This window comes from Pantoea rodasii (assembly GCF_002095465.1).
GTDB classification, from domain to species: domain Bacteria; phylum Pseudomonadota; class Gammaproteobacteria; order Enterobacterales; family Enterobacteriaceae; genus Pantoea; species Pantoea rodasii.
In genome coordinates, this window is the sequence record NZ_MLFP01000021.1 from 1 (window position 1) to 57,671 (window position 57,671).

The window sequence follows — 57,671 nt, forward strand, 5'->3', positions numbered from 1 at the left end:
ATCGCCACAGTTTTCATGCCGGCAACCATGCCGACGTGCTCAAACATACCGTTGAAAGCCTGATCCTTACCTCAATGATGGAGAAGGAGAAGCCTTTCCTCTATCTGGACACCCATGCCGGTGCCGGACGTTACCTGCTGAGCGGTGAGCACGCCGAGCGTACCGGTGAATATCTGGAAGGCATTGGGCGTATTTGGCAGCAGCCGGATGCGCCAGAACTGCTGAAGCCGTATTTAACGGCGGTTCGCAATCTCAACCCGCATGGCACGCTGCGCTACTACCCTGGCTCGCCGCTGATCGCCCGTTATCTGCTGCGTGAAGAGGACAAACTCGATCTGACCGAACTGCACTCCAGCGATTACCCGCTGCTGCGCACCGAGTTCAGTAAAGATGCGCGCGCACGCGTCGCCCGTGGTGACGGTTATCAGCAGCTGAAAGCCAAGCTGCCACCGCTGAGCCGTCGTGGTGTGATTCTGATCGATCCGCCGTACGAAATGAAAAGCGATTATCAGGATGTGGTGAAAGGCATCCAGGAAGGCCACAAGCGCTTCGCCACTGGCGTATTCGCACTGTGGTATCCGGTGGTGATGCGCCAGCAGATCAAGCACATGGTGAAAGATTTGCTGGCCAGCAATATTCGCAACATCCTGCAGATCGAACTGGCGGTGCGTCCGGACAGCGATCAGCGCGGCATGACCGCGTCTGGCATGATCGTGATTAACCCGCCGTGGAAATTGAAAGCACAGATGGAAGAGCTGCTGCCGTGGCTGCATAAGAAGCTGGTACCGGCCGGTACGGGGCATTATAGCGTCACGCAGATCGTGCCAGAGTAACCAGGCACGCCAGCCTTAAGGACTATTGTTATGTGGATCATTCTGGCTGGCGCACTCACCGTGCTGTCGCCTGCCAAACGTCTCGCCGTGTTACTGCTGTTACTGACAACACTGCTGGGCTTATTTCAGGATGTATTGGACTGGCCTGCCCTCGCTATTTTGGGTGCTATCGCCCTGCTGGCGTGGGTGCGGGTGGAAAATCCCACCAACCGCGCCGTGCTGCTGATCAGTGAAGCCCTGTTGGTGCTGATCGCCGGTGGCCTGTTCCTGCATCTGTTGCCGGGCTTTAATAACCCGCGTCAGATTGATGAATTGCAGGTGGGCCCCAACAGCCAGCCGTTCAGCTTCTACTACAACTTCGATAAAGCGCTGATTCCCTTTGTGCTGCTGGCCGCGTTGCCGACGCTGTTCCGTGCGCAGAAGTTTCCCGCACCGCACAAGATTCTCTGGCTGCTGCTGTTAGCGGCGATCCCGCTGCTGCTGTACGTTGCCGTGCTGTTGGGTGGACTGGCGATTGAGCCTCACTGGCCGGACTGGCTCGGCAGCTTTATGCTGGCAAACCTGTTCTTTGTCTCGCTGGCCGAAGAAGCCTTCTTCCGTGGCTATGTGCAACAGCGCCTGCGCCAGAAAATCGGTGGTGTGGCAGCCCTGTTGATCACTTCACTGCTGTTTGGTCTGGCGCACTTCCCGGGCGGCATGATGCTGGTGGCCTTCGCCACGCTGGCGGGGCTGATTTACGGTCTGGCGTGGCACTGGAGTGGACGCGTGTGGGTCGCCACCGGCGTCCATTTCCTGTTCAACATGACGCACCTGCTGTTCTTCACCTATCCCGCGTTACAGCACTAAATCTCGAACACCGCGAAATCACGTGCCAGCTCGGTAGCCGCAAACACCGACTGGCACTCCGCCAGCAATCTCTCCCGATCGCTCGACAAATACCGCGAACTGAAGTGGGTGGCGATCATGCGTTTCGCGCCTGCCTGCTTCGCCACTTCGGCCGCCTGAATGGTGGTGGAGTGTCCGCGACCGTTGGCTTTCTCTGCCATCGACGCTTCCATCGTGGTTTCATGCACCATCACATCCGCGTTAGCCGCCAGCAGCAGTGCCACGTCGGTAGGACCGGTATCACCGAAAATCGCCACCACTTTGCCTTTGGTCACAGGACCGAGATACTCCGCGCCGTTGATCATGCGACCATCCTCTAACTGAATCTCTTTGCCGTCCTTCAAGTCTTGATACCAAGGCCCGCGTGGCACCCCTTCCGCTTTCAGGCGCGGCGCGTCGAGGAAGCCTGGTTTGTCATGCTCTTCAATACGATAGCCAAAGCACTCCACCACGTGATTCATCGGATAGGCCGTGACGCGATACTCACCATCATCCAGCACTTCGCCCGCTTCAATTTCGACGATCTCCAGCGGGAAGCCAGTATAAGAGCCACTAAGACTGAGCGCCGTCTCGACAAACTGTTTGATGCCTTTTGGGCCGTAAATTGTCATCGGCTCCAGCAGCCCGGCCATGGAACGGCTGGTAAGCAAACCTGGCAGGCCGAAGATGTGATCGCCGTGCAGATGGGTAATGAAGATTTTTTCCAGCTTGCTGGGCTTGAGCGCGGAGCGCATAAACTGGTGCTGCGTCGCTTCACCGCAGTCGAACAGCCAGGTGTCGCCACGTTTCGACAGCGTCAGCGCAATCGCCGTAACGTTGCGTTGCAGGCTCGGCGCACCTGCGCCGGTGCCGAGAAAAGTCAGGTGCATAATGTCTTCCATGTTAGCGGGACGTAGATTTAACCCTATCATAATCATAGGCTGAACCTTTGCGCCGCTTGCGCAAGCAGCGTTACACTCTATGCCAATTTTCTTCCAACAGATGGACACAACGGATGACCAGACATTTTGACTACCTCGCCATCGGCGGCGGCAGCGGCGGTATCGCCTCGATTAACCGTGCGGCGATGCATGGCCAGAAGTGCGCGCTGATTGAAGCCAAAGAGTTGGGCGGCACCTGTGTCAACGTCGGCTGCGTACCGAAAAAAGTGATGTGGCACGCGGCGCAGATTGCCGAAGCCATCCACCTGTATGGCCCGGATTACGGTTTCGATACCACCGTGAACAATTTTGACTGGTCGGTGCTGGTGAAGAACCGCAGCGCCTATATCGATCGCATCCACACCTCGTACGACAACGTGCTGGGTAAAAACAACGTTGAAGTGATCAAAGGCTTCGCGCGCTTTATTGATGCCAACACCGTGGAAGTTAACGGCGAGACCATCACGGCCGATCACATCCTGATCGCCACCGGTGGCCGTCCAAGCCATCCGAAAGTGCCAGGCGCGGAATACGGTATCGACTCTGACGGTTTCTTTGAGCTGGATGCGCTGCCGAAGCGTGTTGCGGTGGTCGGAGCAGGGTATATCGCGGTGGAGCTGGCCGGCGTGGTTAACGCGCTGGGTGCCGAAACCCATCTGTTTGTGCGTAAGCATGCGCCGCTGCGCAGCTTCGATCCGTTGATTGTCGATACGCTGGTAGAAGTGATGCAGGCCGAAGGCCCAACGTTGCACACCGAATCGATCCCGAAAGCGGTGATCAAGAACGCCGACGGTAGCCTGACGCTGCAGCTGGAAAGCGGCCATGAACAAACCGTTGATTGCCTGGTGTGGGCGATCGGCCGCGAGCCGGCCACCGACAATCTCAACCTGTCCGTGACCGGCGTGGCGCTGAACGAGAAAGGCTATATCAACGTTGATAAGTTCCAGAACACCAACGTGAAAGGCATCTATGCGGTGGGCGATAACACCGGCGCGGTGGAACTAACGCCCGTGGCCGTGGCCGCCGGTCGTCGCCTCTCTGAGCGTCTGTTTAACAATAAACCGGACGAGCACCTGGATTACAGCAACGTGCCAACCGTGGTGTTTACCCATCCGCCAATCGGCACGGTGGGTTTGACTGAACCGCAGGCGCGCGAGCAGTACGGCGACGATCAGGTGAAAGTGTACAAATCCTCCTTCACAGCGATGTACACCGCCGTCACTCAGCACCGCCAGCCGTGCCGCATGAAGCTGGTGTGCGTCGGCGCGGAAGAGAAGATTGTCGGCATCCACGGTATCGGTAACGGTATGGATGAGATGCTGCAAGGCTTCGCGGTGGCACTGAAGATGGGTGCCACTAAGAAAGACTTCGACAACACCGTGGCGATTCACCCGACTGCGGCTGAAGAGTTTGTAACCATGCGATAAAAGATTTGCTTGAGTGCGCCCCATTCAATGGCATCTGTCTTTTGAAGGGGCGCCATTTATAGCGACCAGTGATGAGGCGGCGTAAAGTCTGCCTTTTTCACCTCTGCAACACCGGCAATTCCACCACTGCCACGCCCTGCTCACCGCTCTCCATCAGGCGGAACACCGTTTCCATCATGCCTGCCACATCCTGTTTCACCATAGTGATGTCTTTGCACAACAGCGCGACAAACGGGTCCCAGTCGAAGCAACCAATCGCCGGATGTTTATCATCGGACAATAAATCCTCGTTCCGCAGAAACTGCACCACCCCTTCCAGCGAAATGGTCGAGTTCACAAACAGGCCAAATTGCCCCACCGCATGCTGCTGAAAGTAACTTTTCAGCGCCGTTTGCGCTTTTTCCGGTTCATAGCCACACAGCAGCAGGTTCTCCTCCGGCACGGAAATACCTCGCTCCTGATGCGCCGCCAAAAAGCCGCGCAGGCGCTCTTTACCGTTGTGATCGCTGGCACGTCCGCCGACAAAAATCAGCGGCTGCGGGCACTTCTCCAGCAGGCTGCGCGTCAGGCTCAATGCGCCATGAAAGTTATCCGAAATCACTGAAGGTGCCAGCGAACCGGGCAGATCCAGATTCAGCGACGGCACGCCTGCGGCCTGGCAGAGTGCAGTGATGCGATCGGGATCGGTCGCTCCCGTCACCACCATGTAATCCACCTGCCAGGAGAGCATGGTGCGTGCCGCTTCCAGTTCCAAACCCGGATCGCGCTGCGTGCAGGTAATGACGGGGAACAGGCCGCGATCGCGCGCCATCTGCTCAAACTTCTCAACGATTGAGCCAAAATAACGGTTGTCATATTTGGGCACGATCATGCCGATGGTTTTCGAGCGCGTTGTGCGCAGCATGCTGGCCTGTCGATTCAGCGCATAGCCCTGCTCTTGCGCAATCCGGCTCACTTTCTCAGCAGTGCTGGCGCTGATGCGCCGCTTCTTCCAGTTGCCACTCAAAATCGCGCTCACCGCACTCGCCGAAACCCCGGTGAGTTCCGCCAGGTCATAAATGGTGGTTTTCTTGTTTTTGCCGATCCCCGTCACAGAACCCATCCCTTTATTGCGCTTTTTGTTGCTGGTTAAAAGTCGGGGTGATAGTTGTGCTTCATCGATTGAGCTACACCTAAAACGCCATTGATAAAGGATTATAAGATGAACTCGAACCTCTTCTCCATGCATAACCCTCTCAACGGAAAAGTCGCCGCCATTACCGGCGCGGCTTCCGGCATCGGCCTTGAATGCAGCAAAGTGCTGCTGCAAGCCGGGGCTAAAGTCGTTCTGATCGATCGCGACGGCGACAAGTTGCAACAACTGGTGGCGGAACTGGGCCCTCAGGCATTGCCGCTGCAGATTGACCTGATGGACGGCAAACAGGTTGATGGGATTCTCGACGACATTCTCAAGCTGACGGGCCGTCTGGATATTTTCCACGCCAACGCCGGTGCCTACATTGGCGGGCCCGTGGCAGAAGGCGATCCGGATATCTGGGATCGCGTACTGAAACTCAACACCAGCGCGGCCTTCCGCTGCGTGCGTTCGGTGCTGCCACATCTGATCGCGCAGAAGTCGGGTGACATCATTTTCACCAGTTCAATTGCTGGCGTGGTGCCGGTGATCTGGGAACCCATCTACACCGCATCGAAATTTGCGGTGCAGGCATTTGTGCATTCAACCCGTCGCCAGGTGGCGCAGTATGGCGTGCGCGTCGGAGCGGTGCTGCCAGGTCCGGTGGTGACAGCCCTGCTCGATGACTGGCCGCAGGAGAAACTGGATGATGCGCTGGCTAATGGCAGCCTGATGCAGCCGATCGAAGTGGCGGAATCGGTGCTGTTTATGGTGACGCGCTCACCGGGTGTCACGGTGCGCGATATTGTAATCCTGCCTAACAGCGTTGACCTGTAACCAACCGAGGTGCCGCAATGAGCAATGAAAAATATCTGATTGGTGTCGATGTCGGTTCAGCCAGCGCCCGTGCGGGTGTTTTTGATCGCGCAGGCAATTTGCTCGGCCATGCAAAGCAGCCCATCACCACTTTTCGTGCCCACGGTCATGTGGTGGAGCAATCCGCCAATGAGATTTGGCAGGCGGTCAGCCACTGTGTGCGCACAGCGGTGACTAATGCCGCCATCGATCCGGCGGCGGTGGCCGGTATTGGCTTCGACGCAACCTGTTCGCTGGTAGTGATCGATGAACAGGGCCAACCGTTGCCCGTCAGCCCGGATGGCGAGGCGGAACGCAATATCATTGTGTGGATGGATCACCGCGCCACGCCGCAGGCCGATGCGATTAACGCGACGAAACATCCGGTGCTCGACTACGTAGGAGGACGCATCTCACCCGAGATGGAGATGCCGAAACTGTTGTGGCTAAAACCCACAACCCGCAGACGTTCCAGACCGCCGCACACTTCTTCGATCTCACTGATTATCTCAGCTGGCGCGCGTCAGGTGATACGGCGCGATCATCCTGCACCGTCACCTGTAAATGGAACTACCTGGCGCATGAACAGCGCTGGGATGCCGAATACTTCAGCGCCATCGGTTTACCGGAGTTCGCTCAGGAGATGTTTGCGCGTATCGGACAGCAGATCGTTGAGCCAGGCACAGCCTGCGGCACAGGTTTAACCGCGCAGGCCGCCGCCGACTTTGGCTTACCTGCCGGCACACCGGTGGCCGCAGGATTGATTGATGCGCACGCGGGCGGCGTCGGTACGCTGGGCGCGGACGGCAGCCCGGAAGACAAACTGGCCTACGTGTTTGGCACCTCTTCCTGCACCATGACGCCGACGCGTGAAGCCGCGTTTGTGCCCGGCGTGTGGGGCCCGTATTACTCGGCGATGGTGCCAGGTCTATGGTTGAGTGAAGGCGGACAAAGTGCGGCGGGCGCGGCCATCGATCGCCTGCTGGAGATGCATCCAGCCGCTGCGAGTGCACAGCAGGCCGCCGATGCCGCTGGCCTCTCATTGCCGGTGTACCTCGCCGAACAGGCTTTGCAACATGCTCGCCGCGAGTCGGCAACGGTAGATTTAGTGGAAGGTCTGCATATCGTGCCGGAGTTTGCCGGTAATCGCGCACCGTTTGGCGACCCCTATGCGCGGGCGGTGATTTGCGGTTTGGGCATGGACAATGATGAAGCCAGCCTGATTTCGCTGTATATCGCCGGACTGTGCAGCCTCGGCTACGGCCTGCGCCAAATCATTGAGGCGCAGACCAGCAAAGGCATAAGCACGCGCTCGATTGTCATCAGCGGCGGTGCCGGGCAGCACTCGCTGGTACGCCAACTGCTGGCGGACAGTTGCCAACTCCCGGTGCAATCCACCCACTGCCCGGAACCGGTGTTATTGGGCTCGGCGATTCTTGCCGCCGCCGCCAGTGACATTTATCCCAACGTGACTTCAGCGATGGAAAATATGACCACCGATGAAAATATCTGGCATCCGGAGCCCTCGGTTTCCCAGCTGCATCAGCACCGTTATGATGCATTTAAATTATTGCAGAGCACCGCGCGCAATATTCGCCAGATAAACGAATAAACTTCGCATAATATTCCAGTGCGCCGCATAAACGTCGGCGCGCTGTTATTTCTCTTTGCCATTTCCTGCAAGATAAAATTTAATTTCTCCACTACTCAAGTCTTCGCCGCCGGGATACTATTTATCTCTTTGCTGGCGCCCTTCGCGCTGGCATTTTTATGCGTTTTTTAAGGCAAGGGGAGCACCATGTTTGTCGGTATTGCGCAGTGGGTCGAGGTTCAGGCAACCGCATGAATATCATCAGCATTATTATGTCTGCGGGCAAAGCCTCGGTAGATGTCGCGCTGTATACGCTTATTCCTATCATGGTGGTGATGTTATTCATCATGAAATATCTGGAAGTGAAAGGCGTGCTGGATTTTGTGGTACGTCATTCCACACCGTTATTAAAACCTTTGGGTATTACTGGGCTGGCGTTATTTGCGCTGATTCAGCTTAACTTCGTCAGTTTCGCTGCGCCGTTGGCGGCATTAGCGATTATGGAGAAGCGCGGCACCTCCGATCGCCATATGGCGGCGACGCTGGCGATGCTGTTTGCTATGGGCCAGGCCAACGCCTTTTATCCGCTGATCCCTGCCGGGCTCAACTGGAGCGCCGCAATACTGATCTCGATATGCGGCGGCGTGCTGGCAGCAGCGACCACCTATCATTTCTTTGCCCGCAAACTTTCCGACGCGTCACTGCTGAATGAAGATGAAACGGTGGCTAACAACGAAAGCAAAATGGGGCTGATTGCCATCATCAACAGCGCGGGCGCGGACGCGATTCGTCTGGCGCTGGGATCGCTGCCAATGCTGATTCTCTCGCTGTCAGTGGTGGGTATTTTGAAAGAGTCCGGCGGGATTGAGATGCTCACCCGACTGGTTTCCCCGCTGCTGGATAGGTTCAACATCTCCGAGGTGTATATCCTGCCTGCGCTGACTAAATGCCTGGCGGGCGGCACCGCCTATTACGGCGTGGTGGCTGGGCTGGTCGAAAAAGGCGTGTACAGTGCACACAACATCAACGCCTCGGCGGGTTGGTTGATTCAGACCTTTGATTTGCCGGGCATTGGTATCTTCCTTGGCCTGTCGAGTCGTTTCCCGCGCCTGTTCCGTTTCGCCGTGCCGGGCATCATCCTCGGCATTGCACTGCGCGGTGTGGCACACGCCCTGATATTTTAATTAACGCTGGCGCTGAAACACTTATTCAGCGCCCGTTTAAATAACACTACAATTCCCGCGTGTTATTTTAAATCACCCCTATTCATTCCATCGTTATTTTCATCAGTTGCATAGCCTTTAATTATCGTACTATTATCACCAGCATGGTTTTACACCAGACAATTAATCCTGATGAATTATCCGGTTAATTAAATCCTTAATTATATTGCAGGTAATATTCCTGTACGTCATCTATTGATACGCAGATAGGGTAGATCCATGAGCGGTAAACAAATAACGTGGAATGGCGGGTTACAACCTGAAGCCATCGAGATTTTGTCACAAGACGGCGGCATGATTGTAAGCCCCACAAAAGTGGGTTACATCATCATGACCTCCGATAAAGCCGGGCTGGAGCGTAAGTTCGAAGCCAAGCAGCGCAAGCGCAACAAGCCAGGTGTGGTGCTGTGTGGCTCGCTGGAGCAGCTGCGTTCTTTGGCACAGCTGACACCGGAAATTGATCAGCTTTATCAGCAGCATTGGGATCAGGATATTTTGCTGGGCTGTATCTTACCGTGGCGCGACGATGCACTGGCGCGTATTCCGGCGGACGGTTCAAAAGAGCTGATGATGGATGGCCGCCAGACCAGCTGCTTCGTGATTAAATTTGGTCGCCCAGGCGAAAATATCGCGAAAGCCCTGTGGGAAGATCACGGGAAATTCTCTTTCGCCAGTTCTGCGAATCCATCAGGTCAGGGTAACCGTGGATTGGTTGAAGGAATTGGCGAACGTATTGAATCGCGTGCCGATTTAATTATTGAAGCCAATGATTACGTAAAATCGATTCAACCCAACGACGAAAATAAAGTGCGCTACGAACAGGGCGTGATGGTGTCGATGGTGGACAGCGAAGGTCATTTGATCCCGCAGCAAAACGGCGAGCGTAAAATCACGCCGTGCCCGGTATTGATCCGCAAAGGCCTTGATGTCGATAAAATCATGGCGCTGCTGTCGGACATCTTCCCATCCTGGGATTATCGTCACGGCGATTACTACTGATGCAGAAAGCCTGTTTACCGATATGGGAAACAGGCTGGTTCGCTACCACTCCACGGTGATTTTGCCGAAGTGTCCCGCCGACTGCTGATGCTGGAAGGCCGCAGGCAGATCGCTCAACGCCCCGTAACTGTCGCTGATCACCGGGCGAATACCGGTTTGCTCTAACGCGCGCACGAAGTCCTGCTGCTGACGACGATGGCCGACAATCAAGCCCTGAATGCGCGCCTGTTTCGCCATCAATAGCGCAGTAGGGATCACGCCTTCAAATCCGGTCAGCACACCAATCAAGGCAATATGGCCGCCGACGCGCACCGCTTCGATCGACTGCGCCATGGTGCCCGGCCCGCCGAGTTCCACCACCACATCCGCACCTTTGCCCTCCGTCAGTTGCTGAACCGCTTTGCCCCACTCCGGCGTGCTGCGATAGTTGATGCCCGCATCGGCACCCAACTCTTTGGCTCTGGCCAGCTTCTCATCAGAAGATGAAGTCACAATCACCCGCGCGCCCATCGCTTTGGCAATTTGTAACGCGGTAATCGACACGCCACCGGTGCCCAGCGTCACAATCGTATCGCCCGCTTTGATTTGCGCATCGCCCACCAGTGCGCGCCAAGCCGTCAGGCCAGATGTGGTAATGGTCGCCGCTTCCGCATGACGCCAGCCGCGCGGAGCCAGAGTGAAATGATGCGCCGGACGCACCACCACTTCAGCGGCAAAACCGTCTGCACCATCACCCGGCGTACGCGCAAAATTACCCACGCGCACAAACGGCAAGCCGTCCTGCCACTGAGGGAAGAAACAGGACACCACATGGTCGCCGGGCTTGAAGTCGGTGACGCCTGCACCGACCTCTTCAACCACACCTGCGCCGTCCGCCATCATAATGCGATTTTGCTCGGTGGGGATCGATCCGTTAGCCACCAGCAGATCGTGGAAGTTAAGTGAGGTGGCATGGATCGCCACGCGGATCTCTCCGGCACCCGGTTTTCCGGGATCGGGCAGATCGGCAAGCTGCAAATGTTCAATGCCGCCGGGTTGTTTCAGGATCATCGCTTTCATAACCACTTTCTCCTTAGCAAAACGCTCAATACACTGCATGCCGCTGTGAAACGTGCATGCCTTCTTTTGTGCGCTAAGTTTGGCAGCGATGCCGCTTCCCTGCCTGTTACTCCGTGCGGTTATGCGAACAGCTTTTACACATCCGCACGATAGGCGATCTCTTTTTGCGTGCGCAGTTCTGCCAGACGTCGTTCCAGCGCGGCTTCGATATTGTCATAGGCGGTGCTGCCCAGCGCCAGGCGCAGCGGCATGGCGGGTTGATCCAACGTGGCGATCATCGCCGTGACAGATTTCGCCGCATCACCTTTGATCGCGAACTCGCCAGATAAAATGGCGCGACGCACATCACCGGATGCGGTGTCATGATAAACCTCCAGCGCGTCGGCGATATCCAGCCCGGCACCAAAGTTAGTGGCCGTCGGGCCTGGCTCCACCAGCAGGAAATCGATACCAAAACTGGCGACTTCCTGGCGCACCGCTTCAACAAATCCTTCGATACCCCATTTGCTGGCGTGATACAGGCTGAAGTTGGGATAAGCCACCTGCCCGCCTTCCGATGACACCTGCGCAATGCGCCCGCCGCCCTGCTGGCGCAACAGTGGAATCACCGCGCGAATCAGCTGGATTGAGCCGGTAAGATTGGTAGCGATCTGGCGATCAATCTGCGCATCGCTCAACTCTTCCGCCGCGCCAAACAGACCGTAGGCGGCATTACTCACCACCACATCAACGCGTTCCACCTGTGCAAACGCTTTAGCGATGGCGGGCGCGATACTGGCGGTGTCCGCCAAATCCAGCGCCATCACCTGCAGCTGTTCGCCGTATTGCCCCTGCAAATCCGCCATCGCTGCGGTGCGACGTACGCAGGCCAGCACGCGATCGCCGCGCGCCAGTAAATCTTCACTCATCAAACGGCCCAGCCCGCTGCTGGCACCGGTAATTAACCAGGTTTTCATTTTTACGCCCTCCAGTTGAAAACCTGATGGTAGATCGCTTTACTGGTGGTTATCGTCCCCCTAATTGCGCATGACCCGGTGAGGAAATACCACCAATGAGAAGACCTTCGTGGCATGAACTGCAGGCCATCAAAACGCTGGGTGAACAGCGCAGCTTTCGGCGCGCCGCCGAGATGCTCGGCCTCAAGCGATCTTCACTCAGCCATCTGGTGAAAACGCTGGAGCATAATCTGGGCGTGCAGCTGTTTCAGCGCACCACTCGCAGCGTGTCACTCACCGAAGCCGGACAGCAGCTGCTAGATCGTCTGGCTCCGCTGCTGAATCAGATGGACGAAGTGCTGCACGATGTCAGCGCCCGCCGCCAGCAGCATGCGGGCACCTTGCGCATCAGTGCCAGCGACGCGGCGATTGGGATCCTGCTGGAAAAAGTGGTGCCGGGTTTTGCGCCGAGTATCCCAACATCCAGCTCGATTTTGCGGCTCAGGGTGAACTGGTGGATATCACTGCCGCCGGGTTCGATGCCGGTATCCGGTTAATGGAAGATGTGCCGCAGGATATGGTGGCGATTGCGCTGGGTGGTCCGCTGAATTTCATCACCGTGGCTTCACCAGCCTATCTCGCCGCGCACGCACCGATTAAGCAGCCGCAGGATTTATTGCAGCAGCAGTGCATTCGTCATCGTCTGCCGAGCGGCAAACGCTATCGCTGGGAGTTTGAAAAAGCGGGAGAACGCTGTGAACTGGACGTGCCGGGCGCGATGACGTTAGATAACAACGCGCTGATGACCCGCGCGGCCATCAGCGGATTGGGCGTTGCCTATGTGCCGTCGCTCTACGCCGAAGCCGCGCTGCAGTCCGGTCAGTTAGTGGAGCTGCTCGCTGAGTGGCGGGTGCAGTCGGCGGGAATGGCCCTTTGGTTCCCACCGAACCAACATCAGTCAATGGCGCTGCGGCTGTTTATCGATGCGCTGAAAAACAGCCTGCCGCGCCAATCGTGACTTAAGCCTGACGCTGTGGCGCTTTGTGTACCATGGTGTAAGCGTAATCCACGCCCATACCGTATGCGCCGCTGTGTTCGCGCACCAGATCCATCACCGCGTCGTAAGTCTCTTTACGTGACCAGTCGCGCTGGTACTCCAGCAGCACCTGCTGCCAGGTCACCGGCACTGCACCGGCTTGCACCATGCGCTGAATGGAGCGCTCGTGGGCATCAACGCTGGTGCCGCCTGAGGTATCCGTCACCACGTAGACTTCAAAGCCCTCTTTCAGCGCCATCAGTGCCGGGAAGGTCAGACAGACTTCCGTCCACAGTGCAGAGATAATCAGCTTCTTACGACCGGTTTTCTTCACCGCTTCAACGAATTTGGCATCTTCCCATGAGTTCATTGAGGTGCGTTCAATCGGCTTCGATTCCGGGTGCACCGCCAGCAGTTCTGGCCAGATGTAGCCGCTAAAGCTCTCGGTTTCTACAGAGGTATAAATCACCGGCACGTCGAAAACTTTGCCCGCTTTTGCCAGAGCGACGGTATTATTTTTGAGCTGCTGGCGATCGATGTTCGCGACGCCGAAAGCCATCTGCGGCTGGTGGTCGATGAAGATCAGGGCTGAGTTCTGTGGGTCAAGCAGGTCGAGTTTAGACATGATGTATTCCTCTAAAGTGTTTTTAAATTTGTATGTTGTGCTGCTGGAATGAACTTTAGAGAAAGGGGCGATGAAGAGATAACGCAAAGAATTTTACAACTTGTTCAAAGTGTTTTTAGAAGGCTGATTTACAAAGAAAAACCCACCTTATATATGCTGTTTTCAGCCTAAAATCAGTTGAATTTCACATTGCTTCCGCTGCAACAGCGGGCGTAACCTGTGCCAACAAAATCATAAAAAACACCATCGCAAAATGATCGTACGTCCTCATCAACACTGGTTCCTCCGGCTGTTTGACTGGCACGGCTCGGTGCTGGTCAGCATTGTGTTTCGTCTGTCACTCAACCTGCTGATGTCAGTGATCGCCGTTATCGGCTATCCGTGGTACTCCACCTTTGGCATTCACCTCACCACCGCGCCGTTCAGCCTGATAGGCGTGTCGATTGCCATCTTCCTCGGCTTCCGCAATAACGCCAGCTATGCGCGTTTTATTGAGGCACGCACGCTGTGGGGCAACATGCACATTACCCAGCGCTCGCTGTTACGGCAGATCAAAGGCATTCGTGGTATCCGTGCCGAACAGGTGCAGGAATTTATCGGGCTTCAGCTGGCATTTAGCTGGGCGCTAAAACACCGTTTACGCCAAACCGATGCGCAGGCCGATTTGAGACGATTGCTGCCCGAAAAATGGCAGCGTGCGGTCGTGGATAATCCGATGCCGACGTCGCAGACACTGCTGTGCATGGGCGAATGGCTGGCACAGAGGCGTGATGAAGGTGTGGTGTCGGATATTGTCTGGCAGAGCATTGATGAAAATCTTAATCATCTGTCGGCATATTTGGGAGGCTGCGATCGCCTGGCGGGTACGCCGATTCCGTTCGCTTACAGCCTGATTTTGCATCGCACGGTGTATCTGTTCTGCACGCTGTTGCCGTTTGCGCTGGTAGCGGATTTGCATCTGATGACGCCGCTGGTGTCGGTGTTTATTTCCTACACTTTCCTGTCGCTGGAATCACTGGCGGAAGAGCTGGAAGATCCGTTCGGCACCGCGCCCAATCATCTGCCGCTGGATGCGCTGTGCGTGAATATCGAACGTAATTTGAAGGCGATGAACGATGAGTTCCCGCTGCCGGAACCGCGCCAGCCGGATAAGTATTTTAATTTGACGTAGCGCTGGCTAAGCCACATCGCACAAGCGATTGCAGGGCAAATCAATGCGCATTCCTGAAAGCGCGGAATGCGCAATTTCCTGAATGGCGCATTTTGCGTACTCTCGCGCTTAGCTGTGCAGATCCAGCCAGCGCACATACGCCTGATCCCAGAGCGCGGCAGGCGTACCCGCTTTACCCAGACCAAAACCGTGTCCACCGCTGCTCAGCTCAATCAATTCCACCGGCACCTGCATACGACGGCAGGCATCGCGCATCATTTCGGTGTTATGCGGATTGGAGGTGTGATCGTCTTCCGCCTGCGCAAGGAACGTCGGCGGATACTGGCGTGTGACGTAGTTTTGCACCGACCAGTTGGCTTCCTGGGTTGGCGTCGCGTGTTCGCCCACCATCATCAGGTGTGTTTTGGTGTTCTGATACGGCGCTTCAAGGGTGATCACCGGATAGATCAGCCCGACGCTATCACCCGTGGGACGGATTTGGTCGAGCGGGTCCTGCGCGGGATAGGTGATGAAATCAGGGCGTGCGGCGGCCATGCCGAGCAGATGCCCACCAGCAGAGAAGCCAAGCAGATGCACTTTACTCTCCATGGAACGCACCAGACGAATGGCGCGCTGCGCATCCTGCAGCGGCGCAAGATTACCTGCCTGCCACTTCTCACCCGGCAAGCGATAACTCAGCACATACACGGTGTAGCCATTGGCATTTAACCAGCGCGCTACGGGCCAGGCTTCTCGACCCATGCCGACAAATCGATAGCCACCGCCTGCCGCCACAATCACCGCTTCGCCGTTGGGATTCTCCGGGCGAAAACGCTGAATCGCCGGGGAAACGATGTTGGTCCAGGAGCCGTTCATACTGACTTTCAATAGTCCAGACGCCCGCCGCCACCCGGCGGTTCGTCGGGCCACAATGGGATGATGTCATCGCGGGCAAACAGTTTGCCCGTGGTCATCGAAAGGACGGTTGCCCCGGTTGCTTGAAGAAAACCACGCCGTGTAAGTTTCATGCCCAGTAGCCAGTATTGAAAAATATGTCAGCCTTGTGGGCTGCGTCTCGTTATGTGATACGTGTCAACTTTCAACGCTGGCGATTATGTACGCATTTTGTACAAAAGATCCATAGAAAAAGCGCCTATAAAGGCGCTTATTTTATAGTGAATCCGCAAAACTTTTGCCGCTACATGAAAAGTGAACACACGAGATCACGTAATTGGCTAGACGCTGAAATCCCCTAAATAATTCGAGCTGTGATGCGAGTCCCCGGTCACTTACTGCAGTAAGTGACCGGGGCGAACAAACGCAGTCAACGCCGCTACAGCTTGAAGTATGACGGGGATTTAATCTTGCTGCTGGAATTGGGTCATGACTGTTTGCTCGCACTGCTGCTGATTATGGCGCAGCTGCGTGCGTTCATCCTCGCCCAGTTCCAGCCAGGCGCTAATCACTTCCTGCGCGATTTCTTCATTAAATTCAGGCTTATCCATCGCCGAGGAAGACTGGCTGCCAGCCAGCTGAGACTTCATCTTCTCGGTGTAAGTATCCAGATCGCTGGTCTTTTTTTCCGTGCTAACCAGATGACACAGCTGGCTGGCATAAACATTCTCTTCACTGCTGTTATCGCCTTCGGCGGCGAATACGCTGGCGGAGAGTGAGAGCCCCACAAGGGCAATGAACAAGGCTTTCATAACAGGCTCCAGTAATTTCCAGAAAATCACTTTTGATGATGTTGCGCACGTGCCGCCTGACGGGCTGCACGCCAGTTTAACAACGGCGTCACCGTAATGCCGTGCAGCACGATGCTGCACACCACCAACGTCAACGCCATATCCACCATTTGCTCTGCCTGCGGGCCGCGCATACCGTGCACCCAGGCGTAAGCAATATAATTGATACTGCCGATGCCGCGAATCCCCAGCCAACCAATTAACAGTCGGCGCATCAACGGCATTTCGCAGCGCCAGGTGGTAATCCAAACGGCGAGCGGTCGCACCACCACAAACAGCAACAGCGCGAGGCCAATTCCGGTGAGATTCCAGTGCTGTGCCAGCGTAATCCCCAGCACCACCATCATGCCGGCGGCCAGCAGGCGTTCGATGGTATCGCCAAACGACAACGCATCACCGACCACCAACCCCATTGATTTGACCATACCGCTGCCACCGTGCGCCAGTCGTTGATTGGGATTGACGCGCGCTTCTGCCGGCAGGTATTGCTCCTCTTCTGACAACTCGTCTTGCGGATAGTGCTTCACCACGCGCAGCTCAGCGCGACGTAACCCGACGCCAGCCGCAAAGGTGGCGAGGAAGCCTGAAGCGTCCAGCGACTGCGCCGCCGCGTAACTCAACGCAATGAGTGCCAGCGCGAGAAAATCATTCGGTGCAATATCCTGGTGCGCGCTGCGCAACTGGGTAGCGAGCTGACCAATCAAGCGGCCGAGCAGATAGCCAATGGCTAACCCGCCGCCTATCGCCCACAGTCCATCTTTTAGCGCCCATTCGCCCAGGTGGCTGATGTTCAGCGTGTCGGACTGCATCAACAGCAACGCCAGCATCAACAGCGGCAGGGCCGATCCATCGTTCATCCCGGCTTCGCTGGAAAGCGCCACGCGCAGCGAGTCATCATCGCGCGCATCGTTGACGGAAATCAAACTCGCCAATACCGGATCGGTCGGTGCCACGATAGCGCCAAACGCCAGCGACAGCGCCCAGTCAAACCCGGTGATCCAGTGGATAATCAGGGTCATGGCGCCCACGGTCAGCAACATGGCGGGGAACGCCAGCCGCACGCCAATTCGCCAGGCATGGGCAGTGAGCGGCAAGCGCAACTTAAGGCCGGTAATAAACAGCGAGGCTGCCATGGCGATTTCGGTGAGATGCGCAGCGAGATTGGCGTGTCCGAGGATGTCGAGTTGCAGCAGATTCAGCAGCCACGGGCCGCAGAGAATACCCGCGAACAGGTAAAGTCCAAATGCGGTCACTGGCCCGCGGTGAATCCAACCGGAAGCCAGTGACATGAGAAGTAACAGACCACCGGTAGCGGCGGTCCAGGCCAGGAAGTTCATAACGCTCCGTTTTTAAATAACATTCTCCCTTAAGCCTGGCACAAGATACTCGATCAGTTTTTCAGATGGCGGCTCGCCAGACGGATCATCAAAGCAAGCGCAGCGGCGAGTGTGGAGAGTGCCACCACACCTGTCCAGCCAAAGTGCGCCAACGCCAGGCTACCCAACGCGGCGCCGGTTGCCATGCCGATAAACACCACGGTGAACATCAGCGCATTGAGGCGGCTACGCGCTTCCGGCGCCAGGCTGTACACCAGGGTCTGATGTGCCACCAGTGTGGCCTGCACGCCCAAATCGAAACCGATGGTGCTGATGATAATCAGACCAATCTGTGCCGGAACGGGCAATAGCGGCAGCAGGAACATCAGGGCAAACGACACCATCACCAGCGAAGCGCCATACTGAGTGACACGCGCTGGACCGATGCGGTCAGCAATACTGCCGGCCAGCGGGGCAGCCAGCGCACCCGCCGCACCGGCAAGACCAAATGCTCCGGCGACCGCACTGTCAAAGTGGAAGCGTTCACTCAGCATCAGCGCCAGCGTTGACCAGAAGGCGCTAAAGCCCACCGACAGCAAACCCTGCGCCAATGCGGCACGGCGTAGCGTCTGGTGATGCTGCCACAGATGCGCCAGCGACAGCAGCAGACGCGGATAGCTCACCGAGGTGCCCGGTTTAAAGCGCGGTAACACGCGCCACAGCGCGAGGCTAATCAGCAGCACGGCCACCGCGGCCACCATATACATGGTGCGCCAGCCCAAATACTCCGCCACCACACCGCTCACCACGCGTGACAGCAAAATACCGACCAGCAAACCGGTCATCACCGTACCCACGGTTTTGCCGCGACTGCGCTCCGGAGCTAACGCCGCCGAAGCGGGGACGATATCCTGCGCCACGGTGGCGGTTAAACCGGTGACAAAGCTGGCGATCAGTAACGCATTGATGCCGCCCGAGAAGCCACACAGCAGCAGCGCGGCGACCAGCATCAGGCCTTTAATCAGAATAATGGTGCGGCGATCGTGGCGGTCACCGAGCGGTGCCAGCAGCAGAATGCCCAGTGCGTATCCCGCTTGCGTCAGCATCGGCACCATCCCAACGCTGCCGATCCCGACGTTAAATTGTTTACTGATGATATCCAGCATCGGCTGGCTGTAGTAAATCGATGCCACGCTAAGCCCGGCACCTGCGGCTAGCGTAAAGACCAGCGGCGCTGGCAGTTTTTCAGCTGGCAATGCATTCGATTGCGAAATGGCTGACATAGTGGATTCCCCCGTGAAAGTGCGCTTATTAAAGCGCGTTGCAGCCATACGCGGTAGACTGCTGAAACACAGAACTGTTATGCACGGTGCGTATGAGTAACTCCTCTAGCGTTGACCGCATCGAATTGATGCAGACCTTTATTCGTATTGTCGAAAGTGGATCGCTATCAGCTGCTGCCGCGCAGTTGGGCACAACGCAACCCACCATCAGCCGACGATTACAGGCGCTGGAACAACGCCTGGGGCTGAAACTGATTTTGCGCACCACCCACGCGTTGAAACTCACCGATGATGGCGAACGTTGTTATGCGCAGGCGCGGCAGTTACTGGCGACCTGGCACGCGCTGGAGGATGAGCTGACCGGCTCTAATGAGGATCCGATTGGCACACTGCGCGTACGCGCACCGCATGCGTTTGGTCAGGACCAGCTTATCGATCCACTGGTGGCGTATTTACAGCGCTACCCGCGTCTGACAGTGGAGTGGATGCTCAATGATCGCACGCCCGACTTTATCAGCGAAAACGTCGATTGCGCGATTCAGGTGGGTGCAGTGAACGATCCCTCGCTGGTAGCCATACTGCTGGCTGAAGTGCCGCGTTTTGTGGTTGCCGCTCCTTCACTGCTGGCGCAGCATGCGTCGATTGATGACGTCAGCCAACTCACCGAACTGCCGTGGCTGGCATTGACCAGCTTTTATCGCAATGAGCTTGCACTACAGCGTTTGAGTGATGGCCAGCCGGTGAATCTGCCGATTGCGCCACGCCTCGCCAGCGACAGTTTGTACGCTATCCGCAAAGCGGTATTGGCCGGCATGGGTGCGGCGATTGTGTCGTCATGGGTGGTGCAGGAGGATCTGGCGAAAGGGGATTTGATTCAGTTGGTGCCCGAGTGGCAAGCCCCGCCGCTGCCGGTGTGGCTGACCTATCCGTGGGCCAGTTATTACCCCGCCCGCATGCAGCAGTTTTTCGCGATGATCAGGGAAGTGATGCCGAAACTGGCGGGCACGCAGCCCGTACGGTGAGGGTCCAGGGCGCCATAATGGCGCACCTGGCACACGAATTTACTTCTTTTCCACCTTCGACATATTATCCAGCCAGCCCATGACAAAGGCCGACAGCACAAAGGTCAGGTGGATAATCACGTACCACATCAGCTTACTGTCATCGACATTGCGCGCGTCCATAAAGATGCGAAGCAGGTGGATCGATGAAATCGCTACAATCGAAGCCGCGACTTTGTTCTTCAGCGAGCCAGAATCCATCTTGCCCAGCCAGCTCAGCTTCTCTTTGTTCTCATCAATATCCAGCTTAGAAACAAAGTTCTCATAGCCAGAGAGCATCACCATCACCAGCAATCCGCCGACCAGCGTCATGTCCACCAGCGACAGCAGCAGCAGAATCAGATCGTTCTCAGCAATGCTGAGAATGTTGGGCAACAGGTGAAAAATTTCCTGGAAAAATTTAACGGTCAGCGCCAGCAGCCCCAGCGAAAGTCCAATGTAAACCGGTGCCAGCAACCAGCGCGATGAATACATCAGGTTCTCGATAAAACGTTCCATAATTTCCCATTAATCAACAGACAAGTGGCCGAGTATACCCGAACTTGTGTGAAGTTATTTCAGCGCTTCTTCAGAAATTTCAGGCGCTGCCGGTAGCGGCAGCGATAAGCGAAACGCCGCGCCGCCCTGTGGCCGATTTTCCGCCCAGATGCGTCCGCGATGGGATTCAATAATGGTTTTGCTGATTGCCAAACCGAGCCCACGCCCGGCACCGCCGATTCCTTATCGCCACGCGCAAACTTGTCGAAAATGCGCGTCATATTCTCTTCGGCGATTCCTGGACCGTTATCCCACACGGCAATTTCCAGCCGATCTTTGTCTCGCCAGGCGCGAATACCGTGCTGCGCGGCATTACCCGCATATTTGAGGCTGTTTTCTATCAGGTTGGTAAACACCCGCTCCAGCATCGCGCTGTCGCCTTTGATCAGCACCAATTCCGGCGGCAGATCGAGCGTAAAATCATGCCCTTTAAGCGACGGCCCCATGCTGCTCAGCGCCCCGCCAATCACTTCATCCAGCGCGACCCACTCTTCACGTAGATTAAGCCCGCCGGACTGAATGCGCGCCATATCCAGCATATTGCTCACCAGTCGAATGGTGCTTAACGTCTGTTCACGAATCTGGTTCGCCTGGCCGACATATTTTGAGTTGTCGCCGGCCAGATCCAGCATCAGCATTTCCGCCTGGCCAAACAGCACCGTCAGCGGCGTGCGCAGGTCATGCGACAGCGCGGATAACAGCGCGTTACGCAGCTGTTCACGTTCGGCCGCTAACCGTGAAGCGGCTTCACTTTGCGACAGCGCCATGCGTTCCAGCGCGTTGGCAATCAGCACCGTAAAGGTTTCGACCAGACGCTGCTGTTCGGGGATCATCAGCTGGCGCAGGTTTTCCGGCTCCACCACCAATAACCCACGGCAGTGATTACCGCTTTTCAGCGGCAGAATCTGGTACGGCACCGCAGGCAGCGTGTCGGTGCCCGCACCGGCCGGTTGTGCTTTGCTGTAGCTCCATTTGGCAATGCCGAGATCCGGCGGCGTACCGATGGTGCTGTCACCCACCGCCTGCAACTCGCCCTGCTCATCCGGCAGCAGCAGTTGGCTACGCGCCTGCAAGGTGACATCAATCACCCGCTGGCTGGTGGCGGCGATATCCTGCGGCGTGAGGGCACTGCCGAGGGATTTCGCCATCTCATAGAGATGCCGCGCGCGCTGCTCGCGATAGCGCGCCACGTTGGCCTGATAGCGCACCCCGGCAGTGAGATTCCCGACGATCACCCCCACCGCCAGCATCACCGCGAAGGTTACCAGATACTGCAAATCCGATACCGCCACCGTGCCGGTCGGCGCGACGAAAAACAGGTCAAAGGCGAGGATGTTGATCACCGTGGCGAACACCGACGGCCAGCGCCCGTAGCGCAACGCCACCAGCACCACCGCCAGCAAATAGATCATCACACCGTTGGCCGGGTCAAATTCCACCAGCAACCAGCGGCCGACAATGGTGACCAGCATGCACAGCGCAATGGCCATCAGGCAGCCGCGCAAGTGCAGCCGCCACTTTTCGCTGCTGACGCGCTGGCCGGTCAGCGGATGCGGCGCATCGCGTACCGGTTCATCCAGCGCCACCACCAGCAGATCGAGATCCGGGCCAAGCTGGCCCAAACGCTGGGCAAAACTGTCGCGCCGCCAGCGCCGTTGCGGCTGACGACCGGTGACGATTTTGCCGAGATTGTGCTCGCGCGCGTAACGCAGCACGGCGCGGGCTTCATCGGGATCGGACAGCGTGGCGGTTTCCGCGCCGAGTTCCTGCGCCAGCTGCAGCGTGCGCAAGATGGCGCGGCGGCGCGCTTCCGGCAGGCGATTCAGACGCGGCGTTTCTACGTACACCGCATGCCATTCGCTGCCGAGACGGGCGGCTAAACGCGCGGCGGTGCGCACCAGTTTTTCACTGCCGGTATCGTCGCCGATGCACAGTAAGATGGCGTCACGCGTATGCCAGACTTTGTCGCGGCCCTGCTGATCGCGCCAGGCACGCATCTGGTCATCCACGCGATCTGCGGTGCGGCGGAGGGCCAGTTCGCGCAGGGCGAATAAGTTGCCTTTGCGGAAGAAGTTTTCGATGGCGCGCTCAGCGCGATCGCCGACGTAGACTTTGCCCTCTTTCAGACGCTGACGCAGATCGTCCGGCGGCAGATCCACCAGTACGACTTCATCGGCGCTGTCGAAAAACGGATCGGGCACGGTCTCGCGTACCTGAATGCCGGTGATGCCGCCAACCACGTCGTTGAGGCTTTCCAGATGCTGCACGTTGACGGTGGTGATCACGTCGATGCCTGCTTCCAGCAGCTCTTCAATGTCCTGCCAGCGTTTGGGATGGCGCGAACCCTGCACGTTGGTGTGCGCCAGTTCGTCCATCAGGATCACCGCCGGATGGCGTGCCAGCGCTGCATCCAAATCAAACTCAGCGTGGCGTGAACGCCCGGTGGCACGACGCGGCAACACCGCCAGGCCGATAAGCAACGCAGCGGTTTCTTCCCGTTCATGGGTTTCGACCACGCCCGCCAGCACATCGAGACCCTGCGCGCGCAAGCGCTGTGCTTCCTGCAGCATGGCGAAGGTTTTCCCCACGCCCGCACAGGCACCGAAGTAGATTTTCAGCTTACCGCGATGGCTGTCGCTGTGGTTGAGCAGCAGCGCATCGGGATCGGGGCGGGTGATTTCGTCGTTCATCAGTTATCCGTCGTGAAAAGCGCGATAAATCGCGCTATCAATCAATTATCCCTGCAACGCATCCAGCGCCATATTCAGTTGCAGCACGTTCACCGTCTCTTCACCGATAAACGGCAGCAGCGGACGCTCGGTGTTGCGTGCAATCAGCGCTTCCACATCCTTCAGCGCCATATTGCGCGCTGCTGCGATACGTGGCGCCTGCCACAGTGCGGCTTCCGGTGAAATATCAGGATCGAGCCCACTTGCCGATGCGGTCACCAGTTCAACTGGCACCGCAGCCGGAGCCTGTGGATTGGCGGTGCGCAGGGCAGCCACGCGTTCGGCCACCGCTTTATCCAGTGCCGGATTGCTCGCCGCCAGATTGCTTCCGCTGGAGGCCAGGGCGTTGTAGGGTGCATCGCCGGTCGCCGATGGACGACCCCAAAAATGGCCGGGCTGGGTAAACACCTGGCCAATGCGATCGGAACCGCGTACCGCGCCATCCTGCTCAATCAGCGAACCGTTGGCCTGCGACGGAAACCACCACTGCGCTAAGCCGGTGGTCAGCAGCGGATACACCGCGCCGGTTAACAGCGTCAGCAGTATTAACAATACAATAGCCGGACGTAACTGACTCATTTCTCTTCTCCTTAAACCAGGCCAAACAGCGTTAGCAGCAGGTCGATGGCTTTAATACCGATAAACGGCACCACGAGTCCGCCGACACCGTAAATCCACAGGTTGCGACGCAGCAGCGCAGCGGCACTCATTGGACGGTAGCTCACACCTTTTAGCGCCAGCGGGATCAGGAACACAATCACCAGCGCGTTGAATATCACCGCCGACAAAATCGCTGAGTTCGGCGAATGCAGATGCATCACGTTGAGCATATTGAGCTGCGGATAGGTGGCCGCAAACGCCGCCGGGATGATGGCGAAATACTTCGCCACGTCGTTGGCAATACTGAAGGTGGTCAGCGAACCGCGCGTCATCAGCATCTGTTTACCGATGTGCACCACTTCCAGCAGTTTGGTCGGATTGGAGTCGAGATCGACCATGTTCCCGGCCTCTTTCGCCGCCTGCGTGCCCGAGTTCATCGCCACCGCCACGTCGGCCTGCGCCAGTGCAGGTGCGTCGTTGGTGCCGTCGCCGGTCATCGCTACTAAACGCCCTTCCGCCTGGTACTGACGAATTAGCGCCAGCTTGGCTTCCGGTGTCGCTTCTGAAAGAAAATCATCCACGCCCGCTTCAGCGGCAATTGCAGCTGCGGTTAACGGGTTATCGCCGGTGATCATCACCGTTTTAATACCCATTTTGCGCAGCTCGGCAAAACGCTCTTTGATGCCGCCTTTGACGATATCTTTCAGCGCCACCACGCCGAGCACCTGTGCGCCTTCGGCTACCACCAGCGGCGTGCCCCCGCCGCGCGCTACTTCTTCGACGCTGGCGTTGACTTCTGCCGGGAAACGGCCGTTATTGGCTTCGATATGGCGGCGAACGGCGTCAACTGCCCCTTTGCGAATCAAACGATCCTGCACGTTGACGCCACTCATACGCGTTTGCGCCGAGAACGGAATAAAGCTCGCGCCCATGCTGCTGAGATCGCGTTCGCGCAGGTTAAATTTCTGCTTCGCCAGCACCACGATGCTGCGCCCTTCTGGCGTTTCATCCGCCAGCGAGGCCAGCTGCGCCGCATCCGCTAACTGCTGCTCGGTAATGCCGGGCGCGGGCATAAACTGCGTTGCCTGACGGTTACCCAGCGTGATGGTGCCGGTTTTATCCAGCATCAGCACATCGACGTCGCCCGCCGCTTCCACCGCACGACCGCTGGTGGCGATGACGTTGGCACCGAGCATGCGGCTCATCCCCGCCACACCAATCGCCGACAGCAAACCGCCGATAGTGGTCGGGATCAAACACACCAGCAGCGCCACCAGCACCGTCACACTCACCGGCGTGCCGCCGTAGGCGGAGAACGGCCACAGGGTAGCGGTCGCCAGCAGGAACACGATAGTCAACGACACCAGCAGAATGGTCAGTGCGATTTCGTTCGGCGTTTTGCGGCGTTTGGCGCCCTCGACCATGGCAATCATGCGATCGAGGAAGGTTTCGCCCGGATTGACGCTGCACTGGATCACCAGCCAGTCAGAAAGAATGCGTGTCCCGCCGGTCACCGATGAAAAATCACCGCCGGATTCGCGGATCACCGGCGCTGATTCGCCGGTAATCGCACTCTCATCCACTGACGCGCCGCCTTCCAGCACTTCGCCGTCACAGGGGATGATGTCACCCGCTTCCACCAGCACCACATCACCTTTGCGCAGCGTGTCTGCCGCCACCGGCTGCCACTGCTCGCCGTGACGCGGTTCGGCGAGCTTTTTCGCATCGCTGGTTTTGCTGATGCCTTTCAGGCTGTTGGCCTGCGCCTTGCTGCGCCCTTCCGCCAGCGCTTCAGCGAAGTTGGCAAACAGCACCGTGAACCACAGCCAGATCGCGACACCAGCGGTAAACCCGGCGTTGCCGCTCAGGTGGCCGGTGAGCATGCCGATGGCCAGCAGCGAGGTCAGCACGCTGCCGAGCCACACCAGAAACATCACCGGGTTGCGAAACTGCACGCGCGGATCGAGTTTCTTCACCGCATCCAGCACGGCAGTTTTCGTCAGCGCTGCATCAAACAGCGCCAGTTGTTGACGACTCATGATTCCGTTATCCCTGAATGAGTTGCAGATGTTCCGCCACCGGGCCGAGTGCCAGCGCGGGGATAAAGGTCAGAGCCCCCACCAGCAGCACGGTGCCAATCAGCAGCGCGATAAACAGTGGACCGTGGGTCGGTAACGTACCGTTGCCCACCGGCTGGATTTTCTTCGCCGCCAGCGAGCCGGCAATCGCCATCACCGGAATGATGATGCCGAAGCGTCCCACCAACATGCAGAAGGCCAGCAACAGGTTCCAGAACGGGGTGTTGGCGCTCAATCCGGCAAAGGCACTGCCGTTGTTATTGGCCGCCGACGAGACGGCGTACAGCACTTCACTGAAGCCGTGGATGCCAGGATTCGCCATACCGGCGCGCCCTGCATCGGTCATCATCGCCAGCGCGGTGCCGAGCAGCACCAGGGTAGGCGTCACCAGAATCGCCAGTGCGGTCATTTTCATCTCCCACACGTCGATCTTTTTACCCATGTACTCGGGTGTGCGACCAATCATCAGACCGGCGATAAACACCCCGAGCAGCACGAACAGCAGCATGCCGTACAACCCGGCCCCAACGCCGCCGAACACCACTTCACCCAGCTGCATCAGCCACATCGGCACCATGCCGCCCAGTGCAGTGAAGGAGTCGTGCATGGCATTCACCGCACCGCACGAGGCCGCCGTAGTGATCACCGCAAACAGGCTGGAATTGAGAATGCCAAAGCGCGTCTCTTTGCCTTCCATATTGATGGCGCTGTCCGCACCGAGCGTCAGGAAGTGCGGATTGCCGCGCAGTTCTGCCCACATCACGGTGATCACCGCCAGCACGAACATGATGCTCATCGCCCACAGCAGCATGTGACCCTGACGACGATCGCCCAGATGCTGGCCAAAGGTGAAGCACAGCGCGGCCGGGATCAGGAAGATACTCAGCATCTGCACAAAGTTGGTCAGCGCGGTCGGGTTCTCAAACGGGTGAGCCGAGTTGACGTTGAAGAAGCCTCCGCCGTTGGTGCCGAGCATTTTTATCGCTTCCTGCGAAGCCACCGGACCGAGCGGCAACGTCTGTCGCGCGCCTTCCAGCGTGGTAAGCGCGTGATAAGGCTCAAAGGTTTGGATGCTGCCTTGATACACAAAGAACAGCGCCATCAGCAGGCTGATCGGCAACAGGACATACACCGTGATGCGCGTCAGGTCGCGCCAGGCGTTGCCGAGCGTCGCCAGTGAGCGATTAGCAAAACCGCGAATCAGCGCAAAAGCCACCGCAATACCGGTCGCCGCCGACAGGAAGTTTTGCACCGTGAGACCGGCCATCTGGCTGAAATAGCTCACGGTGCTTTCGCCCGCATACGCCTGCCAGTTGGTGTTGGTCACAAAGCTCACGGCGGTGTTGAGCGCCAGATCCCAGCTAAGACTCGGCAACTGTTGCGGGTTGAGCGGCAGCGAACCCTGCAACATCAGGATGGCCAGCAACAGGATAAAACCCAGCGCGTTGAACAACAGGATCGCCAGCAGATAGTGTGGCCAGCGCATCGCCTCGCCATCAGCACCGGCCAGCCGCCACAGCGCCCGCTCGGTTCGCGGCAGCAGCGGTTTGTCGGCCACCAGTACAGCGAGAAAACGCCCCAGCGGCTGTGCCAGCACCATCAGCACCAGCAGATAGACCGCAATCAGTAAAAACGCATTCGCCGCCATCAGAATGCCTCCGCATTAAGCAGGGCATAAATCAGGTAGCCCAACAAGATAAACACCAGCACGATGCCGGCAATCACGCCCACGCTCACAGCAACCTCCAGAGGATTTGGTAGTGCTGCAAGCATGCGCGGAGCGGTATAAAGAAGAGGTAAAAAGGCGGGAATCCGGCGTAAAGAAAGTATAAAAATGCTGTCGAATTAGGCGGTTTCTAGCGCCCAGATGCGATTAAGGTCGACGTTCTGCCACAGGCCGCTGTCTTCGGCACCGGTGATGCTGTCGGTGCAGAATGAGTCACCGAGATCCAGCTCTTCCGGCTTCACTTCACGCTGGGCATGCAGCGACCAAAACACATGCACTTTAGGTTTCAGCAGCGATTTTTCACCGGCCTGCACCACCAGCGCCACGCGCCCGGAAGCCAGTCGCACCAGCGATCCCACCGGATAAATGCCAATGGTGCGCACAAAGGCGTGCAGCAGCGTGTTATCGAAGTGGCCGCGCCAGCTCAGCATGTTGTGCATCGCTTCTGCGGGCGTCCAGCCCTTGCGATACGGACGATTGGAGGTCACCGCATCATAGACATCACACACCGCGGCCATGCGGGAAAACAGCGAGATCTCGTCCCCTTTCTGCCCATGCGGATAGCCGCTGCCGTCGACTTTCTCATGATGATGCAGCGCGATATCCAACAGGTCTTCACCGGCATCGGCTTCCATCAGCATCTGCGCACCGACAATCGGGTGCTGGCGCATCACAGTGAACTCTTCTTCTGTCAGCTTGCCCGGTTTATTGAGGATCTCCAGCGGCACTGCCGCTTTACCGACGTCATGCAGTAAGCCACCCATGCCAACGCGCCGCTGTTGATGCTCATCGAGACCCATTTTCTTGCCTAATGAGATCATCAATCCGCACACCGCCATCGAATGCAAATAGGTGTAATCGTCATGATTTTTCAGCCGCGCCACGCTGAGCAGCGCAGTCGGTTCGCGGGTAATCGACCCGGCAATGTCATCCACCAGACCCAGCATATAGTCGAGTTCCAGTCCCTGCCCCATACGCGCTTCGTTAAACATCGCCAGCACCTGTGGCTTGCCCTGATTGAAGATGGCTTGCGCCTGGTCCAGCTCTTTGAAAAACGACGTTTGCGGAATGGCCTTCTTCGGCGCAGGCTTCGCAGGTGCCTGCACCGACTTATCGATGTCGATCCAGATCTGCTGGATCCCTTCATTACGGATCATCGCGATCTGGCGTTTATCGGTGATCAGCATTTGGTTGCGAATGCGTTTGTCCTTGAGCCACCAAACCTCCAGTTTGTGGATGAACATTCCTTGCCGCAGTTCGTCAACGGTAATCAGCTTTATCACGATATCTCTCCTTAATATCAGTGGATGGTAAGGAGAGGTATCGGCAGCTGAGCAAATAATCTTCAGGAGTGATTTGTGCGATCTGTGAGGGGGAGGGATTTGGATTAGCGCAATAAATTCGTAGCGCTACGCCTATCTGTGCAGCGTTGTCGCGCAATGCTGCATCGCACTATTGCCGGAGTTCTTCAGGCAACCTGAATACCGCGCTGTGCCATAAAAGTGCTCAAAGGCGTGACACGACTTAATTCTTCTTGCATGCGGGCATCGTTTTCAACCTCCCATTGGTCCTGATAACGCTGCAGATTGAGCCAAAAATCGACGCTGGTTTCAAAAACGGCCGCTAAACGGTATGCCATTTCGGTCGTCAGTTTGCGATTGTTATTGACCATCGCGCTGGCGGTGTTTCTGTGCACATTCAGCATTTCTGCCAGGTCATTCACTTTGAGGTGAAGGGGTTCGAGGAACTCATACTGCAGCACATCACCAACACTGGTGGGTTTACGTTTTGCCTGATTCATAATATCCCTTTAATCCGATTTCATGCACTCACAAGGAGTGCATTTATTAACATTTTAAAGGAATTTTGATTTGAAGCTCAATCTGAAAATGAAATTAACTATAACGGCGTGATTTATCTTGCGACAGAAGCTATACCACCCGCGTTAACACCGCTTCACCTTGCGAAAACGCCAGCAGGTTTTCAAACACCAAATCTGCCATCGCCGCCATGGTTTCATGGGTGCTGCTGGCGAGATGTGGGGTGATCACGACATCATCACGCTGCAGCAGCGCGGCAGGCACCGCCGGTTCATGCTCGAACACATCCAAACCGGCACCCGCAATCTCGCCGGCTTCGAGCGCGGCAATCAACGCCTGCTCATCCACCACGCTGCCGCGCGCAATATTAATCAAAAAGCCCTTCGGCCCCAGCGCACGCAGCACGTCGGCATTCACCAGATGATGCGTAGACGCGCCACCCGGTAACGTCAGCACCAGAAAATCCGCCTGCTTTGCCAGTGACAACAGCGACTCATGGCGGGTGTAAGGCACATCCGGGCGCGAACGCGGGTTGTAAAAATGCACATCCATATCAAACGCCTGCGCGCGCTTCGCCAGATCTTTGCCAATCCCGCCCAGACCGACAATCCCGCATACTTTACCACCCACTTTGGTGGTCAGCGGATAGCGCCCTTTCGCTTGCCAGTCACCGGCGCGCACATAACGATCCGATGCGCTGATGCGCCGTGCCACGTCGAGCAGCAGCGCCATGCCGGTATCCGCCACGCAGCTGTTCAGCACGCCCGGCGTGTTAGTCACCACGATGCCCCGCGCTTCGGCGGTGGCAATATCTATCGCGTCATAGCCCACGCCGTTACTGCAAATCACCTTCAGATTAGGCAACTGCGCCAGCAATGCCGCATTCGCGCCCATCAACGCATTGCCGCTGGTCACCAGCGCATCAATGCTTGCGCCGTGTTGTACCAGCCACGCCGCCTGATCTTCCTGCTGCCACAAGCGCGAGGTGGTGAAGTGCGCGTCCAGATTATCCTGCAGCCGCTGCGGCAACAGCGGCCCTTTCAGCAATACGTTAAACGGCTTTGATCCCATCTTGTTTCCCCTGAGTTTCGTAAGATGTTGCAGACGAATCCTGCTCGTCACCGACACGTTCAATCGGGCCCATCACCAGCAGGAACAGCAGCGCCGCGACGATACAATGCGCGCCAACAAACACTAATCCAATACTGTAGCTGCCGGTCAAGCCGACGATAATGCCAAACAGCAGTGGCGTGATAAATCCGGCCATATTGCCGATACCATTGAAGATCGCGCCCGCCAGACCAACGGCTTCTTTCGGTGCGGTATCGCTGACAATGGTCCAGGTGCCCGCGCCCGCTGCCACGCCTTTGCCAAAGAAAGCAAACGACATAATAGCGATAATGCCCGCATTGGTCGGGATCACCGCCGCCAGAATCAGCGAGGCGGCCATCAGCATACCCACGATATACGGCGTTTTACGCGCCCAGGACAGGCTCCAGCCGCTGGCCAACAGCTTGTCCGAGATGTAACCGCCGCTGATGCCGCCGACAAAGCCAAACAGTGCCGGGGCTATGGTGGCAAAGCCCGCTTCCATGATGTTCATGCCGCGCGCCTGCACCAGATAGATTGGGAACCAGGTGATAAAGAAGTAGCTCAGCGCAATGATGCAATACTGCCCGATATAAGCGCACCACAGCATGCGATTGCTGAGCAATGTCTTGAACATCGCTTTACTCAGCGGCGCACGGGCTTTCAGGGTCTGCGCCGAGTCGATATCCACCAGCGCACCGCCCTCCTCAATGTATTTCAACTCTGCGGCTGACACCTGCGGGTGCTGCCTGGGACTGCGCATATACCAGCCCCAAACGAACACCGCCACCACGCCAATGCCGCCCAACACAAAGAACGGCCACTCCCAGCCGAAGCGTGACACCAGCCAGCCGGATAACGGAGAAAAAATGGCGACCGCGAAGTACTGCGCTGAAGCAAACAGTGACGATGCCCGGCCACGTTCAGCGCCCGGGAACCACATGATCACCGTACGGGCGTTGGCCGGAAAACTCGGTGCTTCAATCAGGCCAAGCGCAAAGCGCAGCACAAACATCAATGTCAGCGCCATGGTCATGCCGCTGGAAAACTCACCGATAAATCCCATCAAAATGGTGGAAACGGACCACAGCGCTAGTGTCACGCCGTAGACTTTTTGGTGCCGAAACGGTCGAGGAAAATACCGCCGGGGATCTGGCCGATCACATAGGCCCAGCTAAACGCCGAAAGGATCAACCCTAACTGGATCGCCGACAGTCCAAACTCATCTTTGATCGCCGATCCAGAGATCGACAGGATCGAACGGTCGGCATAGGCCACCACCGACAGGAACAGGATCAGACAGAGGATCCAGATACGCACATGACTGTTCTGATTGCGGTTTTTGCTTTGTAACATGGCTGAACCTCTTGATGGAGGAGCATCCTGCTCCGAAGCGATGATCTGCAGGAATACCGCTTTAATTTCACTGTTTAGCCACTATAGAGAGCCAGATACACGTTGGTCATTGTGCGAATGGAGGAATCCGCGCGGTTAATTTGCGCTGGTTTTGGCATCTGCCACAAAGCAGGGTGCGGCGCTGCACAGAAGCTTAAATAAGCGGAGGCTTTCGCACCGGAATGTGCGCCAGCTCTGAGAAAAAGCTTCGCAACATCACTATGAGGCTGCAAAGCATCCTCTGCCTGCGCGCCATTTGCTGTCGCAAAGTATCCTCTACCCACGCGCAAAGTGTGCGCTTCTCAGCAAATTCACATCATCACGATTGTCAGCGCCAAAGTCGCCTCGTAGTCTGAAAATGATTTCTTTGATCCGTTTTTACATCATTGAAACTTTCATTCTAATAACAATCTTACTCTGGAGTCCGCGATGAAAACCCTCAAGGCGATACTGTTGCTCGGCCTGCTGTCCAGTTCTGCTTCCGCGCTGGCCGAAAAAATCGGCGTATCGATGGCCTATTTCGACCAAAACTTTTTAACCCTGATTCGCCAGTCGATTGATAAAGAGGCCAAAGCACGCGGGCTCGATGTGCAATTTGAAGATGCGCGCGGTGATGTCGGCCGTCAGACCGATCAGGTGCAGAGCTTTATCGGTGCAGGCGTGGACGCCATCATCGTCGATCCGGTGGATTCCGCCAGTACGCCACAGCTGACCAAACTGGCACAGCAGGCGAAGATTCCGCTGGTGTACGTCAACCGCACGCCGGGCGATAAAACCCTGCCGGCGGGGTGGTGTTTGTCGGTTCTGATGAGCGTCAATCCGGCACCTTGCAGATGGAAGCGCTGGCGAAAATGGCCAACTACAAAGGCAACGTGGCGATCATGATCGGTAACCTGACCGATGCAGGTGCGCTGCAACGTACTAAAGATGTCGAGCAAGTGGTGGCGAAATATCCGGGCATGAAAGTGGTGCAGAAACAGCCCGCCAACTATGCGCGTAATGAAGGCATGGATTTGATGCTCAACTGGATCGGCAACGGCGAGGCCATTGATATTGTCGCGGCCAACAATGACGAAATGGCGATTGGTGCGGCGATGGCGCTAGCCAAAAGCAACCAGAAGATTTTGGTGGGTGGGATTGATGCCACGCCAGATGGCCTGAAAGCGCTGTCGCAGGACAAAATTCAGGTCACTGTGTTTCAGGATGCCGTGGGCCAGGGTAAATCCTCAGTGGATGTGGCACAAAAGCTGATCAAAGGCGAGAAAGTGGATTCACACGTATGGATCCCGTTTGAGCTGGTGACCAAAGAGAATATGCAGAAGTACGTGGAGAAGAGCCAGTAAGGTTTTCACGGTCGCCATAAATGGCGACCCTACACCGTAGGGTGCGCATTTATGCGCACCTGCCCATAAACGGCATAAAACTCACTCCCGCAGTTTCGCCATCACCACGATATCGTGATACTCGCCTTCACGCAGACAGGCTTTACGCTTCACGCCCTCTTGCTCAAAGCCGAGGCGCTGGTACAACCGTATCGCACGCGCATTGTCATGAAACGCCTCCAGCTCAATGCGCACCACGCCGAGCCAGTTAAACGCATAGTCGATGGCGTTGCGAATCAGTTTCTCACCGATACCACGACCGCCAAATGCCGGATCGACGCTAATACCAAAACTGATGCTATGGCGCGTTCGCGGGCGCTGTTCAACAAACAGCGTTAGCTCGCCAACCATTTGCCCATCAATCTCCGCCACGAAACCGATATAGCCCGCCGCATCCATGTTTTCGAACTTCTTCTGCCAGGTTTGCACGCTGGGAAACGGCAGCTGCGTGGTCCAGCGATACACCTCGGGGTGGCTGTAAAGACGTTGATAAGCGGCCGCATCGGCCGGTTCGCGACCGCGAATGATCAGATCCATGTCGGTAATCCCTATTCAATTGCACTAAGCTGTTAACTCTCACCAAACGGAAGAGTGACTTTATGTTGTATCGTCGTTTTGAACGTTTTATCAATATTTTCCAGGATGCACCAACCGATTCTCCACCTTCCAGCGTCTGGCCTTTCTACCTCTACTACCTGCGTCAGGTGTGGCCGAGCTTTGTCGCCCTGCTGGTTGTCGGGCTGGCACAGGCGCTGATTGAGGTGGCGCTGTTCAGCTATCTCAGTCGCATCATCGATCTGGTCAATCACTCGACTCCGGCCACGCTGTTTACCGACAACTGGCAGGTGCTGTTATGGATGGGATTTGTCGCGCTGATTCTGCGGCCCATCGTGATTGCTGCCCACGATATGCTGGTGCATCAGAGCATTAACCCGAGCATGACCAGCATGATCCGTTGGCAGCATCACAACTACGTGCTGCGTCAGAGCCTGAACTTCTTCCAGAACGATTTCGCTGGACGCATCGCTCAGCGCATCATGCAGACCGGTAACTCCCTGCGCGATTCATCGGTGCAACTGGTGGATGCCATCTGGCATGTGGTGATTTACGCGGTGACTTCGCTGGTGCTGTTTGCCGAGGCCGACTGGCGTTTGATGATTCCGCTGATCATCTGGATTGTCGCGTATAGCGTGTCGCTGAGCTTCTTTGTGCCGCGCGTGAAGCAGCGTTCTGTGGTCTCTTCCGAAGCGCGTTCTAAATTGATGGGCACCATCGTCGATGGCTACACCAATATCGCCACCATCAAACTGTTCGCGCACAACGATCTGGAAAAACGCTACGCGCGTGAAGCGATTCAGGAGCAGACCGACAAAACCCAGCACGCCAGCCGCATGGTCACCACCATGGATATCACGCTGTCGACGCTGAATGGCCTGCTGATTGTCAGCACCTCCGGACTGGCGCTGTGGCTGTGGAGCCAGTCGCTGATCAGCGTCGGTGCCATTGCATTAGCCACCGGCCTGGTGATCCGCTTAGTGAACATGTCCGGCTGGATCATGTGGGTGGTGAACGGCATCTTTGAAAATATCGGCATGGTGCAGGATGGCCTGAACACCATTGCGCAACCGCTCAGCGTGCAGGATGAGCCGCAGGCGAAAAAGATGCAGGTAACGCAGGGTCAGATCCGCTTCGAAGATGTGCGCTTCGATTATGGCGGCAGCCGCCAGGTGATCAATCGTCTCAACCTGAATATCAAACCGGGTGAAAAAATCGGTCTGATTGGCCCGTCCGGTGCCGGTAAATCGACGCTGGTGAACCTGCTGCTGCGGCTATACGACATCAACGGCGGGCGCATCCTGATTGACGATCACAACATCGCCGAAGTGACGCAAGAGAGTTTGCGCAGTCAGATTGGCATGATCACCCAGGATACTTCGCTGCTGCACCGTTCGATCCGCGAAAACCTGCTGTACGGGCGTCCGGATGCCACCGAAGAACAACTGCAGGCGGCGATTATCCGCGCCCGCGCTGACGAGTTCATCCCGCTGCTGTCCGATCCACAGGGCCGCACTGGGCTGGATGCACATGTCGGTGAGCGCGGCGTGAAACTGTCCGGCGGTCAGCGTCAACGTATCGCCATCGCGCGCGTACTGCTGAAAGATGCGCCGATTCTGATCATGGATGAAGCGACTTCCGCGCTGGATTCCGAAGTCGAAGCGGCGATTCAGGAGAGCCTGGAAACGCTGATGCAGGGCAAAACGGTGATTGCCATCGCGCACCGTCTTTCTACTATCGCCAAAATGGATCGACTGGTGGTGCTGGATAAAGGCGAGATTGTTGAGATGGGCAACCACCGCGAACTGCTGGCGCACAATGGACTTTACGCGCGCCTGTGGCAGCATCAGACCGGTGGTTTTGTCGGCGAGGATTAATCGCCGCGCCGATACGGCAGGGCTTCGCGCGCTTCGATAGCATAGGCGCGGATCCCTGCCCGCTCCTGCACCAAATATTCTTCTACGGCTTCGCGCAATCCCGGATGGCACAGGTAGTGCCAGGAATGAGTGATCTGCGGTTCGAAGCCGCGCACCAGTTTGTGCTCGCCTTGCGCTCCCGCATCAAAACGCTGTAATCCTTCGGCAATGGCGAAATCCATGCCCTGGTAAAAACAGGTTTCAAAATGCAGGCGATCGAACTCCGCCAGACAGCCCCAGTAACGTCCGTACAGCGAGTTACCATCCACCAAATAGAACGCCATAGCGGCCGGATGGCCCTGCAGTGTGGCGATCACCACGCGAATCGATCGCGGCATGCGTTCGGCCAGCAGGCTGAAGAATTGACGGGTGAGATAAGGACGCTGACCACGCACCGCATAGGTGTTGGCGTAACAGGTGTAGACGAAATCCCACTGATCTTCGCTGAGTTCGTCACCGCGATACCAGTTGAACTCAAAGCCGCTGTTTGCCACCTGCTCGCGCTCTTTACGCAGCTGTTTACGCTTGCGCGACATCAATGTGTCGAGGAAATCCTGAAAATCGCGGTAGCCTTTGTTGTGCCAGTGATACTGGATGCCGAGACGCGCCAGCCAGTCGGGCTGCTGCTCCATCACATCGTTGGCAAACGGCGTGGTGAAATTGATATGCGCACCGCTCAGGCCGTTTTGCAGCAGTGCATCGGGCAACGCTGCAAGCAGTTGGCTGACGGCGGTTTGCTCACCCAATAAACGCGCACCCGTAACCGGGCTGAACGGAATCGCCCCCAGCCATTTTGGATAGTATTGAATGCCGGCACGGTGACAGGCATCCGCCCACGCGTGATCAAATACGTATTCGCCCTGAGAATTTCCTTTGCGATAGCCCGGCAGCGCGGCGCTCAGCACGCCATTTTCGCGCCACAGTAAGTGGTCCGGCTGCCAGCCGTTTTCCGGCCGCACGCTGCCACTCTCTTCCAGCGTGAGAAGAAAGGCATGGCGTAAAAACGGTTGATCGTCAGGTAACAGCGCATCCCATTCGAGGGCGGAAATCTCCGCCAGCGATGACAGGTGAAGCAAAGACATGCATGGCTCCCGGCCAGCTTAAGGCGAACAGCTAGTTCAACAGGTTTTGTGGCAGGGGAAAAGAGGGGGCGCACTGAATGTACATCGGCAGTCTATTGGCATGAATCTCGCCGAGGGGCGTTTGGATTGGAAAGGACGCTTCCACCGCATAAGGAAGCGATTCTGTTAGCCGATGAGTTTCAGGTCGTTTTTACGATGTTGCTTCTGGTCATCATAGTAATTTTCATGCGTACCCAGGCTCAGAAGATAGATTTCCAGTCTCTGATCGACCCAGCTGTAACCCAACAGATATTGCTGCTTGCTCAGGTAAAACTTATGCACCCAAAGATAACGAAGATCGCCCTTTTTGCGTTCACCGATCTCAGGATTGGCAATGATGCGGTCAATTTCCCCATCAACGCCTCCTGATCCTGTTCCGTCAGGCGGTTAAAAGCCTTCTCAAAACGGCGAGTCTGATAAATCTCAACTTCCTGTCCGGTCTTTTCTGCGCACATATTTTTTGACCTTGCCGTTATCCATTTCTGCTTTAGCCAGTAAAATTTCGTTGATGAAGGAGAACGTCAGATCGGGATTATCCTCTGCGATGCGGCCAATCTTCGCCCAATGCTCAATTTGTTTTGGCACGCTGCGGCTCATGGCTTCTGCATGTGTTCTCACATCTTCAACAAAATCATCGTCTAAGCGGACGCTGGTTGCCATATTTAAACCTCTTGTTGTCGTCACCCGATACGTTGTTGTGAGGGGGGTTCCATCGATACGTCATTGCCAGACGTACAATAGATAAGATTGTGCGACATATTGTCGCGTTTAGCAACGAGTGATAGCGGCACGATTTATCCTGCCTCATTGACGAATGTGTATACTCACCCTTTTCGCTGTTCAGGAACCGCCATGGATCGTCTCGATTGTGACCGTATGTTTGTTGCGGTGCTGGAAGTGGGCAGCTTTGCCGGGGCGGCGGAGCGTCTGGGCACCAGCAGCGGTCAGGCATCCAAGCTGGTTTCGAGGCTGGAGCAGGAACTCGGCGTGCAGCTGTTTAAACGCAGCACGCGTGCGTTATCACCCACCGAAGTGGGCCGCGCCTATTACGAGCGGGTGAAAACCCTGCTGGAAGCCTTCGACACGCTGGATGCCACGGTGCGCGAAAATGCAACAACGCCGACAGGTCGATTAAAAATTAGCGCGCCCGGCACCTTTGGCACGGCGGTGCTGGCCAGCGTGTTAGTGGAATTTGCCCGTCACTATCCGCTGATTGAGCTGGATGTAAATTTCTCGGATCGCGCGGTGAACATTGTTGATGAAGGCTTTGATATGGCCATTCGCATCGGCAAGCTGGATGACAGCAGTTTGATTGCGCGCCGACTCGGCGATGTGCCCATCCGCGTGGCGGCATCGCCCGGCTATCTGCTGCAGCACAACACCCCGCAGCACTGGCGCGACCTGGCGACGCATCAATGTATTAGCGATACCAACTTCCGCGATCCGTGGCACTGGCCGTTTGTTACGCCGTGCGGCGACAGCGTTTCCATGCCGATTCGCGGCCGCCTGTGTTTCTCCAATACCGAAGCCTGTTTACAAGCCGCCATCGCCGGACTGGGCATCGCACGTCTGCCCGGTTTTATCGCCGCACCCGCGTTGCAGCGCGGGGATATCGTCTCGTTGCTGGAAAATTTTTCCACGCCGCCGATGGGCCTGTTTGCGCTCTATCCCCCTGCCCGCCATCTGGCGCAGAAAACCCGCCTGCTGATCGACTTCCTTGCCGACCATTTTCAGCAGCATCCGCCCGGCTAATTCCTTCCAATTTGGAAGCAATGAAAGCCGTTTTGCCCGGATTATCACCTAACCGGCAGCGCGGTATGCTCACTCCATCACCAGAGAGGAGTCGAGCATATGTTGGTAAACGGTAAGTGGAGCGCAGAGTGGCACCCGGTTCAGGCCACCGATAAACAGGGCGGATTTGTCCGTCAGACCTCCAGTTTTCGCCACTGGATTACCGCAGACGGCTCCAGCGAATTTTCCGCCGAGCCGGATCGCTATCATCTTTATGTGGCGCTGATTTGCCCGTGGGCCTCACGCACGCTGGTCGCACGCAGCCTGAAAGGGCTGGAAAAAGTGATCAGCGTATCGGTGGTGGAACCGCAACTGGGTGCGCAAGGCTGGCACTTCGGTGACTATCCTGGCTCCGATCGTGACTGGCTCAACAAAGCCGAGTATATCCACGAAATCTATACCCGTGCTGATGCCGACTTTACCGGCCGCGCGACTGTGCCGGTGCTGTGGGATAAAAAACCCAGACCATAGTGAACAATGAGTCAGCTGACATCCTGCGCATGCTCAACAGCGGTTTTGGCGATCTGGCGGACAACAGCCTTGATCTTTACCCTGAGGATCTGCGCGCTGAGATCGACGCGATCAACGAATCGATCTATCCGCGTCTCAATAACGGCGTGTATCGTACCGGTTTTGCCACTACGCAGGTCAGCTATCAGCAGGCGTTTAACGATGTGTTCAGTCAGCTGGACGAACTGGAACAACGCCTGAAAGATGGCCGCACCTTCCTGCTGGGCGAGCGCCTGACCGAAGCCGACATTCGCTTGTTCGTGACGCTGGTGCGCTTTGACGTTGCCTATCATGGCCTGTTCAAATGTAACCTGCGCCGTCTGCGCGACTATCCGCTGCTCGATCGCTATCTGAAGAGTATGCTGGCGGTTTCCGGTGTGCGTCAGACAGTGAATATCGACCATATCAAACAGGGCTACTATTCGATTAAGGCGCTTAACCCGAACGGCATTGTGCCGGTTGGCCCGGATATGGCGGATTACGGACTTTAAGGAGCGGTACGATGGCAAAAGCGTTAGTGATTTTTTACACGGTGTGGGCAGCAATGGCGACGATCTGGCAGGACTTGGCCAGCACTGGGCCAGCCTGCTGCCGGATGTGGCTTTTGCCTCGCCGAATGCGCCCTATCCGTTTGAACATGCGATGGGCTATCAGTGGTTTAGCCTGACGGGCATTACCCCTGAAAATCGTCCAGCGCGAGTGCGTGAAGCCCGTGCGGCGTTCGATGAGACACTGCAACAGTTGATGGCGCAGCACGGCATGGCGGACGCGTGGGATAAAGTGATTCTGGTGGGCTTTTCTCAGGGTTCGATCATGGCGCTGGATGCACTGGCACAGGGTCGCCATCCGCTGGCAGGCGTGGTGGCGTTTTCCGGACGCTTGTCGTTTGACGGCGCATTAACGCCTAAAGCGCATATTCCAGCCCTGCTGATTCACGGCAAAGCGGATGGGGTGATCCCGTACAGCGAGAGTGAATCCGCCGCGCAGCGCCTGCAAGCCGCGGGCGTGACGGTGGAAGCGCGCTTTGAGGCAGCCACCGGCCATACCATCTCTTCACAGGGTGCGATGCAGGCGGCGACGTTCATTGCCCAGTGTTTGCAGGACTAAGGCCAGTAGCGGTTTAGTGCGTGCCAGGCTTTCTGCGCGGCCACTTCCGGCGGCTGCGCTTTTAGCTCATCGTTAAACACTTCAATGCCGACCGGACCGCGATAGCCACCGCTTTTCAACTTATCGACAAAGCGCTCGACTTCGATAATACCGTCACCGGGCAGTAACCGCTGGTGACGCGCAAAATCGCTCAGCGCGCCCTTCTCCTGCGGTGGCATCTCCGCCATATCACACAACTGCACTTCGTAAATACGCTCGGCAGGAATGCCATCCAGCTGCGACGCATCGCCGCCCAAGGCACAGATGTGGAACAGATCGACCACCAATCCGATATTCGGCTGATCCAGTCGCTGCAATCGTTCCCACGCCAGCGGCAGGGTGTTATCGACGCTGCACCACGCCATCGGTTCATACATGATGCGCATGTTGTAGCGCGCCGCCTCGGAGGCCATCCAGCGTAAGTCTTCATCAATACGTTCTGCCACGCAATCTTCGCGCGTGGTGGCGGGCGCCTGAATGGTATTGCAACCGATGGTCTGAGCGATGTGGATGAACTGCCGCAGCTCTTCGCGTTTCTGCAGGCGTTCGCGATCTGGCGTACCGGTAAAATCACGCAGCACCTGCAAGTTGGTAAAGCCGATATTTAATTGTTGGGCCAGCTGCGGTGTGCTGGCCTCCACATCTTCCCGCCAGATTTCCACCTGATCGAACCCTGCGGCGCGCGCAGCACGCAGTTTTTGCTCAGGTTCACCGTTTAACAACACCAGGTTAAGGAATGTGGGATTACTTCGCATCAACGGGCTCCTTAAGCGTCCGGATAAATCGGTGACAGATTCTGTCCGTCACGCGCACAGAATCCCGACCAGTATCTACCTCTTAGGAGTTATTTCAAGCCCGTGATGCAGCGGGCTTTTATCCCAGAAGGTTCACTACTGCAAAACCGGCGAAGGTCATCAGCAGTGAGCCAATCACATGCACCATCACGCTCGACATCGCCCAGAGGTATTTACCGGTTTGCAGCAAACCGACAATTTCCGCTGAAAAGGTGGAGAAGGTCGTCAAGCCGCCGCATAAACCGGTGACGATCAGCAGTTTCCAGAAAGGGTCGATATGGGGATTGCGCACAAAGAAGGCCAGCGCTGCACCGATGATAAAACCGCCGACCAGATTCACCATTAAAGTGCCCGGTGGCAGATTGGGAAACAGCGCGTTGAAACGAAGGGAGATAAGCCAGCGCAGCGAGCAGCCGACAGCCCCGCCCAGCACCACTGCCAATAACGACTTCACCATAATTTGGAGCTCCTGAATTGCGTTACGCGCAGGGCCGCGGCAGGACAGAAAAACGCCTGACACACCGCCGTCTCCCGCGCAGGGATAAGAGTGTTGTCAGGCGTCATCAGCCGTCTGTTGCCAGAACGGCGGTTGGGGAAGGTGGCACGCCATCACCTTAGCGGCACGATAATACGCTGGCGCAGCGGGGGTGACAATATCGGAGAGTTAACCCGTCGTGGCCTGGATAAGGTCTTTCAATAACTCTTCGCGCGTCATTCCCGTATTTGCCGCTTTATCTTTCTCTGAGAGAGCAAGTAAGGTGAGTAAAGCACAGCGTTCTTGATAACGCTGGCCATGACCTGATGGCGCAATGAATATCAGCGATTTTATTATCATGCTTACTCCTGATTAATTTTCGCGTTTATAGCACATTCATCATCTTGATATTTTTGCTTCACTTCCATTTACACAAAATTGGAGATCCCGATGCGTACCCTGATTTTTGACACTGATATCGGCGTGGATGATGCCTTTGCGCTGGCGTATGCGGCGCGGACGCAGCGGTTGCTGGGGATTACCACGGTGTTTGGCAATGTGGCTGTCGGGCAGGCGGTGAAAAATGCCCGGCTGTTCTGCGAGAAGATGGGGATCGAAGCACCGGTGTATCGCGGCTGCTCGCGGCCACTGGCATTGGCGCCTTCTGCACCGGCCACGCTGCACGGCCGGGATGGATTAGGCGATGCGTTCGAGAACTCACACAGCGAAGAAGCCCCCAGCGCAGTGCAGTTCATTATTGATAGTGTACGCGCACAGCCGCATGCCATCACCATCGTGGCGATTGGGCCGCTAACCAATATCGCCAGCGCCATTAATCAGGCGCCGGATATCATTCCACTGGTGAAAGAGTTGGTGATCATGGGTGGCGCATTTGGCACCGACGGCCATTCCGGCAACGTCTCGCCGTTTGCCGAGTTCAATATCTGGAAAGATCCGCATGCTGCCGATCAGGTGCTGGCCTCGGCGCTGCCAGTAGTCGTATTGCCGCTGGATGTGACGCACAAGGTGCTGATTACGGGCGATGAAGTGCGGCAGTTAAATCAGCCTGTACTCAGCGCGATATGCCGTCCGTATCTGGCGTACAGTCTGCAAAAGGAGGGGTTTGATGGCATGGCGCTGCACGACACGCTCACGCTCTCCTGGCTGGCGTTACCGCAGGCGTTTGAAGTCACCGAAGCGCCGGTGCGCGTGGTGACAGAAGGCATCAGCCGCGGTCAGACGGTACGACGCCTGAGCGCCCTCGCCTCACGTGAAGATCCGTTTGCCGGATTGCGCCCACAGCGCTTGAGCCTCGGCGTGGATGCCGAAGCGGTGCGGGAACATTTTTTGCCGCACTGCAGGCATGAGATTGGGAGTCGCCATGAATGGCGACGCTACGGGTTCCCTGTGTTCTGTCCGGTGCGCAGTGAGGCGCACCGACTACTGCGCGAAATGAATCACACCTTTAATCAGCTCACGATTATTAATCACCTCTGACTCAAAGGTCTCCACCAGGGTGGAAAACGCGTAATGCCGATTGAGCATGATGTCGGCACGAAGCAGACCCGAAGCCATCAGTTCGCTCACTTTCGCGAAATCTTCGCGCGTGGCATTGCGACTGCCCATCAAGGTGGCTTCACGTTTGTGGAACTCGATATCCGGGATCACCAAATCCCCTTTGTGCAGTCCGACAAACACAATGGTGCCGCCATGGCGAATCAGCTTCACCGCACCGTTCATTGCGGCCGGGCTGCCGGTGGCATCAATCACTTTTGCCGCCAGACGCCCACTAAATTCCGCCCGCAGTGAGGCTTCGAAGTCCTCTGCCATCGGGTTAATGGTCGCGAGCCCGAGCTTTTCTGCGACATGCGCGCGTCGCGGTTCACTGGTGTCGGCGACCACAACCCGCGCACCTGCCGATGCCGCTATCGCCGCCACGCCAAGGCCAATCGGTCCAGCGCCGACCACCAGCACCTGCTCATCTGCTGCCACCGCCGCCCGACGTACCGCATGTGCACTGATCGCAAAAGGCTCGATCAGTGCCGCCGCTTCCGGCGCCACATCATCCACCGCCAGCAGGTTACTGGCGGGCACGCTGAGAAACTCGCAGAAACCGCCATCCTGATGCACGCCAATCACCGAAATAGTCTCGCAGCAGTTGGTTTTACCGCTCAGGCAGGCATCGCACTGCTGGCAAGCAACATAAGGAATCAGCGCCACGCGCTGCCCCACGTTGAAACCCGTTACCCGGCTGCCCAGCTCCACTACCTCACCACACAGCTCATGACCCAAAACGCGTGGATAGCTAAAGAACGGCTGATTACCCGCCCAGGCATGAATATCGGTGCCGCATATCCCGGCGGTAATTGGCTTAATCACCACCTCCTGTGCGGCCGGTGTCGGTTTTTCACGCTGCTGCCACACCATATTGCGCGGTTCGGCAACCACCAGGGTTTTCATTGTTGTCATGGGATTCTCCTGTGCTGATGTCGCAGTTATGGCGAAAACCGGTCTTAACCGCCGTTTGCACATCCTGAAGTGTGAGGCAGGACAATTTTTTGGGCTTTGTGTGGTTTTTAATGAATAAAAAACCGGAGAACCGCATGAGCCGAAGCCTGAACCTGCGCCAGAACGTCATCAACCAAATGCTGGAAGGCATCGCCAAACGCCACATCCGCTCTCCGCTCCCGCCGCAGGCGCGCTGGCTGAAATGTTCAATATCAGCCGTACCACAGTGCGACATACCCTGCAGCATCTGCATCAACGTGGCGTGCTGGAAAAGGTGGATGAAACCTACGTGATCGTGCGCGATCCCAGCGAAGATGACGGATTTAGCGCCTTAGCGCCGCCGATTGATCAGCAGGCGCGACAGTTTGAACAGACCTTCTTTAATTTGATTAACCAACGTCAGCTGATGCCTGGCGACAGCTTTAGCGAGTTACAGCTGGCGCAGCAGGTCAACGTGAGTCCGACGGTGGTACGCGAATTTCTGCTGCGCTTTATGCGTTACGATCTGCTGGAGCCGGTTAAACGCGGGCAATGGCGTATGAAGAAGTTTGATCAGCCCTATGCTGAGAACCTGTTCGAACTGCGTGAAATGCTGGAAACACATGCACTTACCCGCTTTCTCAACCTGCCCTCCAGTGATGAACGTTGGATTCAGGCGCGTGACCTGCTGGATCGCCATCGTTCCATGCGTGACACCATTGCCAGCAACTATCGCCACTTTGCCGCGCTGGATAAAGAGATGCACACGCTGATTCTGTCGGCAGCTAACAATCCGTTCTTCAATCAGTCACTGGAGATTATCTCCGTGATTTTTCATTCGCATTATCAATGGGATGAAACAGATTTGAAGCAGCGTAATATCGTGGCACTGGAGGAGCACATGGCTATCCTCACCGCGCTGATCAGCCGGCAGGATGTTGAAGCCTTATGCGCCTTGCATAATCATCTGGATACCGCTAAATCATCGATGATCCGCTGCATCCGCCAATACAATTAAAAACCGATTAAAAACCACAATTCTTAAGCGCCCGCACGAATCTGAAACATCCTCGCAACATCCCGATCGGTTTACTTCTAGTCTCCAAAGCAATCCGTTGTGGCAGCACCGTTTCGCTGCCGCAGGACCCCAACCCTCGATAACGAAAAGACCCCAGACCTGGGAGGTTGCAATGGAAAATACATCTGCACGTGGCCGTGACGCCGCGCCAGCACCGATCGCCGATGGACAAGACTTTGTCCCGGCGCGCAGTGATGTGGTGCGCTCACCGCGCATTAGAAAGATTCAGGTTACCGCCATGTTGCTGCTGCTGTTTGCCGCCATCATCAACTATCTCGATCGCAGTTCGCTGTCGGTGGCCAACATGACCATTCGCGGCGAGCTGGGCTTATCAGCCACCGAGATTGGCGTGTTGCTGTCGGCGTTCTCGCTGGCCTACGGCTTAGCGCAGCTGCCATGTGGTGCGCTGCTGGATCGCAAAGGACCGCGCATCATGCTGGCGCTTGGCATGTTTGTCTGGTCACTGTTTCAGGCGGCGGCGGGTCTGGTGCATAACTTCACTCAGTTTGTGCTGGTGCGTATCGGACTGGGCATCGGTGAAGCGCCGATGAACCCGTGCGGCGTCAAAGTGATCAACGACTGGTTCAACATCAAAGACCGCGGTATGCCGATGGGGATGTTTAACGCGGCATCGATGATTGGCCTGTCGATTGCGCCACCGATTCTGGCGGCGATGATGCTGGTGATGGGCTGGCGCGGCATGTTCGTGACCATCGGCGTGCTCGGGATGTTCCTCGCCATTGGCTGGTATCTGATGTACCGCAACCGCGATAACAGCCAACTGAGCGGTGAAGAGATTCACTATTTGCAGGCGGGCAGCGTGGCATCACGCAAAGAGCCGTTGAGCTTTGCCGAGTGGCGCGGCCTGTTCAAGCAGCGCACCATGTGGGGCATGATGATTGGCTTTAGCGGCATCAACTACACCGCGTGGCTCTACATCGCGTGGCTGCCGGGTTATTTGCAATCGACCTATCATCTGGATCTGAAAAGCACCGGTTTGCTGGCGGCGATTCCGTTCCTGTTTGGCGCGGCGGGCATGCTGTTGAACGGTTACGTGGTAGATGCATTGGTGCGTCGCGGCATGGATGCGGTGAAAGTGCGTAAAGTGTCGATTGTCAGCGGCATGCTGCTGTCAGCCGCGTTCACCACTCTGGTGACACGAGCCACTGATACCTCCAGCGCAGTCGCACTGATTGGCATGGCGCTGTTCTGTATCCACTTTGCCGGGACTTCCTGCTGGGGTTTAATTCACGCCAACGTGACAGCGCGCATGACGGCATCGGTGGGCAGTATCCAAAACTTCGCCAGCTTTGTGTTTGCCTCGTTTGCGCCGGTGATCACCGGCTGGGTGCTGGACACCACCAAGTCGTTTAGCCTGGCGCTGATGATTTGTGCAGGTGTCACCGTGGTCGGTGCGCTGGCTTATCTGCTGCTGGTGCGTAAACCGATTACGGATGGGGTGTAAGTCGTCAATAGCGCGATGAATCGCGCTGCTACGGCAGGGTGCATGTTTTTTGAAGCGGCGCAATTTATTGCGCAATCAGTTCGCAGTCTGTTTGCAGTCTGTTCGCGGTCAGTTCGCCGTCATTTACAAGGTAAAAAAACGCGTTTCACACTGCCGCGCGATCTCCCACAGCTTATTGCGGATCACCTGTTTTAACTGCAGGGTCGATTGGGATTGCGGCTGGTCGCGGCGGCTGATCAACATCACCTCAAACGGCAGCGGTTGTGCCACCGGCAGCAGCTTTAACTGGTCGGCATAGCGACAGGCGGTAAACAGATCCACCACGCCCACACCGCCGCCCGCCAGCACCATATCGGCAATCACCGAATAGGTTTTGATCGACAGCGACACCGCCGGGTCCAGCCCCTTATCCCGTAATGCGCGATGCAAGACGCGCCCGAGCGGGTCCTGATTCTGCATCATCAGCAGGTTGTTGGCGCACAGCCACTCCAGCGTGGCGGGTTCGTTATGGGTATGCTGCTGCGGCAATAACGCCACCATCGACGATTGAAACAGCGGCTCGGCCAGCAAAGCGGCATCCACCTGCTGACCAAATACCAGCGCGAAATCGAGCTGATTATCCATGATCATCTGGCACAGCGTGCTGAAGTGCTCGGTGACCAACTCCACGCTCACCGATGCCGCCTGTTGCCGCCAGTTCACCAGTGCAGGCGCTAACACCATCTGGCCAAAGGCATGAGCGGCACCGACACGCACCATTTGCCCTTCACCGCGTCGTAGCTGCTCGGTGAGTTGGGTAATCGACTGCAAACGCTGATAGAGATCTTCCACTTCCGGCAGCAAACGTCGCCCTTCGGCCGTGACCACCATGCCCTGTGCACGGCGCTCAAACAGCGCAAAACCTAACTGCTGCTCGGCGTGCGTCAAAACACGGCTGACATTCGGTTGCGACACATTCAGCAAACGCGCCGCCGCACTGATGCTGCCGGTCTGCACTATCGCCTGAAAAACTTCAATGTGTCGCAATCGCATCGTTACTCGCCCCAGGTGGCTTCGAGCACGCGCAGCCAGTTGCCGTGACAAATTTTTTCCAGTAGCTCACGCGAATAGCCGCGTGCCGCCAGCGCGTTGACCACCAGCGGGAATCCGGCTACGTCTTTCATGTCGCCCGGCATGGTCGCGCCATCCAGATCGGAGCCAAAGCCGACGCCATCTTCCCCCACTTTCTCCAGCAGATATTCCACGTGTTGCACGATGGCATCCACGGTGGTCGGCGCATGACGATCGCCATCTTCACGCAGGAACGGCACGGCGAAGTTCACGCCGACAAAGCCGTGGGTTTCCGCGATGGCCGCCAGCTGGCGGTCAGTGAGATTGCGCGACTGGGCGCTAATCACATGGGCATTGGAGTGGCTCGCCACCAGCGGTGCATCGCTGATCTCGGCCGTGTGCCAGAAGCCCTTCTCATCCATGTGCGACAGGTCAACCATGATGCGGCGCTGATTACAGTCCCGCACCAGTTGTTTACCCGCCGCCGTTAAGCCGTTGCCGACATCCGGCGATGACGGATACAGGAACGGCACGCCCTCACCAAACTGATTGGGACGGCTCCATAACGGACCCAAGGTGCGCAGGCCGCTGGCGTACAGGATATCCAGTAGCTCGCCGTCAGTATCCAGTGCTTCTGCCCCTTCAACGTGCATTACCACCGCCAGCACGCCCTTAGCCATGCAGTCACGAATATCGCGCACGCTGCGGCAAATTTTCACCTGACCGGCCGAAGCCTGTTCGATGCGCAGCAGCAATGCCAGCATCGAAAAAGTGGCATCACGCGCAGCGCCAATAATTTCCTGAGGAAAATCTGAGAGGTCTGGCGCACTTCTTGCAATCAAAGGGTGAGACGGCACCCAGGTGGCAAATATCCCACCTACCATATTGCCTTGACGGATACGGGGAAAATCCATCTGACCGCGCCCAGTGCCCTGCAAAAAGGCCTGTACCGCGTCAGGTTGATGGTGCTGCCACAGTTTATTGAGCACATCGTTATGACCGTCAAAGACTGGAATGTTGATGATTTCAGACATGTTGTGTCGGTTCCATATTCGGGAGAAAGCGCAGGCACTGCCAGCTGGCGGGGCAAATTGCACCAAAAAGAGGCAAAGCTTCACGCATGAAACAAATGACTTAATTCCGTTATTAATCCCCTCGCACAAGGGGAAAGTCAAGACAAAAAACAGCAAAATAACTAAATTTAATATTAATAATCAATAACTTGGAGTTGTCATGGTAACCAGAAGACATTTTCTCGCAGGATGCGCCGCCGTCCCTGCTTTATCCTATCTGAGTCTCAATACCGCCTTCGCCGATACGCCACCGAGTATGTTCGTGATGGCGATGCAACTGGACAACATCACCAGCCTCGATCCGCATGAAAGCTTTGAAGCCACCGGTGGCCAGATCTGCGGCAATATGTATCAGCGTTTAGTCACGCCGGACCCGCAGAAAGCCGATAAAGTGATTGGCCAGCTAGCGAAAAGCTGGGATGTCAGCAGCGATAACGGCACTTATACCTTCCATCTTGATCCGGCGGCAAAATTCGCCGACGGCACGCCGCTGACGGCGGAAGACGTGGCCTATTCGATTGAACGTATCGTCAAGCTGGATAAAAGCCCGGCCTTTATCATCAACCAGTTCGGCTTCACTAAAGACAACGTGACGCAGTTGGTCACCGCGAAAGATGCGCATACCGTGGAAATGAAACTGGGCGCACCAGCCGCCGAAACCTTCCTGCTGTATTGCCTCTCCGCCACCGTTGGCAGCATCGTGTCGAAGAAAGCCTGTGAAGCCAACCAGCAGAACAACGATTTCGGCAATGCGTGGCTGAAGCAGCACAGTGCCGGTTCAGGTGCCTTCACGCTGCGCACCTGGAAAGCCAGCGAAACGGTGATCCTGGAACTGAGCCCGCTGTATGCCGACAAGAGCAAAATTAAGCGCGTGATCCTGAAACACATCGCTGACCCGGCGGCGCAGGCGCTGATGCTGAAAAAAGGCGACGTGGATGCGGCTTACGATCTCACCACCGAGCAGCTGCTGCAGGTGAAAAATGACAGCAACGTGTCGCTGGTGAATCAGTCGCTGTCGGCCATCATGTTGATGTCATGCAACACCAATAATGAATACCTGAAAAAGCCACAGGTGTGGCAGGCCCTGAAGTGGGCGCTGGACTACGACAGCATTCAGAAAAACATTCTATCGATGAGCTTTATTACCCATCAAAGCTTCCTGCCGAGCGGTTTCCCGGCAGCGCTGGATGACACGCCGTTCCACAAAGATCTGGCCAAAGCCAAGTCGCTGCTGGCGGAAGCGGGTTATCCGGATGGCTTCGAGATCACCCTCGACCACTATTCTATGCAGCCTTATCCCGATATCGCTCAGGCGATCCAGACGCAGTTGGGCGCGATTGGCATCAAGGTGTCACTGATCGCGGCGGAAAACCGTCAGGTGTTGACCAAAATGCGTGCCCGTCAGCATCAGCTGGCGCTGACCGTGTGGGGTGCGGACTATTTCGATCCAAACTCCAACACCGAAGCCTTCTGCGTGAACACCGACAACAGCGAAAATGCCCGCAGCCGCACGCTGGCTTGGCGCTGCAGCTGGTCAGATGAAGAGTTCAACAAGCTGACCGAGCAGGCATTGCATGAGCCGGATCCGGCAAAACGTATTGCACTTTATCAGCAGATTCAGCAGTTAGGCCGCGAGAAAAGTCCGTTCATCTACATGATGCAAAAGACCAAGAATGTCGCGTGCGGCAAAAACATCGCGGATGTGCACATGACCGTGCTGGAGCAATGGCCATACGATCAGGTGAAAAAAGCCTGATGCCTTTACTGAAGAAAATCGTCAGCACCCTGGGAAGCCTGGTGCTGACGCTGTTTGGTCTGTCGGTATTGACCTTCTTTATTGGTCGGGTGATGCCGACCGATCCGGTGCTGGCGGCGGTGGGTGATAACGCACCGCAGTCGGTCGTCGATCGGGTGCGGGTGGAAATGGGGCTGGATCAGCCCCTCTACATCCAGTTCGGCCACTACCTCAATCAGCTGCTGCACGGCGATCTCGGCAAATCGATTCTCACCTCGAATCCGGTGACGACCGATATTGCTCGCTTCTTCCCGGCCACCATGGAGTTGGCGACCGCGGCGATTATTATCGCGGCGCTGATCGGCATTCCTTTGGGCGTATGGGCGGCGTTGCGGCAGAGTTCGTGGGTCGATCAAACGATTCGCGTGGTGTGCCTGGCAGGACACTCGCTGCCGGTGTTTGTGCTGGCGCTGCTGAGCCTGCTGGTGTTCTACGCGGTACTCGGCATTGCGCCGGGGCCAGGGCGGCAGGACATCATCTGGCAGGATATGGTGCCGCAGGTCACTGGCTTTCTTACCATCGATTCGCTGTTAGCCGGTGAAACCGACGCCTTCTGGGATGCGCTGGCACACATGGCGCAGCCGGTGCTGATCCTTGCCTACTTCAGCATGGCCTATATCACGCGCATGACGCGCACTTTCATGCTAAACGCCTTGGGCGGTGAGTTCGTGATCACTGCGCGCGCCAAAGGCTTGTCATCGCGTCGGGTTATCTGGCGGCATGCCTTCCCCACCGTGGCGGTGCAATTGGTGACGGTGCTGGCGCTGACCTATGCCGGATTGCTGGAAGGCGCGGTGGTAACCGAAAACGTCTTCGCCTGGCCGGGCCTTGGCCAATACCTCACCACCTCATTAATGAACGCCGACATGAACCCGGTGGCCGGCGCAACCTTGCTGGTGGGCTCCGTGTATGTGCTGCTCAATCTGCTGGCTGACCTTCTTTATCGACTTTGGGATCCACGCGTAAAATGATCTTCTTCTCTCGTGACTGGCTGCTGGACGATACGCCTGCCAATCGCCGTCAGGCGGTGTGGGGCCGACGCTATCGCTTATGGCTCAGCCTGCGCAGCAATCCGCTGGCGATGGCGGGACTGGCGGTTATCGCCGTCATGCTGTTCCTCGCGCTGTTTGCCCCGTGGCTGACGCCGTTTACTCCCAGTGCACAGCATCTGGAAAATCGTCTGGCTGCGCCCTCAATGGCCAACTGGCTGGGCACCGATGAGCTGGGCCGTGATGTCTGGACACGTATTATCTACGGTGGACGCACCACGCTGGGCATGGTGATCGCAGTGGTGCTGCTCACCGCCCCGCTCGGCCTGCTGATTGGCTGCATCGCGGGCTACGCAGGCGGGATCGTCGATAAAGCGCTGATGCGCCTGACCGATATCTTCCTCGCTTTTCCACGCTTGATTCTGGCGCTGGCGTTTGTTGCCGCGTTGAAACCCGGTATCGAGAGCGCGATTCTGGCGATTGCCTTAACCGCATGGCCGCCGTATGCGCGTCTGGCACGTGCCGAAACCTTGCAGTTTCGCCACAGCGATTTTATCGCCGCCAGCCGACTCACCGGAGCGTCACCGTTGCGCATCATCCTGCGCCACATCATGCCGCTGTGTGTGCCGAGCCTGATTGTGCGCGTTACGCTGGACATGAGTTCCATCATCATCACCGCCGCCAGCCTCGGCTTTCTCGGCATGGGCGCACAGCCGCCGTCGCCAGAGTGGGGCACGATGATTGCTACCGCGCGCCGCTTCCTGTTCAGCGAATGGTGGGTGCCGCTGATGCCGTGTATCGCCATCTTCCTGACCTCGCTGGCGTTTAACTTTCTCGGCGACGGTCTGCGCGACGTGCTGGACCCTAAGGAGCGCTAAATGCTGGTGGAAATTGAAAATCTGCGCATTGCCTTTCGCAGTCGCACGGAAACCTTTGAAGCGGTTCGCGGCGTGAGTTTTAGCGTTGGCCGCGAGAAGTTTGCCATTGTCGGCGAGAGTGGATCGGGTAAGTCACTTACCGCACGCTGTTTGATGCAATTACTGCCAGGCAATGCCGAAGTCACCGCCGACGTGTTGCGTTTTGACGGTATCGATCTGCGCGGCGCCAGCGAAAAAGTATTGCGTAAAATCCGCGGTAAACGCGTTGGATTTATCCTGCAGGACCCGAAATATTCACTCAATCCGGTGATGACCATTGGTCAACAGATTGCCGAAGCCTGGCGTGAGCACAAAGGCGGCAGCTGGAAAGCCGCGATGCTGGCGGCGATTGATTTGCTGGAGCAGGTGAAAATTCGTGATGCTGCTGCCGTGGCGAAACGCTATCCGCATGAAGTTTCCGGCGGGATGGGCCAGCGCGTGATGATTGCCATGATGCTGGCACCGGATCCGGAACTGCTGATCGCCGATGAGCCCACCAGCGCGCTGGATGCCACGGTGCAGGCGGAGATCCTCAAGCTGATTGACGATCTGGTATCGGCGCGCGGCATGGGGTTGATCCTGATCAGCCACGATCTGCCGTTGGTGTCGCACTTTTGCGATCGCGTAGCGGTGATGTACGCCGGGCGCATTGTTGAGTTACTGGACGCCGGGCAATTGCAGCAGGCACAGCATCCGTATACGCGCGGGCTGCTGGCCTGTTTGCCCTCGTTAAAACATCCACGCGAACGTTTACCGGTATTACAGCGCGATGCGGCGTGGCGGGAATAATTTATGATTGAAATCGATAACCTGCGCATCGCCTTTGGTGCGCATACAGTGGTGAAAGACGTCAGCTTCGCGGTGGCCAACGGCGAAAGCTTTGGCATGGTCGGCGAAAGTGGCTCAGGCAAATCCACCATTCTGCGCGCCCTCGCCGGGCTCAATGCCGACTGGCAGGGCAGCATGAAATTTGGCGGTATGGAACTGGGCGCCAAACGCAGCCGCGCGTTCTATCGTCAGGTGCAGATGGTGTTTCAGGACCCGTTTGGTTCGCTGCATCCACGTCAAACCATCGACCGCATCCTGCATGAGCCGCTGCTGGTGCATCAACTCGATCGCGCGGAACAGCGCATCAGCCAGGCGCTAAGCGAAGTCGGCTTACCGGCCGCCGTGCGCTTCCGTTATCCGCACCAGCTATCCGGCGGTCAGCGTCAGCGCGTGGCAATTGCCCGCGCATTGATTGCCGAGCCGGAAGTGCTGCTGCTGGATGAGCCGACATCGGCGCTGGATGTGTCGGTGCAGGCGGAAATCCTGAATTTACTCAGCGATCTACGCACTGAGCGCAAACTCACCTACATTATGGTGACGCATAACCTCGCGGTGGTGACGCATCTGTGCCAGCGCATCGGGGTGATGCAGCATGGTGAGATGGTGGAGCAGTTGAGCGCGGAGGATTTACGTGCGCGGCGCATCCAGCATCCGCATACCGCTCAACTGTTTGATCTCAGCATGACGCTGGAGGAACCGGCATGACCGCGAACTGGCAACAGGCCGCCGAGGTGGCGCAGCACATTACCCAGGGCTGGCAGCAGCCCGGCGCACCGGGTGGTGCGATAGTGCTGTTTGATGCCCATCAGATTCACGCTACGCACTGCGCCGGATTGGCCGATCTGGCGCAGCAAACGCCGTTCAGCGCCGACAGCGTGGTGCGTTTTGCCTCGATTACCAAGCATCTATTTGCCGCTCTGGTCACCGGGCCGGGCCGCCGCTATCTGCAACTCGACGACAAGCTGGTGCAGCATCTGCCGCAACTCACGGGTGCCAACGGCCAGATCACCGTCGGCCAGGCGCTGGATATGAGCAGCGGTTTGCCCGACGTGCGTGAAACCCTGTCGCTGCTGGGATTGTCGGTGTACAACGCCACCAGCGCCGCCGAACTGCTGGATTTTGTCGCTCAGGAAGGCGATCTCAGCTATCCGCCGGGCAGCGAGATCTCATACACCAACACCGGTTACCGTCTGGTGGAAGAGGCGCTGAAAGCCAAAGGCGTGTTGTTCAACGACCTGCTGCAACAGTATGTTTGCGAGCCGCTGGATATCAGCTTGATCGCGCCGGAAACCTGGTTCGATATTGTGCCGGGACTGGTGCCGGGTTACTGGCAAAACGGCGCGCAGTGGCAGCTCTCCAGCGCTGGATTACATCTTTCCGCCTCGGGCAGTGTCACCGGCAGCGTCAATCATCTGACGCGCTGGCTGCAAAGTCTGCTGGCGGACAGCGGACCCGGCGCGGACGTGTTGCAACGACTGAGCGCCCCGCGCAACCTCAACGATGGCCGCACCAGCGGTTACGGACTGGGTATCACCAGTTCCACGTTGGGCAGCCAGACGCTGTTCGGGCACGGCGGATCGCACGCGGGTTATAAAAGCTATTTCCTGCTGCATCCCGAGCTGAAGCTGGGCGTGGCGATTGTCGCTAACCGTGAAGATGTGGCGACCTCGGAAAGTGCCTTGCGGGTGATGGCGGCGCTGCTCAATCGCACGTTGCCAGAGAAGGGTCACGATCTGACGCCAGGCTTATACGTGGCGGAAAACGCCGCCGACTGGCTGGACATTCAGGGTGTGACCGCCACCTGGCTCGGTGCCGGGGAAACGCTGTGGCGCGCCGATCCGCACGGCGATGCGGTGTCGCTCTCCAGCACCTTCCCGATCACGCTACGCCATGAGGGTGAAGCGATTGTTGGTGAGATTGGCCATGCGGCACGCCGTTTTGTGCCAGTGCAGGCGGACAGCGCCAGCCTTGATAACCTGCAAGGCCGCTGGTTTGCACAGCCGTGGCGCAGTGAAATGGTGATTGAGGGTGACCGTTTGGTGATGGGCATCGGCCCGGCGGCGATTCATGCCAGTTTGCAATCGCTGGGCGGCGATCGCGTGCTCGCCACCGCGCAGGATGGACCGTGGGAAAAACGTTTTGTGATAGCGCGGGAAGGCGACAAAGTGCGGCTGCTGTTGAATCGCAGCCGCGTGGTGACTTTTACGCGATAAGCGGTCGCCCTTGATGACGTGAAGCTGGTCGATGAAAATCACATTCGCAAAAGCTGCCACTGTTAAAAGTGGCAGCTTTTTTGTTTGGGTTAGAATGCAGAGGTGCGGGCCAGCGCACCTCTGCTGCTACCGGGCCGTCCTCGCGCCGCTGACGCGGTGCCTTCGGCTTCCACGTCGCGCCGGGCGGACCGTTCGGGGTAAGGCCATCCAGGCCAACCCGAACTGCCAGTCGCATCCTTGCGACTGGCTCCTGGCCCAACGTAAAAGCCTCAGCGCTGCGGATAGCCCTTGCAGCAGCAGAGGTGCGCTGGCCTCAACTATTGTGCCCTTTTTCACCACGCGCATTGAAGCTTCAGAGCAGGCTGGTGCCGTAAGGGGGCTGGCAATCCGCAGCGCTGAACAGAATGAGTATGCCAGGAGAGCCCGCCGGACGCGGGGCGAAAGGCGGGCCGGCACAGGATGTGCCATCCCGCCGGTCCGTCAGGCAGACGAATGAAGTGAAGGCACCGCGTGAGCGGCGCGAGGACCGCCAGCCCCTGAGCGGCATCAGACGGCGTTATCACCTGCCACAGAATGAAATATTATTTCACCTAAATGGCAATCGGTTCATTTAAGCGCCAATGATCAAACAATGTGGTGCCGCAAACGACCAATCTTCTCGATTTCCACTTCAATCACATCGCCGGGGAACATAAACAGCGGTGGCGTGCGTTTTTTACCGACGCCACCCGGTGAACCGGTGATGATCACATCGCCTGCTGACAGCGGCTGAACGCCGAGATGTATTCAATGATTTTCGCCACCGGATGCACCATGCTGGCAGTGGTATCGTTCTGCACTTCACGCTGATTCAGCCAGGTTTTGATCGCCAGCTGTTGCGGATCGGGGATCTCATCTGAGGTGGTCATCCACGGACCAAAGCCACCGGTCTGCTGCCAGTTTTTTCCGGCGGTGAACCAGGTGAACTGCATGTCACGCACCGTGGCATCCATAAAGCAGCTGTAACCGGCAACGTGTTGCAGTGCATCGGCTGCTTTAACCTGATAGGCCGCTTTACCGATGATCACCGCCAGTTCGCCTTCGTAATCAAACTCCTGCGTGGTGGCCGGTTTCAACAGTGGCTGCTCGTGTCCTGCCAGGGAATCGGCAAAGCGCACAAACAGCGTCGGCGCTTCGATAGTCTCAGCAAACTCTTTGCGCTTGTCCGCGTAGTTCATGCCGACACAGAACACTTTGCCAGGATTTTCCACTACCGGCAGAAAGCGGATAGCGCTGAACGGGTGATCCGCTGGCAGTGAGCTAAAGGCTTGCAGGTCGCTGACCGCGCCGCGTTGTAATAAAGATTTCAGGTCCGGGCATTCCGCACCGAGGCGCGAACCGACATCAATCACACCCTCTTCCAACACGATTCCGTAACTTTTTCTTTCCTGGTCAATAAGATAAAAACTGCAGAGCTGCATGACTGCCTCGTTGTTATATATAAATTGCGCGCAGATTACCAAAAGCCAGCAGGAAATGCGGTACGACCTGCCAATAATGTGCCTAAGCGTTGATGCGTGATCGCTGATCTATTGATTGCCATCCATGGCAACCCTGCAAACATCCGTTAGGTGTGCAGTCATGGCAGCCTTCCGAGCATTTGTAGGGTGCGCATTGATGCGCACAAAAATTACGACTGGGTGCTGGCCAGATAGGAGAATGCGCTTAACAGGCTAATCAGCGTGCCCATCTGCTCGGCGCGATAGCCTACTGTCACGCCATCAATCCGGGTGACGCCGGGAATCAGACAGAACAGATCCGCCAGTACCGGTTTGCTGGCTTGTAACTGCATCTCATAAGGTGCGGTCAAACGTGTAGTGCTGATCTGCCGCGCACGCTGTACCGCAGCGGTGGCAGCAGCGCGAAGGGCGTTTTGTGCCGCTTGCGGGCTGATGGATTCGGCGCAGGTGTGGGAAATCGCGCGTTTGACGCAAACGTAATCCACAGACGGATAGTGTTCGCCGATCCACCCTTGCAGCTGATCGTCGCCGCTTACGAGCCACAGCGGTGTGCCCT

The 57,671-nt window shown here is 57.0% G+C and carries 46 protein-coding genes, 10 pseudogenes and 1 riboswitch (1 of these 57 running past the window's edge); of the genes and pseudogenes, 25 read left to right on the forward strand and 31 right to left on the reverse strand.

Annotation, left to right across the window (positions count from 1 at the left end; all coding sequences use genetic code 11):
- On the forward strand, positions 1 to 833 hold an 833-nt coding region (locus tag HA45_RS20145), incomplete at its 5' end, for a 23S rRNA (adenine(2030)-N(6))-methyltransferase RlmJ (RefSeq protein WP_143808510.1).
- Between the two features lie 30 nt (positions 834 to 863).
- On the forward strand, positions 864 to 1,679 hold the full coding sequence (locus HA45_RS20150) for a CPBP family intramembrane glutamic endopeptidase (RefSeq protein ID WP_100701876.1): 816 nt from the start codon (positions 864 to 866) through the stop codon (positions 1,677 to 1,679).
- Here the strand turns inward: HA45_RS20150 and rnz are convergent.
- Positions 1,676 to 2,587 carry a ribonuclease Z gene (gene rnz / locus HA45_RS20155; protein WP_100701877.1) on the reverse strand — a complete coding sequence of 304 codons (912 nt, stop codon included), beginning with the start codon at positions 2,585 to 2,587 and terminating at the stop codon, positions 1,676 to 1,678. The genes HA45_RS20150 and rnz overlap by 4 nt on opposite strands.
- A gap of 125 nt (positions 2,588 to 2,712) precedes the next feature.
- On the opposite strand from rnz, the gene gorA reads away from it, so the two are divergent.
- Positions 2,713 to 4,065: a glutathione-disulfide reductase gene (gene gorA, locus HA45_RS20160; RefSeq protein WP_100701878.1), complete on the forward strand. Its 1,353-nt coding sequence runs from the start codon at positions 2,713 to 2,715 to the stop codon at positions 4,063 to 4,065.
- 97 nt (positions 4,066 to 4,162) lie between these two features.
- Here the strand turns inward: gorA and HA45_RS20165 are convergent, their stop codons facing one another.
- On the reverse strand, positions 4,163 to 5,158 hold the full coding sequence (locus HA45_RS20165; protein WP_205960948.1) for a LacI family DNA-binding transcriptional regulator: 996 nt from the start codon (positions 5,156 to 5,158) through the stop codon (positions 4,163 to 4,165).
- 108 nt (positions 5,159 to 5,266) lie between these two features.
- Between HA45_RS20165 and HA45_RS20170 the strand changes: the two genes are divergently transcribed.
- The 4 genes and pseudogenes from HA45_RS20170 to HA45_RS20185 all read left to right on the forward strand — a co-directional run bounded on the left by HA45_RS20170 (position 5,267) and on the right by HA45_RS20185 (position 9,847).
- Positions 5,267 to 6,016 (forward strand): SDR family oxidoreductase, encoded by a 750-nt coding sequence (locus HA45_RS20170; RefSeq protein WP_162288454.1) that lies wholly within the window; start codon positions 5,267 to 5,269, stop codon positions 6,014 to 6,016.
- Between the two features lie 17 nt (positions 6,017 to 6,033).
- Positions 6,034 to 7,646, forward strand: a pseudogene (locus HA45_RS20175) (FGGY-family carbohydrate kinase).
- A 230-nt stretch (positions 7,647 to 7,876) separates the two neighbouring features.
- Positions 7,877 to 8,809, forward strand: a complete 933-nt coding sequence (locus tag HA45_RS20180; protein WP_100701881.1) for a nucleoside recognition family protein — start codon at positions 7,877 to 7,879, stop codon at positions 8,807 to 8,809.
- Between the two features lie 258 nt (positions 8,810 to 9,067).
- Positions 9,068 to 9,847: an L-threonylcarbamoyladenylate synthase gene (locus HA45_RS20185; protein ID WP_100701882.1), complete on the forward strand. Its 780-nt coding sequence runs from the start codon at positions 9,068 to 9,070 to the stop codon at positions 9,845 to 9,847.
- A gap of 42 nt (positions 9,848 to 9,889) precedes the next feature.
- On the opposite strand, the gene HA45_RS20190 is transcribed toward HA45_RS20185, so the two are convergent.
- On the reverse strand, positions 9,890 to 10,906 hold the full coding sequence (locus HA45_RS20190) for a zinc-dependent alcohol dehydrogenase family protein (RefSeq protein WP_100701883.1): 1,017 nt from the start codon (positions 10,904 to 10,906) through the stop codon (positions 9,890 to 9,892).
- Between the two features lie 134 nt (positions 10,907 to 11,040).
- Entirely contained in the window at positions 11,041 to 11,862 is an 822-nt protein-coding gene (locus HA45_RS20195; protein ID WP_100701884.1) for an SDR family oxidoreductase, read from the reverse strand.
- A 95-nt stretch (positions 11,863 to 11,957) separates the two neighbouring features.
- Here HA45_RS20195 and HA45_RS29155 point away from each other — a divergent pair, with 95 nt between their 5' ends.
- Positions 11,958 to 12,398 (forward strand): LysR family transcriptional regulator, encoded by a 441-nt coding sequence (locus HA45_RS29155; RefSeq protein WP_366557358.1) that lies wholly within the window; start codon positions 11,958 to 11,960, stop codon positions 12,396 to 12,398.
- Positions 12,356 to 12,859: a LysR substrate-binding domain-containing protein gene (locus tag HA45_RS29160; RefSeq protein WP_366557359.1), complete on the forward strand. Its 504-nt coding sequence runs from the start codon at positions 12,356 to 12,358 to the stop codon at positions 12,857 to 12,859. The genes HA45_RS29155 and HA45_RS29160 overlap by 43 nt, the downstream gene beginning before the upstream one ends.
- A 1-nt stretch (position 12,860) precedes the next feature.
- Here the strand turns inward: HA45_RS29160 and HA45_RS20205 are convergent, their stop codons facing one another.
- A complete protein-coding gene (locus tag HA45_RS20205) occupies positions 12,861 to 13,502 on the reverse strand; it encodes a hydrolase (protein ID WP_100701886.1) in 642 nt (213 codons plus the stop codon).
- Between the two features lie 253 nt (positions 13,503 to 13,755).
- Between HA45_RS20205 and HA45_RS20210 the strand changes: the two genes are divergently transcribed.
- Positions 13,756 to 14,673, forward strand: a complete 918-nt coding sequence (locus HA45_RS20210; RefSeq protein WP_100701887.1) for a bestrophin family protein — start codon at positions 13,756 to 13,758, stop codon at positions 14,671 to 14,673.
- 108 nt (positions 14,674 to 14,781) lie between these two features.
- Here the strand turns inward: HA45_RS20210 and HA45_RS20215 are convergent.
- The 4 genes and pseudogenes from HA45_RS20215 to HA45_RS20230 all read right to left on the reverse strand — a co-directional run bounded on the left by HA45_RS20215 (position 14,782) and on the right by HA45_RS20230 (position 18,996).
- Positions 14,782 to 15,680, reverse strand: a pseudogene (locus tag HA45_RS20215) (alpha/beta hydrolase).
- A gap of 330 nt (positions 15,681 to 16,010) precedes the next feature.
- Positions 16,011 to 16,358 (reverse strand): hypothetical protein, encoded by a 348-nt coding sequence (locus tag HA45_RS20220; protein WP_100701889.1) that lies wholly within the window; start codon positions 16,356 to 16,358, stop codon positions 16,011 to 16,013.
- A 26-nt stretch (positions 16,359 to 16,384) separates the two neighbouring features.
- The gene (locus HA45_RS20225; RefSeq protein WP_100701890.1) at positions 16,385 to 17,734 is read right to left on the reverse strand and encodes a cation:proton antiporter; all 1,350 of its coding nucleotides are present in this window, start codon (positions 17,732 to 17,734) and stop codon (positions 16,385 to 16,387) included.
- A gap of 53 nt (positions 17,735 to 17,787) precedes the next feature.
- Positions 17,788 to 18,996: an MFS transporter gene (locus HA45_RS20230; protein ID WP_100701891.1), complete on the reverse strand. Its 1,209-nt coding sequence runs from the start codon at positions 18,994 to 18,996 to the stop codon at positions 17,788 to 17,790.
- Between the two features lie 92 nt (positions 18,997 to 19,088).
- Here HA45_RS20230 and HA45_RS20235 point away from each other — a divergent pair, with 92 nt between their 5' ends.
- Positions 19,089 to 20,018, forward strand: a complete 930-nt coding sequence (locus HA45_RS20235; protein WP_100701892.1) for a LysR family transcriptional regulator — start codon at positions 19,089 to 19,091, stop codon at positions 20,016 to 20,018.
- 39 nt (positions 20,019 to 20,057) lie between these two features.
- On the opposite strand, the gene HA45_RS20240 is transcribed toward HA45_RS20235, so the two are convergent.
- The 10 genes and pseudogenes from HA45_RS20240 to HA45_RS20285 form a co-directional block, all read right to left on the reverse strand.
- Complete coding sequence (locus HA45_RS20240; RefSeq protein ID WP_034819827.1) at positions 20,058 to 20,555, reverse strand: TIGR00645 family protein; 498 nt, start codon at positions 20,553 to 20,555, stop codon at positions 20,058 to 20,060.
- A 54-nt stretch (positions 20,556 to 20,609) separates the two neighbouring features.
- Positions 20,610 to 23,284, reverse strand: a pseudogene (gene kdpD / locus HA45_RS20245) (two-component system sensor histidine kinase KdpD).
- A 45-nt stretch (positions 23,285 to 23,329) separates the two neighbouring features.
- Positions 23,330 to 23,902, reverse strand: coding sequence for a potassium-transporting ATPase subunit KdpC (gene kdpC, locus HA45_RS20250; protein WP_100701894.1), 573 nt, complete (start codon positions 23,900 to 23,902; stop codon positions 23,330 to 23,332).
- A gap of 11 nt (positions 23,903 to 23,913) precedes the next feature.
- Entirely contained in the window at positions 23,914 to 25,962 is a 2,049-nt protein-coding gene (gene kdpB, locus HA45_RS20255) for a potassium-transporting ATPase subunit KdpB (RefSeq protein WP_100701895.1), read from the reverse strand.
- Positions 25,963 to 25,969: 7 nt separating this feature from the next.
- On the reverse strand, positions 25,970 to 27,649 hold the full coding sequence (gene kdpA, locus HA45_RS20260; RefSeq protein WP_100701896.1) for a potassium-transporting ATPase subunit KdpA: 1,680 nt from the start codon (positions 27,647 to 27,649) through the stop codon (positions 25,970 to 25,972).
- On the reverse strand, positions 27,649 to 27,738 hold the full coding sequence (kdpF, locus tag HA45_RS20265) for a K(+)-transporting ATPase subunit F (protein ID WP_100701897.1): 90 nt from the start codon (positions 27,736 to 27,738) through the stop codon (positions 27,649 to 27,651). Before kdpF ends, kdpA begins: the two co-directional genes overlap by 1 nt.
- 108 nt (positions 27,739 to 27,846) lie before the next feature.
- Entirely contained in the window at positions 27,847 to 29,010 is a 1,164-nt protein-coding gene (locus HA45_RS20270; protein WP_100701898.1) for an HD-GYP domain-containing protein, read from the reverse strand.
- A 185-nt stretch (positions 29,011 to 29,195) separates the two neighbouring features.
- On the reverse strand, positions 29,196 to 29,528 hold the full coding sequence (locus tag HA45_RS20275; RefSeq protein WP_100701899.1) for a HigA family addiction module antitoxin: 333 nt from the start codon (positions 29,526 to 29,528) through the stop codon (positions 29,196 to 29,198).
- A 130-nt stretch (positions 29,529 to 29,658) separates the two neighbouring features.
- Complete coding sequence (locus HA45_RS20280) at positions 29,659 to 30,618, reverse strand: 2-hydroxyacid dehydrogenase (RefSeq protein ID WP_100701900.1); 960 nt, start codon at positions 30,616 to 30,618, stop codon at positions 29,659 to 29,661.
- A pseudogene (locus HA45_RS20285) lies at positions 30,599 to 31,992 on the reverse strand (MFS transporter). The gene HA45_RS20280 and the pseudogene HA45_RS20285 overlap by 20 nt, the downstream one beginning before the upstream one ends.
- Before the next feature lie 468 nt (positions 31,993 to 32,460).
- Between HA45_RS20285 and HA45_RS20290 the strand changes: the two are divergent.
- Positions 32,461 to 33,374: pseudogene (locus HA45_RS20290) on the forward strand (sugar ABC transporter substrate-binding protein).
- A gap of 81 nt (positions 33,375 to 33,455) precedes the next feature.
- Here HA45_RS20290 and HA45_RS20295 read toward each other — a convergent pair.
- Complete coding sequence (locus HA45_RS20295; RefSeq protein ID WP_100701903.1) at positions 33,456 to 33,950, reverse strand: GNAT family N-acetyltransferase; 495 nt, start codon at positions 33,948 to 33,950, stop codon at positions 33,456 to 33,458.
- Positions 33,951 to 34,012: 62 nt separating this feature from the next.
- On the opposite strand from HA45_RS20295, the gene HA45_RS20300 reads away from it, so the two are divergent.
- Positions 34,013 to 35,845, forward strand: coding sequence for an ABC transporter ATP-binding protein (locus tag HA45_RS20300; RefSeq protein WP_100701904.1), 1,833 nt, complete (start codon positions 34,013 to 34,015; stop codon positions 35,843 to 35,845).
- On the opposite strand, the gene HA45_RS20305 is transcribed toward HA45_RS20300, so the two are convergent.
- The 3 genes from HA45_RS20305 to HA45_RS20315 all read right to left on the reverse strand — a co-directional run bounded on the left by HA45_RS20305 (position 35,842) and on the right by HA45_RS20315 (position 37,665).
- Positions 35,842 to 36,966, reverse strand: a complete 1,125-nt coding sequence (locus HA45_RS20305; protein WP_100701905.1) for a GNAT family N-acetyltransferase — start codon at positions 36,964 to 36,966, stop codon at positions 35,842 to 35,844. The genes HA45_RS20300 and HA45_RS20305 overlap by 4 nt on opposite strands.
- Before the next feature lie 165 nt (positions 36,967 to 37,131).
- Positions 37,132 to 37,353, reverse strand: coding sequence for a type II toxin-antitoxin system RelE/ParE family toxin (locus tag HA45_RS20310; RefSeq protein WP_366557360.1), 222 nt, complete (start codon positions 37,351 to 37,353; stop codon positions 37,132 to 37,134).
- A 75-nt stretch (positions 37,354 to 37,428) separates the two neighbouring features.
- A complete protein-coding gene (locus HA45_RS20315; protein ID WP_100701907.1) occupies positions 37,429 to 37,665 on the reverse strand; it encodes a ParD-like family protein in 237 nt (78 codons plus the stop codon).
- 192 nt (positions 37,666 to 37,857) lie between these two features.
- Between HA45_RS20315 and HA45_RS20320 the strand changes: the two genes are divergently transcribed.
- The 3 genes and pseudogenes from HA45_RS20320 to HA45_RS20330 all read left to right on the forward strand — a co-directional run bounded on the left by HA45_RS20320 (position 37,858) and on the right by HA45_RS20330 (position 40,413).
- On the forward strand, positions 37,858 to 38,757 hold the full coding sequence (locus HA45_RS20320) for a LysR family transcriptional regulator (RefSeq protein ID WP_100701908.1): 900 nt from the start codon (positions 37,858 to 37,860) through the stop codon (positions 38,755 to 38,757).
- 99 nt (positions 38,758 to 38,856) lie between these two features.
- Positions 38,857 to 39,797, forward strand: a pseudogene (locus HA45_RS20325) (glutathione S-transferase family protein).
- A gap of 11 nt (positions 39,798 to 39,808) precedes the next feature.
- A pseudogene (locus HA45_RS20330) lies at positions 39,809 to 40,413 on the forward strand (alpha/beta hydrolase).
- Here HA45_RS20330 and HA45_RS20335 read toward each other — a convergent pair.
- The 3 genes from HA45_RS20335 to HA45_RS27345 form a co-directional block, all read right to left on the reverse strand.
- Positions 40,410 to 41,207, reverse strand: a complete 798-nt coding sequence (locus HA45_RS20335) for a sugar phosphate isomerase/epimerase family protein (RefSeq protein ID WP_100701911.1) — start codon at positions 41,205 to 41,207, stop codon at positions 40,410 to 40,412. The pseudogene HA45_RS20330 and the gene HA45_RS20335 overlap by 4 nt on opposite strands.
- A 118-nt stretch (positions 41,208 to 41,325) precedes the next feature.
- Complete coding sequence (gene crcB, locus HA45_RS20340) at positions 41,326 to 41,703, reverse strand: fluoride efflux transporter CrcB (protein ID WP_100701912.1); 378 nt, start codon at positions 41,701 to 41,703, stop codon at positions 41,326 to 41,328.
- A 90-nt stretch (positions 41,704 to 41,793) separates the two neighbouring features.
- Positions 41,794 to 41,869, reverse strand: a riboswitch (Fluoride riboswitch).
- Positions 41,870 to 41,910: 41 nt separating this feature from the next.
- Positions 41,911 to 42,081: a hypothetical protein gene (locus tag HA45_RS27345; RefSeq protein WP_157811634.1), complete on the reverse strand. Its 171-nt coding sequence runs from the start codon at positions 42,079 to 42,081 to the stop codon at positions 41,911 to 41,913.
- Positions 42,082 to 42,171: 90 nt separating this feature from the next.
- On the opposite strand from HA45_RS27345, the pseudogene HA45_RS20345 reads away from it, so the two are divergent.
- Positions 42,172 to 43,068 (forward strand): annotated as a pseudogene (locus tag HA45_RS20345) (nucleoside hydrolase); the annotation flags it as partial.
- A gap of 93 nt (positions 43,069 to 43,161) precedes the next feature.
- Here HA45_RS20345 and HA45_RS20350 read toward each other — a convergent pair.
- Positions 43,162 to 44,190 carry a zinc-binding alcohol dehydrogenase family protein gene (locus tag HA45_RS20350; RefSeq protein ID WP_100701914.1) on the reverse strand — a complete coding sequence of 343 codons (1,029 nt, stop codon included), beginning with the start codon at positions 44,188 to 44,190 and terminating at the stop codon, positions 43,162 to 43,164.
- 134 nt (positions 44,191 to 44,324) lie between these two features.
- Between HA45_RS20350 and HA45_RS20355 the strand changes: the two are divergent.
- Positions 44,325 to 45,226: pseudogene (locus tag HA45_RS20355) on the forward strand (GntR family transcriptional regulator).
- Positions 45,227 to 45,398: 172 nt separating this feature from the next.
- Positions 45,399 to 46,751 carry an MFS transporter gene (locus HA45_RS20360; RefSeq protein ID WP_100701915.1) on the forward strand — a complete coding sequence of 451 codons (1,353 nt, stop codon included), beginning with the start codon at positions 45,399 to 45,401 and terminating at the stop codon, positions 46,749 to 46,751.
- A 123-nt stretch (positions 46,752 to 46,874) separates the two neighbouring features.
- Here the strand turns inward: HA45_RS20360 and HA45_RS20365 are convergent, their stop codons facing one another.
- Positions 46,875 to 47,783: a LysR family transcriptional regulator gene (locus HA45_RS20365; protein ID WP_100701916.1), complete on the reverse strand. Its 909-nt coding sequence runs from the start codon at positions 47,781 to 47,783 to the stop codon at positions 46,875 to 46,877.
- A gap of 2 nt (positions 47,784 to 47,785) precedes the next feature.
- Positions 47,786 to 48,835: a dipeptidase gene (locus HA45_RS20370; protein WP_100701917.1), complete on the reverse strand. Its 1,050-nt coding sequence runs from the start codon at positions 48,833 to 48,835 to the stop codon at positions 47,786 to 47,788.
- A gap of 199 nt (positions 48,836 to 49,034) precedes the next feature.
- On the opposite strand from HA45_RS20370, the gene HA45_RS20375 reads away from it, so the two are divergent.
- Genes HA45_RS20375 through HA45_RS20400 form a run of 6 tightly spaced genes read left to right on the forward strand, consistent with a single transcriptional unit; the run spans position 49,035 to position 55,616 of the window.
- Complete coding sequence (locus HA45_RS20375) at positions 49,035 to 50,630, forward strand: ABC transporter substrate-binding protein (RefSeq protein ID WP_100701919.1); 1,596 nt, start codon at positions 49,035 to 49,037, stop codon at positions 50,628 to 50,630.
- Positions 50,630 to 51,640 (forward strand): ABC transporter permease, encoded by a 1,011-nt coding sequence (locus tag HA45_RS20380; protein WP_100701920.1) that lies wholly within the window; start codon positions 50,630 to 50,632, stop codon positions 51,638 to 51,640. Before HA45_RS20375 ends, HA45_RS20380 begins: the two co-directional genes overlap by 1 nt.
- On the forward strand, positions 51,637 to 52,536 hold the full coding sequence (locus HA45_RS20385) for an ABC transporter permease (RefSeq protein ID WP_100701921.1): 900 nt from the start codon (positions 51,637 to 51,639) through the stop codon (positions 52,534 to 52,536). The genes HA45_RS20380 and HA45_RS20385 overlap by 4 nt, the downstream gene beginning before the upstream one ends.
- On the forward strand, positions 52,537 to 53,364 hold the full coding sequence (locus HA45_RS20390) for an ABC transporter ATP-binding protein (RefSeq protein ID WP_100701922.1): 828 nt from the start codon (positions 52,537 to 52,539) through the stop codon (positions 53,362 to 53,364).
- A 3-nt stretch (positions 53,365 to 53,367) separates the two neighbouring features.
- Positions 53,368 to 54,108 carry an ABC transporter ATP-binding protein gene (locus HA45_RS20395; RefSeq protein WP_100701923.1) on the forward strand — a complete coding sequence of 247 codons (741 nt, stop codon included), beginning with the start codon at positions 53,368 to 53,370 and terminating at the stop codon, positions 54,106 to 54,108.
- The gene (locus HA45_RS20400) at positions 54,105 to 55,616 is read left to right on the forward strand and encodes a serine hydrolase domain-containing protein (RefSeq protein WP_100701924.1); all 1,512 of its coding nucleotides are present in this window, start codon (positions 54,105 to 54,107) and stop codon (positions 55,614 to 55,616) included. Before HA45_RS20395 ends, HA45_RS20400 begins: the two co-directional genes overlap by 4 nt.
- A gap of 624 nt (positions 55,617 to 56,240) precedes the next feature.
- Here HA45_RS20400 and HA45_RS20410 read toward each other — a convergent pair.
- A pseudogene (locus tag HA45_RS20410) lies at positions 56,241 to 57,076 on the reverse strand (fumarylacetoacetate hydrolase family protein).
- 209 nt (positions 57,077 to 57,285) lie between these two features.
- Positions 57,286 to 57,671, reverse strand: partial view of a M55 family metallopeptidase gene (locus HA45_RS20415; protein ID WP_100701926.1) — the 3' portion only. It continues 436 nt past the right edge of the window; the window shows 386 of its 822 coding nt (coding positions 437-822); its start codon lies beyond the right edge, outside the window; its stop codon occupies positions 57,286 to 57,288.

Coding starts and splice junctions, on each gene's coding strand:
- rnz (WP_100701877.1), bottom strand. CDS start 2,587: ATGCACCTGACTTTTCTCGGCACCGGCGCAGGTGCGCCGAGCCTGCAA.
- HA45_RS20380 (WP_100701920.1), top strand. CDS start 50,630: ATGCCTTTACTGAAGAAAATCGTCAGCACCCTGGGAAGCCTGGTGCTG.
- HA45_RS20170 (WP_162288454.1), top strand. CDS start 5,267: ATGAACTCGAACCTCTTCTCCATGCATAACCCTCTCAACGGAAAAGTC.
- HA45_RS20275 (WP_100701899.1), bottom strand. CDS start 29,528: ATGAATCAGGCAAAACGTAAACCCACCAGTGTTGGTGATGTGCTGCAG.
- HA45_RS20300 (WP_100701904.1), top strand. CDS start 34,013: ATGTTGTATCGTCGTTTTGAACGTTTTATCAATATTTTCCAGGATGCA.
- HA45_RS20280 (WP_100701900.1), bottom strand. CDS start 30,618: ATGGGATCAAAGCCGTTTAACGTATTGCTGAAAGGGCCGCTGTTGCCG.
- HA45_RS20350 (WP_100701914.1), bottom strand. CDS start 44,190: ATGACAACAATGAAAACCCTGGTGGTTGCCGAACCGCGCAATATGGTG.
- HA45_RS20375 (WP_100701919.1), top strand. CDS start 49,035: ATGGTAACCAGAAGACATTTTCTCGCAGGATGCGCCGCCGTCCCTGCT.
- HA45_RS20295 (WP_100701903.1), bottom strand. CDS start 33,950: ATGGATCTGATCATTCGCGGTCGCGAACCGGCCGATGCGGCCGCTTAT.
- HA45_RS29155 (WP_366557358.1), top strand. CDS start 11,958: ATGAGAAGACCTTCGTGGCATGAACTGCAGGCCATCAAAACGCTGGGT.
- kdpA (WP_100701896.1), bottom strand. CDS start 27,649: ATGGCGGCGAATGCGTTTTTACTGATTGCGGTCTATCTGCTGGTGCTG.
- HA45_RS20235 (WP_100701892.1), top strand. CDS start 19,089: ATGAGTAACTCCTCTAGCGTTGACCGCATCGAATTGATGCAGACCTTT.
- HA45_RS20335 (WP_100701911.1), bottom strand. CDS start 41,207: ATGCGAAGTAATCCCACATTCCTTAACCTGGTGTTGTTAAACGGTGAA.
- HA45_RS20305 (WP_100701905.1), bottom strand. CDS start 36,966: ATGTCTTTGCTTCACCTGTCATCGCTGGCGGAGATTTCCGCCCTCGAA.
- HA45_RS20150 (WP_100701876.1), top strand. CDS start 864: ATGTGGATCATTCTGGCTGGCGCACTCACCGTGCTGTCGCCTGCCAAA.
- HA45_RS20385 (WP_100701921.1), top strand. CDS start 51,637: ATGATCTTCTTCTCTCGTGACTGGCTGCTGGACGATACGCCTGCCAAT.
- HA45_RS20230 (WP_100701891.1), bottom strand. CDS start 18,996: ATGTCAGCCATTTCGCAATCGAATGCATTGCCAGCTGAAAAACTGCCA.
- HA45_RS20365 (WP_100701916.1), bottom strand. CDS start 47,783: ATGCGATTGCGACACATTGAAGTTTTTCAGGCGATAGTGCAGACCGGC.
- HA45_RS20210 (WP_100701887.1), top strand. CDS start 13,756: ATGATCGTACGTCCTCATCAACACTGGTTCCTCCGGCTGTTTGACTGG.
- HA45_RS20395 (WP_100701923.1), top strand. CDS start 53,368: ATGATTGAAATCGATAACCTGCGCATCGCCTTTGGTGCGCATACAGTG.
- HA45_RS20370 (WP_100701917.1), bottom strand. CDS start 48,835: ATGTCTGAAATCATCAACATTCCAGTCTTTGACGGTCATAACGATGTG.
- HA45_RS20320 (WP_100701908.1), top strand. CDS start 37,858: ATGGATCGTCTCGATTGTGACCGTATGTTTGTTGCGGTGCTGGAAGTG.
- HA45_RS20240 (WP_034819827.1), bottom strand. CDS start 20,555: ATGGAACGTTTTATCGAGAACCTGATGTATTCATCGCGCTGGTTGCTG.
- HA45_RS20360 (WP_100701915.1), top strand. CDS start 45,399: ATGGAAAATACATCTGCACGTGGCCGTGACGCCGCGCCAGCACCGATC.
- HA45_RS20315 (WP_100701907.1), bottom strand. CDS start 37,665: ATGGCAACCAGCGTCCGCTTAGACGATGATTTTGTTGAAGATGTGAGA.
- HA45_RS20220 (WP_100701889.1), bottom strand. CDS start 16,358: ATGAAAGCCTTGTTCATTGCCCTTGTGGGGCTCTCACTCTCCGCCAGC.
- HA45_RS20190 (WP_100701883.1), bottom strand. CDS start 10,906: ATGAAAGCGATGATCCTGAAACAACCCGGCGGCATTGAACATTTGCAG.
- gorA (WP_100701878.1), top strand. CDS start 2,713: ATGACCAGACATTTTGACTACCTCGCCATCGGCGGCGGCAGCGGCGGT.
- HA45_RS20400 (WP_100701924.1), top strand. CDS start 54,105: ATGACCGCGAACTGGCAACAGGCCGCCGAGGTGGCGCAGCACATTACC.
- kdpC (WP_100701894.1), bottom strand. CDS start 23,902: ATGAGTCAGTTACGTCCGGCTATTGTATTGTTAATACTGCTGACGCTG.
- HA45_RS20185 (WP_100701882.1), top strand. CDS start 9,068: ATGAGCGGTAAACAAATAACGTGGAATGGCGGGTTACAACCTGAAGCC.
- HA45_RS20390 (WP_100701922.1), top strand. CDS start 52,537: ATGCTGGTGGAAATTGAAAATCTGCGCATTGCCTTTCGCAGTCGCACG.
- kdpB (WP_100701895.1), bottom strand. CDS start 25,962: ATGAGTCGTCAACAACTGGCGCTGTTTGATGCAGCGCTGACGAAAACT.
- HA45_RS27345 (WP_157811634.1), bottom strand. CDS start 42,081: ATGATAATAAAATCGCTGATATTCATTGCGCCATCAGGTCATGGCCAG.
- crcB (WP_100701912.1), bottom strand. CDS start 41,703: ATGGTGAAGTCGTTATTGGCAGTGGTGCTGGGCGGGGCTGTCGGCTGC.
- HA45_RS20180 (WP_100701881.1), top strand. CDS start 7,877: ATGAATATCATCAGCATTATTATGTCTGCGGGCAAAGCCTCGGTAGAT.
- HA45_RS20225 (WP_100701890.1), bottom strand. CDS start 17,734: ATGAACTTCCTGGCCTGGACCGCCGCTACCGGTGGTCTGTTACTTCTC.
- HA45_RS20205 (WP_100701886.1), bottom strand. CDS start 13,502: ATGTCTAAACTCGACCTGCTTGACCCACAGAACTCAGCCCTGATCTTC.
- HA45_RS20195 (WP_100701884.1), bottom strand. CDS start 11,862: ATGAAAACCTGGTTAATTACCGGTGCCAGCAGCGGGCTGGGCCGTTTG.